Below are 56,786 nucleotides of genomic sequence, written 5' to 3'. Positions count from 1 at the left end.
GAGGAAGAACCATGACAGAGACGATGGCGGCCGGAACGCTTCCGACGACCGTACCCGGATTGCTCGCGGCCGCGAGCGCGGCGACCGGCCTCGATGACTTCGGTGATCGGCATTTCCTGATCGGCCTGTCCAAGCTGGTCGAAGATCTGCCCGTCCATGCGCAGCTCAACGCGATCGGCGCGCAGATGGTCTACGGCGGCATCATCAACCTGCTGGTGAACCGCCTGCGTTACGTGCGGGACATCAAGCAGCACCCAGAGATCCTCCAGGAGAAGATCGTCAAGCCGATCGTGATCCTGGGCCTGCCGCGCACCGGGACCACCAAGCTGCAGCGGGTGATGTCGGCCGATCCAGAGGTGCAGCGCCTGGACTACTGGCGCCAGATCAACCCGGCCCCGTTCCCGGGAGAGGAGCCCGGCAACCCCAAGGGTCGCATCGATGCGGCGCTCGCCGTCGAGCAACTGCTCACCACGCAGTTTCCAGGCTGGATGGCGCGGCATCCGACCGAGGCGCTGGAGCCGGACGAGGAACTGCACCTGATGCAGGGCTCCTTCGAGTGCATCGTCTCTTGGCTGTTCGCGCGCTGTCCCAATTACTACCGCCACATCATGCAGTGCGACCAGCGCCCGATGTACCGGCACCTGCACGCCCAGATGCAGTACCTGCAATGGCAGGACGGGGGCGGTCGCGGTCGCCCGTGGATCATGAAGTCGCCCTGCCATACCGGGTCCGTGGACACGCTGCTGGAAATCTTTCCGGACGCCGTGCTGGTGCACTGCCACCGCGACATCCAGAAGATCCTGCCGTCCATTGCGGCCCTGATCCAGGAGGCACGCCTGATCCATAGCGACCACTGCGACCGCAAGCTGCTGGGCACCGAGATGCTCGACTACTGGGGACGTTCCGTGGATCGCTACATGCAATTCCGCGAAACGCTGCCGCCCGGCCGCATTCTCGACTTGCAGTTCGAGGAAGTGGTCAACGACGTGATCGGTTCCATCGAACGCATCTACGCACTCGCAGGTCGCACCCTGACGCCCGAAGCCGTGGCCGCGTTCCGCGAGTACGAAGCCCGCCGCCCGGATCACCACTTCGGCAGCTACACCTACTCGGCGGCGGACTACGACTACACCCCTGAGCGCATCGACGCGCGATTCGCCGCGTATCGGCAGCGCTTCATCCCCCGCACTGACAAATCGAAAAAGGAGGCCGCACATGGCTAACGATATGAAGCTCGCCCATCTCGGCTTCGCTCAGCCCGCCATCTGGCGCGAGGTGGCCAAGGTGATGCAGGAGCTGGAACAGCTGGTCTGGAACGATCCGCTGATCACCGATGACCTCACACGCGCCGAGGGCGCTCGGTATCTGACCCATCTGATCGCCGGCGCGATCCCGATGTCGATGGAGCTGTCGGATCCGCACTATCCGCAGTTCTTCCACCTGCTCTCCACCCGCATCCAGTGGGGCCTACCGGCGACCGACTGTCACTACCAGTGGGCGGCGGTACACAGCGACAACGTCTACCGGATCAGCGGCGATCGCGGAACGGCGCGGGTGTTCGACATCGAGACCCGCGAAGATCATTTCGCGCATGTGAATCGCTGGAAGCTGCACGATCGTCTGACCGAGGTGCAGGTCGACGTGGGCAATCATGTCGATATCTACCTGTCGCGCGAGCGGCCGGCGGGCGCCAAGAACTGGGTTCAGCTTACCGAGGGCTACGGCAACATCATCTTCCGCCAGTACTACTACGACTGGAACACCGAGCAACCCGCCCGCCTGAGCATCGTCAATCAGAACGCAAAGTATCCGCCGCCGCCGCTGACGCAGGATTCCGTTGCGCATCAGCTCGAACTGCTCTGCGACTGGCTACGCCAGGCGCCGGTGCGCTTCCAGCAAGTCGTCAATACCTACTACGCAGCGGCGCCGAACTCGATGGATTTCGAGGCCATCGACTTCGGCTGGAAGTCGATCCGCTACGGCAAGGGCGTCTACCAGTGCGCCAAGGACGAAGCGCTGATCCTCGAAGTGAAGCTGCCGAAGTCCTACTACTGGAGCCTGCAGCTCTGTAGCCACTTCTGGGAGGCCCGCGACTATCACCTGCGCCAGACCTCGCTGAATGGACACCAGGCGCGGATCGACGAGGACGGCCCAGACAAAGGAATCCTCCGCGCCGTCATCGCCCACGAGGATCCGGGCGTTGCGAACTGGCTCGATCCGGGTGGCCACGAGAAGGGCCTGATCTCGATGCGGTACTACGAGCCCGACTCGATCCCAGTTCCGACCATCCGTCGCGTGAAGCTCAGCGAGCTGAAATCCGCGCTGCCGGCATCGACCGCGACGGTCAGTGCCGAGGAACGTCAGACAGTGCTGCGGAATCGCGCGTGGTCCACCGCGCGGCTGGGACGCGAATAAATCAAACCAACAGGAGGAATGACCATGTCGAATATCGAGAAGCTGTTTTCCATGCGGGGCAAGACAGTGCTGGTCACCGGTGCCGGCAGCGGCATGGGTGCGCGGTTCGCGCAGGTACTCGCAGATGTCGGTGCCACGGTCGTGTGCGCGGCGCGGCGCGTGGACAAGCTTGAAGAGACGGTTGGCAAGATCAAATCGGTGGGCGGCAAGGCGATCGCGCTGAGCGTCGATGTCGGTGATTCGAAGAGCGTCGAGCAGCTTTTCGACAAGGCGGAGAAATCCGTCGGTCCGATCAACGTCCTGATCAATGCCGCAGCCCAGGTGGACTTTGGCCTGTTTCCCGACGTCGAGGATGATCGCTGGCAGAACCTGATCAACGTCAACTTCTCCGGGATCATGCGCACGTCCCGCAGCTTCTCGCGGCGTCTGATTGCCGCGGGTAAGCCGGGAACGATCGTGAACATCACCTCAATCATCGCCGAGCAGGTGATGCTCGGCGTGCCGGTCTACGGCAGCCTCAAGGCCGCGGCGAACCACTTCACCCGTTCGATGGCACGCGACATGTTCGACAAGGGCATCCGCTGCAATGCGATCGCGCCTGGCTATTTCCTGACCGACATGGTGGAAGCCTATTTCGAGACCGATGCCGGCAAGGCCGACATCGAGCGACATCCGATGAAGCGCTTAGGGCGCGTTGATGAACTCGACGGCGCGCTTCTGTTGCTGGCGAGCGACGCCTCGTCATTCATCAATGGTGCCGTGCTGAGCGTGGACGCCGGGCAAGTCATCCAGCTGCATTAACTAAGGAGTTGGTGAACGAATTCAAATATCGAACGCGAACGAAATCGGTATTCGCAGCCGCTTGAAACGCTCACCCTTCGCCTCGTACTTGCCGTCCATTCGAGATCGCCGTGACACAAGCTCAATCCTCAGCTGGTTCCAGTCAGACCCTCACCCACCTTCAACGCCTCGAAGCCGAATCGATTCACATCCTGCGCGAGGTGATTGCCGACGCTGAGAAGCCGGCGATGCTGTACTCGGTGGGCAAGGACAGCGCCGTGATGCTGCATCTGGCGCGCAAGGCGTTCTATCCGGCGCCGCCGCCGTTCCCGCTGCTGCACGTGGACACCACCTGGAAGTTCCAGGCCATGTACGCGCTGCGCGACCAGATGGCGCGCGAGTCGGGCATGGAGTTGCTCGTCTACCAGAACCCCGAGGCCAAGGCCAAGGGCATCAACCCCTTCGACCACGGCTCCCTGCACACCGACCTGTGGAAGACCGAGGGGCTCAAGCAGGCGCTGGACCTGCACAAGTTCGACGTGGCCTTCGGCGGCGCCCGGCGTGACGAGGAAAAATCCCGCGCCAAGGAACGCATCTTCTCGTTCCGCTCCGCCAGCCATCGCTGGGACGGCAAGAACCAGCGGCCCGAGCTGTGGAACCTCTACAACGCCAGGAAGGCCAAGGGCGAGTCGATCCGCGTGTTCCCGATCTCCAACTGGACCGAGCTCGACATCTGGCAGTACATCCACCTGGAGAACATCCCCATCGTGCCGCTGTACATGGCCGCAAAGCGGCCCACGGTGGAGCGTGATGGGTTGATCCTGATGGTCGACGACGAACGCTTCCGCCTGAACCCGGGTGAGACGCCCGTGATGCGCTCGATCCGCTTCCGCACCCTGGGCTGCTACCCCCTGACCGGTGCCGTCGAGAGCACCGCCGACACCTTGCCGCGCGTCATCCAGGAAATGCTGCTCACGACGACCTCGGAGCGCCAGGGCAGAGCCATCGACAGGGATGCCGGCAGCGCGAGCATGGAGAAGAAAAAGCAGGAGGGGTATTTCTAAATGAACACTTCAACGACGACCCCGGACCCGATCTACGTCACCGACGAGCTGATCGCGAAAGACATCGACGCCTATCTCGTCCGTCACCAGCACAAGAGCCTGCTGCGCTTCATCACCTGCGGCTCGGTGGACGACGGCAAGTCCACCCTGATCGGCCGGCTGCTGTACGACTCCAAGATGATCTTCGAGGACCAGCTCGCCGCGCTGGAGGCCGACTCCAAGAAGGTCGGTACCCAGGGCCAGGAGATCGACTTCGCGCTGCTGGTCGATGGTCTGGCCGCCGAGCGCGAGCAGGGCATCACCATTGATGTGGCCTACCGGTTCTTCTCCACGGAAAAGCGCAAGTTCATCGTCGCCGACACCCCCGGCCACGAGCAGTACACCCGCAACATGGTCACCGGGGCCTCCACCGCGGACCTGGCGATCATCCTGATCGATGCCAGAAAGGGGGTTCTCACCCAGACCCGGAGACACAGCTACCTCGCGCACCTGATCGGCATTCGCAATCTGGTGCTGGCCGTGAACAAGATGGACCTGATCGGCTACGACCGGGCCAAGTACGAACAGATCGTTGAGGACTACCGCAGCTTCGCCAAGAGCATCGGCATTACGGACTTCACGCCCATGCCGATCTCCGGCTTCAAGGGCGACAACATCACGGCCAACTCGCCGAACATGCCCTGGTACACCGGTGCGCCGCTGATGGCGCACCTGGAGACGGTGGAGCTGGACACCACGCTGGACCAGGCCAAGCCCTTCCGCTTGCCCGTGCAGTGGGTCAATCGCCCGAACCTGGACTTCCGCGGCTTCTCCGGCCTGATCGCCAGCGGCTCGATCAAACCCGGCGATGCCATCCGCGTGCTGCCCAGCGGCAAGACCAGTACGGTCAGCCGCATCGCGACCTTCGACGGCGATCTGGAGCAGGCCGTGGCCGGGCAGTCCATCACCCTGTGCCTGGCCGACGAGATCGACTGCTCGCGCGGCGACGTGATCACCCAGGCCGAACAACCGACGCAGGTCGCCGACCAGTTCGAGTCCACCCTGGTGTGGATGAGCGACGAGGCGCTGGTGCCCGGCCGGCCGTACTGGCTCAAGATCGGCACCCAGACCGTGACGGCGCGCGTGCAGCCGCCCGAGTACCAGATCAACGTCAACACCCTCGAACACCTCGCCGCCAAGACCCTGGAGCTCAATGCCATCGGCGTGGCCAAGCTCACCACCGAGCGTGCGATCCCCTTCGAGCCCTACGCCGACAATCACACGCTCGGCGGTTTCATCCTGATCGACAAGTTCAGCAACGCCACCGTCGCCGCCGGCATGCTGAACTTCTCCCTGCGCCGTGCCCAGAACGTGCACTGGCAGGCGCTGGACGTCACCCGGGAGTCTCGTGCCGAACTCAAGCAGCAGAAGCCGGCGGTGCTGTGGTTCACCGGCCTGAGCGGCTCCGGCAAGTCCACCATCGCCAACCTGGTCGAGAAGAAGCTGGCACACCTCGGCAAGCACACCTTCCTGCTCGACGGCGACAACATCCGCCACGGTCTGAACAAGGATCTGGGCTTCACGCAGGCGGACCGCATCGAGAATATCCGCCGTATCGGCGAGGTGGCCAAGCTGATGACCGACGCCGGGCTGATCGTGCTCACGGCCTTTATCTCGCCGTTCCGCGCGGAGCGCGAGCTGGTGCGCGGCATGCTGCCGGAGGGCGAATTCATCGAGATCCATGTCGACACCCCGCTGGCCGAGGCCGAGAAGCGCGACGTGAAGGGTCTCTACAAGAAGGCACGCACCGGCCAGTTGCCGAACTTCACCGGCATCGATTCGCCTTACGAGACACCCGAGTCACCGGAGATTCACATCGACACCACCGCGATGAGCGCGGAACAGGCCGCAGATCTCGTCGTGTCGCGCTTGCTTGAGCGATAAGGAGCGCAAGGATGTCGTGCGATCCGAATCTTCGGGCTTCGCAACCGATACTGGTCCGATAACGGGGGCGTGGTCAGCGATCTGTACCGATAACTGACCAGCCCACAGCGAGCGGCAAGTTACTGGCCTGAACCGCCCCGGTTTTCCCGGAGGCTCGTTGTTGTGAGTCACGCCGCGAGGGCGAGACTCGGGATTTGTGAATAGTAGGCAGCTTCTGCTTCGGCGGGTGGGATGTCGCCAAGCGGTTCCATCAGTCGGCGATTGTTGTACCAGTCCACCCACTGCAGCGTGGCCCACTCGACGTCTTCGCGGCGTTGCCAGGAAGGCCGCCGGTGAATCACCTCGGCCTTGTACAAGCCGTTGATGGTCTCGGCCAGCGCGTTGTCGTAGGAATCGCCCACACTGCCCACGGAAGGTTCGAGACCCGCGTCGGCAAGACGCTCGGTGTAGCGGATCGACACGTACTGGACACCTCTGTCGCTGTGATGCACCAGCCGATCCGGGCCGACCGGTTTGCGCTCATGCAGCGCCTGCTCCAGCGCGTCGAGCACCAGGTCGGTCCGCGCCGAGGACGAAGCCCGCCAGCCGACGATGCGCCGGGCGAAGACGTCGATGACGAAGGCGACGTAGACGAAGCCCTGCCAGGTCGACACGTAGGTGAAGTCCGAGACCCACAGCTTGTTCGGCCGATCCGCCTTGAAGTGACGACGGACATGATCCAGCGGGCAAGGTGCGTTGGCATCACTCACCGTCGTGCGCACCGACTTGCCGCGGATGACGCCACGCAAGCCCAGGCGCTTCATCAGGCGCGCCACCGTGCAGCGGGCCAGATCAAAGCCTTCGCGCCGCAGTTGCCGCCACACCTTGCGCACGCCGTAGACCTGGAAGTTTTCGTTCCAGACCCGTTCGATCTCCGGCACCAGCGCTCGATCTCGCTGGTCCCTCGTAGAACGGCGCTGTGGGTCGGCCTCGCGAGCCGCATGGGCGTAGTACGTCGACGGGGCAATCGGCAGCACCTTGCAGATCGGCTCGACCCCGTGGACCGAGCGATGCTCGTCGATGAACGCCTTCATCGTTTGAACGGGCGGTCGAGCTCCGCCTGCGCAAAATACGCTGACGCCTTGCGCAGGATTTCGTTGGCTTGGCGCAGCTCGCGATTCTCGCGCTCCAGCGCCTTGATGCGCTCGCCCTCGGCCGTGGTCAGGCCGGGCCGCACGCCGGCGTCACGCTCGCCCTGGCGCACCCAGCGCCGCAGCGTCTCGGCCGTACAACCAATCTTGGCGGCAATCGATTCGATCGCCGCCCACTGCGAGGTGTGCTGCGCCGCGTGCTCCGCCACCATCCGGACCGCGCGCTCCTGCACTTCCGGGGAATACTTCGATGCTCTGGTCATGGCTCCATTCTCTCAAGTGAGGGAGCCTCCGAGATTCCCGGGGCGGTTCAGGCCCGACAGCGGCGGCTTCTATGCTTCCGCTCCTCGCACGCCGCCGCCCCCGAGTTGGCATTTTTGTTCTGCGCGACCTCTCGAAAAAACCAAGCAGATCAAGCAGAACAAAGAGTGGTGCGCCTGGAGGGAATCGAACCCCCGACCCGCAACTTAGAAGGCTGCTGGCCTATCAGGCGCTTCTATATGATAACGTTGTGTTTTCTTGAAGTGCGAAACTCTCTATACGCACTCCATCCGCAGCGAGTATCGACCTATGGCCTCCATCCGTAAGCGCGTGCTTCCCTCAGGAAAGGTCCGCTACGACGTGACCGTAACCAAGCGAGGCGCACCGCGACTGTACCAGTCGTTCGACGTGAAGAACCACGCTATGACCTGGGCTCGCGAGACGGAGCGGGACATCGAGCGAGGTGCTTGGCGAGGCACGGCGATGGCCGAGAACACAACTCTTGGCCAGCTCCTTGAAAGGTACTCAACTGAAGTGGCTCCGACGAAAAAGTCGGCCCGCGACCTCCAGAATCGAGCACGGCGGGTCCTCAAGCACGACATTGCCAAGCTACCTTTGATTTCGGTATCTCCCGAACATCTTGCGCAGTTCCGCGACCTGCGGCTGAAAAGTACGGTGCGGCTGGGTGGTCCAAAGGGCAAGACCACGCGACAGATCTCTGGTCAGACGGTCCGGCACGACCTTGCGCTGATTCGAGCGGCGATCCGACACGCTCTTCGCGAATGGGGGCTAGTGCTTCCAGGCGGTGACCCGGTCCAGCATGTCCGCCTACCCCCGCAAAGTAAGGGGCGGGAGCGAAGGACCGAGGGTGACGAGTTCGAACGCATCCTGGCGGGCGCCCGCAGCTCGAAATCGCCGAAGCTGGCCGCCGCAATCGAGTTCTCCGTCGAAACGACGATGCGCCGCGCCGAAGTCTGCAATCTGAGGTGGAAGGACATCAACTTCGAGCGGAGGATTGCCCGGTGTCGCGACACGAAGAACGGTGATCCTCGCGACGCCCCTCTCTCGGCCAGAGCCACCGCTGTGTTGCAATCACTCCCAAGGCGTGACGGGGACCACGAAGAGCTGATCTTTGGAATGAAGCCCGGCAGCTACACGCAAGCGTTCAACCGCGTGATTGATCGGCTCGGCCTTCACGACCTGCGGCTGCATGACCTTCGCCATGAAGGCACCTCCAGGATCGCGAAGAAGCTCAACGGCAACACCATGGCGCTCGCCAAGGTAACGGGGCACAAGACCCTTTCAATGCTGCAGCGTTATACCCACCTCCGTGCGGAGGACGTAGCGACACTGCTGGACTAAACTGTAGGGCTACGCGCCCGTAGCTCAGCTGGATAGAGCAATCGCCTTCTAAGCGATCGGCCGGGGGTTCGAGTCCCTCCGGGCGCGCCAATTCTCTGCCTACAGCGTTCAGTAGTTGCCGTCCATAGCCGGTGGCAGCTTCGCCCCGGCTGCTACCGCCTCAGCTATGGCCTGTCGCGCCTCTTTCGCAGCTCGTTTGTACTTTTCGGCGTCTGCGCCTGCTGAGTTCGCCTTCGTCTCCGCGTGCCGAACGATTCTCGACAGGTTCAGTAGCTCGAACTGCATCAGGTCATTTTGGAAGAGTGCCTCCCAGTAGTCACTCTCAGCTTCGCTTTTGGCGCCGGCTTTAAGCGCAAGGAAAGCGCCAAGTCGCGGATAAAAGCCAAGGTACTCGCTGATCTGAGCTGCTCGGTACGGCGACATCTTCTCCTTCCCGGACTTCACTCGGCCCATCGCGCCGACGCTCCAGTTCAATTCACGTCCGAGCGCACGTACGCCGCCAACCGCACTGGCCTCTCTTCGCCAATCGAGTGGTCCGCCGCATCCCGCTCCACCATCGACGTCGATGACGTCGCAAAACATGGCGTCTTCGACGAAACGTGAGATTCGCGTGATCAGCGGCGCCACATTGCCGTAGTTGAAGGCGTTTCTCTCGTATCCGCCCCTTCCTGGAGCGATCGCGTGGCTGTCGGCCACCAAGGCTCCTAGCGCTCGCATCGGCGGCCACTCTGCTGCTATCGGAGGTGTATTCGATCGAAGATCGTTGATGATCTGTTGAGCCTGCGTGACTCGATCAGACCGACAGTCGTCAAAAAGCGACGCTTGAGTGTCTGCCTGCAGACCAACACCACCAGAGCCAGGAAACCACTTAACCTTGTTAAGGTGATCGAGAGCGAAGGTAAGCGCTGGACGTTGGGTTTTGTCGCTTGGCAGCAGAAGGCGCTGCAACCCTAGACGCCCCAGAGAATAGTAGGGGATTCGAAAGCAGCCTTCCTCATGCCCACCGATGTGCGTGACCTTCACTATCTAGCAGATCAGCGGCATGTGCGGCAGCAGAAATGAAGCCTTGATCAAGCAACCACTTCGCATCATCTGGCGACTCGCTCAAGAAGTCGATCCAAAGCTGCTGCATCGTCTTTCCGCCCGCTGAGCACGAGGCCCCCGCGCCAAGCAAGACTCCGACGTTCTCCAAACGAAGCAGCGAGGCTAGGTAGGCCTTGAGCTGAACTTCATCGGTGATGCTCGTTCCGCCTCGATATGCAACAACGGCCATTAGATTCTCCCGCGCATCGTCTTGTATACGGTGACCCCACAAGAACGTAAACACTCGTGCTGGTGTCGATGATGCAAGCCCTCCGCTGGCTGCGGAGGGATGAAAGCATCACACCTGACGCAACGGTGTGTTGGCTCCCCGCCAGCGCCCATTCCCTTGTTCCTGCGAAAATTATCGGCAGGTGTACTTTTTGGTACCACCTGCCAGCATCCCTTATGCCTCAATGGCTTGCATATGTCGATCCACAAGCCAACCGAGGCCCCGATGACCACCAGGAATACGCCGCCAAAGTACCTAAGAATGCACCTCCACCTCGACGAGAACACGGCTCGCCAGGTCCGCGTCCAGGCGCACCGATGGGGGTTGAACGACACCCAGACGGTCAAGCAGTTGATCAGGCTCGGGCTGGACGCCTCGCGTGATAACGCAGGAGGGAGTACCGCCGTAGCCGAGCTTTCGGCGGGCCTTGATCGCATCGCCCGGCAGCTTCAGATCGCGCTGCTTGAGAACATGCAGTTGACCCGTGAGTGCTACCGGGCACTGCACCCGAAACTTTCCGATGAGCAGCGCATGGAACGCTACAAGGCGATGCGCAAGGCAACCTTGGAAACCCTCCAGAAGCGGCAGAACGCGAGCGAATCGGCGCCTGCTTCACCGGCGGAAGGTGCGACTTCTCCGCAATGATTCAGGGTAGTAGATGCCTACCCATCAAGGCGCGCAGCGGTTGCGGCATCCGTATGGCGAACACGGAAACGAAGGTCTTCAGACTCGTCAGGCCTGTGCGTCGGGTGAGCGCATCGGCACGCCTGGTGGCCGGTCCACAGCCTAGCTTTCGGCCCAGATTAGCTGCCAGAACTCGCGCAGATGCAGGACGATTTCATCCAGCGTCGGGGCATTCAGGCTGTTGCGGGATACGAAGGCGCGCCACTGAATCTGCTTCTCTTTGCTGGCGGGAAACTCGTCTGACAGGCCGACCGGAAGGGTGCCCGCAAGCTGCGTTCCCCTGCGCTTGAAAGTGGCCTGCAAAGCCTGCCGAAGCTCGCCGAGTGGCGGCTCCGAATGCCGTGACAGGACCCACAGATCGAAGAAGTCTTTCATGCGGCTGTTGCCCATGCCCAGGGACGTAATGGCCTCGAACTTCTCGGCAATCACAGTGGCACGCGGATACGTCCGGAGTCTCGGTGCCGGCAGTTCATCCAGCATCACCGGGTACTCCGTGTCCTCCGGATCTGGGGTCACGGCATCACCAAAGCCGATGTCTGCTTGTACCGGAATCCTCGCGCCTGAAAGGGTGCCGATTAGGGTCACTCGGATGCCAGCGTAGTTCGCTTCTTTGCGAATTTCGGCCGCCCTGACGGTGAATGGATCGAACACGATCCCATCCTCGACGGGGATGGTGACGACTTCGCGAAAGACGTTCTCCAGCGACGAAATGTCCGCCGGTCCGGAGCCCAGAAAGTCCACGTCGCGCGTCGGACGGTGGGGCTCATCGAACCACAGATCGAACAGCAAAGCACCCTTCAGCAGGAACTGCTCGCGGTACCCGGAAACGCTCAGGCGGTACAGCAGGCGCTCCAATGCAAAGCGCGTCAGGACTAGATTGAACTCGGCATTCTGAGCTTTGGCACGATTCAGAAGCCGCGCACGAACCGAGGCGCCAAGGTTGGCTTTGGGCGTCATGATTCGATGCTTTCCAGGTACGGACGCATCACATTCGACACACGGCAGAGCTTGGCGTACTGCCACTGCTCGTCGCTAGTCGCGCGCCGCTCGCGGCGGCATTCACGCAGCGCTTCGAGCGCAACATCGAGTCCGATCTTGTTCCGGTACTTGAAGCAGTCCGCAACCGTTTTCGCGACGGAATAGACCCGGACGATGACGCCATCGACGGCATGTTCTTCGATGCCTTCCGTCAGCGCGGCACCGGAGAATCGGACCACTCTGAGCGGGGGGTAATCGACCTTCGGAGCGCGGGCTTTGTTAGAGATCGCCAGCCATAGTTCGTGGGGCGATTGGGTGGTCAGGCGATGAAAGTTCAGCGCTGTCAGCAGGCAGAAGACGCCGTTGGGCGCACGAACGGCAATCTCCGCGAGCTGCTGGTGTTCCGACTGCTGGTAGTCCGGAAGCGCGTATAGCCCTCGGCCAACCTTGATGAGCTTGCCTGCGTGGACCAGTCTTGAGAGCGTTGCTCGCGGCGCGTTCGCCGGCACAAGGTCGCGAGAGCGTACGATGCCTCGTCGCTTGGCCAGATCCAGCACAGACCGCTGGGTGCTCTTTTGCTCCATGCGAGGATGGTACATAATGTCGGTATAACTACACAAGTACCGACGATATGTATCAACCCGCAGGCCACCAAAGCGACCAAGACTCCCCGCTCAGGGCATCTACAGCAGACGCCAGGAGTCGAAAGTTCACGGCGCCGGAGCCTGCCAAGATTCACATGCCACATCATTTGCCCAGAAGACGAACTCAGTCGAAGCCTACCGGGGGAGCACGACATTGAACGCCGTTGAGATCGAACAGGCGATCACCGACCTCGCGGAGCAGCCCTTTGACCCCGCAGAGTTCCCCTATGCCTTCCTTGAAGCGTTCGGCAACAAGGCGACGACCATTAAGCGCCTACGCGCGGGAGCGTCGAACAAGTCCGACCTCGGCGGTGTTCTCCAGACCAGCAACATCCACATCCTGACCTGCGACGCAGGGCGGGTGACCCAGACCCTGGCCGCCCTCAAGGCCAGCGCGGCGACGGCCAAGGCCAAGGCGAAGTTTGTCCTCGCCACGGACGGCGTGGACTTCGAGGCTGAAGACCTGACCAGCGGCGAGACCGTCGCCTGTGCATTCAAGGATTTTCCCGACCACTTCGGCTTCTTCCTGCCTTTGGCGGGTATCAGCACCGTCCGCCAGATCAGCGAAAACGCCTTCGACATCCGGGCCACCAGCCGCCTGAACCGCTTGTACGTCGAACTGCTGAAAGACAATCGGGAATGGGGCACGGCAGAGCGGCGCCATGACATGAACAAGTTCATGGCGCGCTTGATCTTCTGCTTCTTCGCGGAGGACACCGACATCTTTGTCGGCGCATTCACTGACACCGTCGCTCAGATGAGTGCCAGTGACTCGTCGAACACGCACGAGGTCATCGCGACGCTGTTCCGCGCCATGAACACCAAGCGCGAAGAGCGCGCCGTCGCTGGGATTCCTCGCTGGGCGACCGATTTCCCCTACGTAAACGGACAGTTGTTCTCCGGCAGCGACGAAGTGCCACGATTCAGCAAGATCGCCCGCTCCTACCTGCTGCACGTCGGCGGGTTGGACTGGACGAAGATCAATCCGGATATCTTCGGCTCGATGATCCAGGCCGTTGCCGAGGACGAGGAGCGCGGCGAGCTGGGGATGCACTACACCAGCGTCCCCAACATTCTGAAGGTGCTGAACCCGCTGTTCCTCGATGACCTGCGGGAGAAGCTGGAGGAAGCGGGCGAAAACGCACGCACGCTGCTCAACCTGCGCAAGCGCATCGCCAAGATCAGAGTCTTCGACCCGGCCTGCGGTTCTGGCAACTTCCTGGTCATCGCCTACAAGGAAATGCGCGCCATCGAGGCCGAGATCAATCAGCGGCGCGGCGAGCCGGATCGAGCATCAGAAATCCCGGTCACCAATTTTCGCGGGATCGAGCTGCGTGATTTCCCGGCGGAGATCGCCCGTCTTGCGCTGGTCATAGCCGAGTACCAATGCGACGTGCTCTATCGGGGGCAGAAGCTGGCCTTGGCCGAGTTCCTGCCGCTACGCAACGAGAATTGGATCACGTGTCACAACGCGCTGCGAATCGACTGGTTGAGCATTTGCCCGCCAACCGGCACCGGCGTGAAGGTGAAGGCCGATGACTTGTTCGGTTCTCCGCTCGATCAGGCAGAGATCGACTTCGAGAACGAGGGAGGCGAGACGTACATCTGCGGGAATCCACCGTACCTGGGCAGCAAATGGCAGAGTGCCGCACAGAAAGCTGATCTTGGTGCCTTGTTCGATGGGCGCGTGAAAAACTGGAAGTCGCTCGACTATGTGGCCGGTTGGTTCTTGAAGGCGGCAGATTACGGGACCCACACGCCTTCATCTGCTGCGTTCGTTGCCACCAACTCCATTTGCCAAGGCCAGCAGGTGCCGACGCTTTGGCCGGAGATATTCGTTACAGGCAATGTCATCGTCTTTGCGCACACCTCGTTCAAATGGGCCAATCTGGCCAGCCACAATGCCGGCGTGACCGTGGTCATCGTGGGCATTTCCGCCATGCCCGGCCCCACCCGCCGTTTGTATTCCATTTGGGACGGTAGTCACGAATCGGTCGAGTGCAAGCAGGTGGACAACATCAATGCCTACCTCGTCGCCGCGCCGAACATCGAAGTGCAACCCGCAGCCAGGCCGCAGAACGGTTTGACGCCGATGCAGTTCGGCAACCATCCCTACTACGGGGCGGCGCTGATTCTCTCAAACGACGAGGCAGGGCATCTTGTTGCCGGATCGCCGGAAGCTGCCCGCTTCGTCCGGCCCTTCTATGGCTCAAAAGAGTTCATTGAACCGCCCCGGGAATCTCGGAGGCTCCCTCACTTGAGAGAATGGAGCCATGACCAGAGCATCGAAGTATTCCCCGGAAGTGCAGGAGCGCGCGGTCCGGATGGTGGCGGAGCACGCGGCGCAGCACACCTCGCAGTGGGCAGCGATTGAATCGATTGCCGCCAAGATTGGTTGTACGGCCGAGACGCTGCGGCGCTGGGTGCGCCAGGGCGAGCGTGACGCCGGCGTGCGGCCCGGCCTGACCACGGCCGAGGGCGAGCGCATCAAGGCGCTGGAGCGCGAGAATCGCGAGCTGCGCCAAGCCAACGAAATCCTGCGCAAGGCGTCAGCGTATTTTGCGCAGGCGGAGCTCGACCGCCCGTTCAAACGATGAAGGCGTTCATCGACGAGCATCGCTCGGTCCACGGGGTCGAGCCGATCTGCAAGGTGCTGCCGATTGCCCCGTCGACGTACTACGCCCATGCGGCTCGCGAGGCCGACCCACAGCGCCGTTCTACGAGGGACCAGCGAGATCGAGCGCTGGTGCCGGAGATCGAACGGGTCTGGAACGAAAACTTCCAGGTCTACGGCGTGCGCAAGGTGTGGCGGCAACTGCGGCGCGAAGGCTTTGATCTGGCCCGCTGCACGGTGGCGCGCCTGATGAAGCGCCTGGGCTTGCGTGGCGTCATCCGCGGCAAGTCGGTGCGCACGACGGTGAGTGATGCCAACGCACCTTGCCCGCTGGATCATGTCCGTCGTCACTTCAAGGCGGATCGGCCGAACAAGCTGTGGGTCTCGGACTTCACCTACGTGTCGACCTGGCAGGGCTTCGTCTACGTCGCCTTCGTCATCGACGTCTTCGCCCGGCGCATCGTCGGCTGGCGGGCTTCGTCCTCGGCGCGGACCGACCTGGTGCTCGACGCGCTGGAGCAGGCGCTGCATGAGCGCAAACCGGTCGGCCCGGATCGGCTGGTGCATCACAGCGACAGAGGTGTCCAGTACGTGTCGATCCGCTACACCGAGCGTCTTGCCGACGCGGGTCTCGAACCTTCCGTGGGCAGTGTGGGCGATTCCTACGACAACGCGCTGGCCGAGACCATCAACGGCTTGTACAAGGCCGAGGTGATTCACCGGCGGCCTTCCTGGCAACGCCGCGAAGACGTCGAGTGGGCCACGCTGCAGTGGGTGGACTGGTACAACAATCGCCGACTGATGGAACCGCTTGGCAACATCCCACCCGCCGAAGCAGAAGCTGCCTACTATTCACAAATCCCGAGTCTCGCCCTCGCGGCGTGACTCACAACAACGAGCCTCCGGGAAAACCGGGGCGGTTCACATCGATGCCGCGCCCCGCGCCTGCCTCTGGATCGCGGATCAGGAGGCCGAGGCCGCCCTTGCCATTCCGGCCATTGCCCGTCGTGTGGAGGACGTAGCCCGCGCAAGACGAGCCGCGACCAAGGACGCCAGCGCACGAAAACTGGCTGACACCCCGTGGCGATTTCGGGAACAGACGATGGGGAATCGTCACGCCTTAATTGTCCCGCGCGTGAGTTCCGAGAATCGCCCCTATCTTCCTATCGGCCTGCTGGAGCCACATTGCGTGGTGCAGGAGAAGGCGTTCGCTCTCTATGACGCCCCACTGTGGAACCTTGCGCTGATCGCCTCACGGCTGCACTGGGTCTGGATCGCCACTGTCTGCGTACGACTGGAAATGCGTTTCTCCTACTCCAATACCCTCGGCTGGAACACCTTCCCGGTCCCCACGCTCACCGAGAAGATGAGGGCCGACCTCACGCGCTGCGCCGAGGACATTTTGCTGGCGCGGGAGCATCACTTTCCCGCGACCATCGCGGACCTGTACGACCCCGAGAACATGCCCGCTGACCTGCGCGCCGCCCATGATCGCAACGACGAAGTGCTGGAGCGCATCTACATCGGTCGGCGCTTCAAGAACGACACCGAGCGGCTGGAAAAGCTGTTTGACCTCTATACCAAGATGACCGCTTCGGCTGCACCGGCCAAGGGCAAGAAGCGCAAAGCGGGAGCCAACGCATGAGCGACAAGATCAAGTCCGTACCGTCCGTTTCCGTCACCTACGCCCGAAACGGCGCATCGACCAAGGCCAATGCTCTAGGGATGCGGCCCATGCAGGAGCGGGCCTACGAGAAGCGGGGCGAGCAATACCTGCTCATCAAGTCGCCGCCCGCATCGGGCAAGAGCCGTGCGCTGATGTTTGTGGCACTCGACAAGCTCAAGAACCAAGGCTTGAAGCAGGCCATCATCGTTGTGCCGGAGAAGTCGATCGGTGCCAGCTTCAACGACGAGCCGCTGTCGAAGTACGGCTTCTGGTCCGACTGGCAGGTCGAACCCAAGTGGAACCTGTGCAACGCGCCGGGCAACGACAACGGCGGGAAGGTCAAGTCGCTGGGCGCATTCCTTGAAGGCGACGACAAGGTGCTGGTCTGCACCCATGCGACCTTCCGCTTCGCGGTCGATGCCTACGGCGTGGAGGCGTTCGACGACCGACTGATCGCGGTCGATGAGTTCCACCACGTTTCGGCCAACCCGGACAACAAGCTCGGCTTGCACCTGGGGCAGTTCTTCGCGCGGGGCAAGACGCACATCGTTGCCATGACCGGCTCCTACTTCCGTGGCGACGCCGAGGCCGTGCTGGCGCCGCAGGATGAGTCGAAGTTCGATACCGTCACCTACACCTACTACGAGCAGCTCAACGGCTACGAGTACCTCAAGCAACTCGACATCGGCTACTTCTTCTACAGCGGGCCTTACGTCGATGACATCCTCAACGTCCTCGACCCGGCCGAGAAGACCATCATTCACATCCCGAACGTCAATTCGCGCGAGAGCACGAAGGACAAGATGCGGGAAGTGGAGCACATCATCGAGGCGCTGGGTGAATGGCAAGGCATCGACCCTGCGACCGGCTTCCAGCGTGTCAAGCGTCCCGATGGCCGGGTGCTGCGGATCGCTGATCTCGTCGATGACGACGCCGCCAAGCGCGAACGCGTGTCCGCCGCGCTCAAGGACCCGGCACAGAAGAACAACCGGAACCATGTGGACATCATCATTGCGCTGGGCATGGCGAAGGAAGGCTTCGATTGGATTTGGTGCGAACATGCGCTGACCGTGGGCTACCGCGCCAGCCTGACCGAGATCGTGCAGATCATCGGCCGAGCGACCCGCGACGCGCCCGGCAAGACCCGCGCAAGGTTCACCAACCTGATCGCCGAGCCGGATGCGGCCGAGGAAGCTGTCACCGAGGCCGTCAACGATACGTTGAAGGCCATCGCGGCCAGCCTGCTGATGGAGCAGGTTCTTGCTCCGCGCTTCGAGTTCAAGCCCAAGAACCCCGACAGTGGCCCGACGCCGGGTTTTAACTACGGCGAGGCTGGCTATGACTCTGACCGCTGCAATGTCGGTGTCAATGAGCAGACAGGGGCGTACCAAATCGAGATCAAGGGCATCGCCGAGCCCAAGAGCAAGGAGGCGGCGCGAATTTGTCAGGAAGACCTGAACGAAGTCATCGCGGCCTTCGTGCAGGACAAGCCCACCATCGAGCGCGGCCTGTTCGATGAGGAGCTGGTGCCCGAGGAGCTGACGCAAGTTCGCATGGGCAAGATCGTCAAGGACAAGTATCCCGAGCTTGACGCCGAAGATCAGGAGGCCGTGCGCCAGCACGCCATCGCCGCCCTCAACCTTACGCAGCAGGCCAAGCGGCTTGTCACCGAGGGTGAGAACGATGGAGCGCCCAACACCGCCCTGATCGACGGCGTGCGCCGCTTCGCGATGGACGTGCGGGAGCTGGACATCGACCTTATCGACCGCATCAACCCGTTCGGGGAAGCCTACGCTATTCTCGCCAAGACCATGAGCGAGGACAGCTTGAAGCAGGTCGCGGCGGCCATCTCGGCCAAGCGCACCTCGATCACGCCTGACGATGCCAAAGTGATCGCCAAGCGCGCGGTTGAGTTCAAGCGCGAGCGTGGGCGGGTTCCATCGGTGACCTCGCAGGATGCCTGGGAAAAGCACCTTGCCGAAGGCGCGGCCGCCTTTATGCGCTTCAAGGCGGAGGGGCGCTATGAGTAGCTCTGATCTTGATGACCTGGCGGCAGAGCTGGCCGAGTTCGCACCGCTTGAGAAGAAGAATGGACGCCCAGCCAGCGAGGAGCGTGTCATCGCTGGCTTCGAGGAAATCCAACGCTTCACCGAGCATCACGGGCGTGCGCCGCAGCATGGCGAAGATCGCGACATATTCGAGCGCCTATATGCCGTGCGGCTTGACCGTCTACGCGCCCTCCCGGACTGCCGTACCTTGCTTGAGCCGCTAGACCATCAGGGCTTGCTTGCCGGGGCACCGACCGTTGCCGGTTCGGGGGACGATGACATCGACATCGACGACCTGGCTGCTGAATTGTCGGATGTTGCTGGCGCGGACGACGACATCACTGTCTTGCGTCATGTCCGCACCAGCGCGGAAAAACGCGCGGCCGAGGAGATCGCAGATCGCAAGCCCTGCGAGGACTTCGAGATCTTCCGACCCTTGTTCGAGCGCGTGCAAGCGGAAGTCAAAACCGGAATGCGCCAGTCCCAGCCCATCGAAGCGGGCCGCCGTGCGATTGAAGTCGGGGATTTCTTCGTTCTCGACGGTCTCACGCTTTACGTTGCCGAGGTCGGCGAGCCGTTGAAGACCACCGCCGGGGAAGTGGACCGCCGCCTACGTCTCGTCTTCTCCAACGGGACCGAAAGCAATCTACTGCTGCGCTCGCTCCAACGTGCGTTCTATAACGACCCCGCAGCACGGCGGCTGGCCTCGCCCGAGAGCGGGCAACTTTCCTTCGGCGGCGAGCTTGAGGCCGATGATGTTGAAAGCGGCACGATCTATGTCCTCCGCTCCCTCTCCGATCATCCCTATGTCGCGCAGCACCGAGACCTCATCCACAAGATGGGCGTGACTGGCGGCAGGGTGGAGACGCGCATCGCCAACGCCGAACACGATTCCACCTACCTGCTGGCGAAGGTGGAAGTGGTGGCGACGTACAAGCTCGCGGGCATCAACCGCACCCGGATGGAGAACCTGTTCCACAGGCTGTTCGCGCCCGCGCGGTTGAATATCACCATCAACGACCGCTTCGGTCATCCCGTGCAGCCCGAGGAATGGTTTCTCGTTCCGCTCTTCGTCATCGACGAGGCGGTCGCGCGCATCAAGGATGGGAGCATCACCGGCTACATCTACGATCCCAAGACTGCAAAGCTGGTGAGAGTCGCCTGATAGCGTTCCGGAGCCATCAGGCACCGCATCGCCAGTCCCGATCTGCCGAGGTAAAGCGCCATTGCGGCGCCAAGCTGTAGAGCGTCGCAGAGGCTCCCGCTATCCGCACTATATCCGCACTACGGGGGTCACTTCGGGTCACTTCGGGTCACTTGGGCGCATCGGCCGTCACCGAGCGTCACTTCTGAATTTCAAGACAATCAATTAGTTGCATTGAAATCAGGGGGTTGCGCAACGATCGCGGCCAGCTTAGAAGGTTGCTGCTCTATCCAACTGAGCTACAGGCGCTGATCGCAGTCGTAGTTTATTCGATGCGCTTGCAGGGTCGGGCGGTCGACCCAGGAAACGCATCCCGGTCGCTTATGCGGTCAAGCACAGTGGGTGCGCTGCCGGTCTGTGCGACGACTCGGCGATCGTTCATCCACAGTTCCGTCGCCCGTGCGTACGCTGACTGGACCTTTGTAGAACCTGTCCACAGCGAAGCGTCATCCATACGAACGGGATCGAGGAACGTCCATGCTCCACCGCGTCGTTGTCGTGCTGGTCTGCGCCGGTCTGATGAAGCTGACTCACCTGGTGTACGCACAGGACACGTCGGCCGATCCTCTCGGCGGCACCGAAGTGCCGGGGGCATTCGGTCCCAGCGGCCAGCCCCCCGAACTGGCGCCAACCCTGAGCGAACGCTTCAACGAATTGGATCGCAATCGGGATGGTTTCATCAGCGCCGATGAGGCTGCCTTGGACGAACGGCTCAGCGCTGCATTTGCCGAGCTGGATCAGAGCCAGGACCGGCGTCTTGACTTGGCAGAGTTCTCGGTCTTCGTGATCGAGCCGGCCATCGATACGCTGGACCGGAATCCGGGCGCGGCGGCGTCGCAATAGCTGCGGCCCCGGCGGCACTGCCGCCCCAACATGTCCTGATGCGACTGCGGCGAAGACGTGGTGGATTACCGCGTGCCGACTTGGCATTGTCGACTTCCCATTGCGACCCGAACCCGGCACGCCGTGCATCCCACCACCCCACTCCAGTCCGCGGCAGCGCTGCCGCGCGACCCCTTCCTCACCGACCTCAGGCGGGCCAATGCTGCTTTCCAGGTGCGCTGTATCTTCGATGTAGGCGCCAACATCGGACAGTCCACCGACAGGTTCCGTCGCGCCTGCCCCGAGGCGATCATCCATGCCTTTGAGCCCATTGGTCAGAGCTACGCTGCGCTCTACTCCCGCTTCGCCACGGACAACTTCGTGCGATGCGAAAACTTGGCGCTTGGCGCGAAAGCGGCTGGCACCGGCCTGATGCGCGCATCCGGGACGTCCACCGACAATCACCTGCTCAACGAGGCACCACGGCCGGGCCTGCCAGTGGAAATGGTGCAGATGACGTCCGGCGAGGCTTACTGCGAACGACACGGGATCGAGCAGATCGACTTCCTCAAGATCGACGCCGAAGGCCACGACATGGAAGTGCTACGCGGCTTTCTCAAGCTGCTGCGCCAGCATCGGATTGCCTTTGTGCAGGTTGAGGCCTCGATGAATCCCGGCAACCAGCGGCATGTCCCGTTCTCGCAATTCACTCAGCTGCTGGAGCCGATGGGTTATTACCTGTTCGGCCTCTACGATCAGGTCCGCGAGATCCGCAAGGGACAACCGGCGCTACGCCGCAGCAATCCGGTCTTTGTCAGCCAGCGGCTGACGCCCTGGCCCAAACCGGAACCGCGGCGTCGCTGACAACCGCCCGGCCGCCTCAGCGCCCCTGCCGGATTTCCACCGCCTGCTGAAAAGTGGGGCGGTTGATCCAGTGAATGGCGGGCACCGGCTGGAACGCAAACGCAGTGTGCTCCACCGCGTCGCAGTCCTCGACCACGCCGCAGTCCTCGCCCTTGGCGTAGAGCAACTGGCTGCCGTCCCAGTTGACCATGTTCGGCAGCCCGCCCAGGTCTTCCAGCGCCTGTTGCAGCGCCAGCAGCACCGCGTTGCGGCAATCGGCCACGCTAGCTGAGCCGGCGCAGCGCAAGGCGCGATAATCGACCCGGTCCGGCTTGTTCAAGGCGGTACTCAGCAATCGCCGCATGTGCTGGAACCAGCCTTCCTGATAGGCCGAGCCTTGATCGCGCGGCGCGTCGTAACGGGCGGACAGGGCGCTGGCCCCCGCCGCTTCGATGGCAGAAAGCTGCGGGGTCACCGTTTCCATCAGCCGCGTGTACCAGGCGTCCATCAGCACCACCGCGTAGCGCTGATCGTAGATGCCGTCGTCGTCGCGATCGCGACGGTAGGCACCCAGGCCGGGGGTGGCGTCGATCCACTGCGCCGAACCCTCATCCAGCCAGCGCTGCAGCAGGTCGAGCGCCAGGGTCTGATCGGCGTCGAGGTCGCCGCTGCGAGCGATCTCCAGCAGCAGCGGCAGCACGTCCAGCCCGCGCAGGTCGGTAAAGGCGGCGTCGCCGGCAATCTCGATCATGCTGGCCAGATCGTGCTTGCGACCGGAGTCCTTGAACGCCGCCAGACGCAGGTTCAGCGACTGCACCCGGTGCGTCGGCCCATAGGTGCCGTTGCCGTCGGCGGCCCACCAGCCGGGCGCGCCGGAGTTGTTCCAGTTGGCGAAATAGCCCTGCGGGGGATTGGTGTCCTGGATGTGCGCTTCGAGTGGCAGAAAGCCCGGCCACTCGTGGTAGCCCTGGTCGTCGATGCTCATCGGCACTGCGCGACTGGGATAGGGCTGCGCGCCCGCGGCCGCATCGCCACCGTAGAGATCAAAAAAATCGGCCGGCAGGTTCTCGTCCACCACCCACTCGAAATTGCCGTCGCCCCACACCGGCAGTTCCGGGTTGTGCTGCGGATGCCGCTGCGGATACAGCCCGGACTGGATGAAGGCGATGTCGTTCTCATCCGCGTACAGCCAGTTGAACGTCGCGGTCATGCTGTTGAACAGCTTCTTGAAGCGCGTGTGATCCATCTGCAGCCCGGTGGTGGTCAACAGCGCGAAAGGCGCCGCGGTATCCACGTCCGCCAGGAAGGTGCTGCGCTGGCGCGACACGATCACCGGCTCGCCCTGCACGTTGGCGGTGCCGGACACCGGCCCGTAGTGCGTGCGCAGCACGTAGCGCTCCACGCGCTCGGGCAGAAGGGCGCCGCCCAGGGCGATGCTGGCCACGGTGGGATTGGCCATCCAGGTTTCCAGGCGCTTGAACAGGCGCACACAACGACCGCGGTAGACATAGCCATCGCTGTCTGGGAAGCCGTCACCGTCGGCATCGGCGCGCGAAGGCGAAGAGCCGTCGGTATTGCACAGGCGCGACACCCGCATATCGGTGAAATCCGACCCGGCCGAGGTCGGCGTCCACGCGAAATCGATGCCGCGTCCGATCACGATGTACGGCAGATTGACCGTGGTCACCCCGCGTGCGGCGAACTCGAACGGCGTGTTGCCGCGGCTGACCACCGCCGCTTCCCACAGCAACTGCGGCAGGAAATATCCGGTCTGCGGTCCACCGACCAGAATCGGATGGCCGCTCTGGGTCTCGCTGCCTGCAGCGGCGATCCAGTTGGAGGTGCTTTGCGGAAAGCCCAGCGCGCTGAGCATCTGGCGCCGGCTATGGCCGGGATCGGCGGCGATGCGCTTCTGCACCGGCGCGCGCAGACCCGCGACACGCAGCGGCACCTGCACCGGATCGGCGCTGGCGTTGCGGTTGGCGGCGCGGCCGCCGAAGCCGGCACCGGACAACAGATCCAGCGGCAGCAGCGCGTCCAGGGTCACCACCAGCGCCGAGGTCAGGCCCGGCAAACCGGCCGGTCCGGCGGCCTCCAGCACATGCCCCTGGAAGCTGCCGCGATCCCAGATCGCCACGCCGGCAGGCAGGCTCATCGGACAGGTTTCGTCCAGGCTCGGCGGCGACTGCGTGGCAAAGCGCTGCTGCGTGGTGTGCGGCGTATCGGCGGCATCGGCATGGCGCAGATCGCGCCAAAGGCGGCAGGCCGCTTCCGGCAACGAGGTGGCGCCGCCGGTGATGCTGGGGTCCAGCGCCTGCAGCAACTCCACGTTGCGGCCTTCGCCGCCGCCGCCCAGGCCCAGCGCGGACTGGATCAAGACCGCATTGGCGACGATGTCGTTGACCGTGAACGGCGCCGGCGGAAAGGTCGCGCGGCTGCCCACGCCGACCCCGATCGAGGCGTACTCCAGCGGAATTCGAGCCAGGCCCGCAGGCGTTTGCAGAAAATCGACGTAGGCATTCATGCCGGCCACGAACATCTGGGTGTCCTGCAGGAACATCGGCCCCAGGGGTCCGAGCTTGGCCACGGCGTTGTCGACGATCTGGGTGAGTTCGTCTTCGCTGTAGGCCGAGTCGGAGCCGAATTCCAGATCGAGGTCGTAGGTCATCGGCGAAGGGCCGAGCTTTTCCGACGCCCGCCCGCGACCGGCGAAGCGCAGGATGTCGAACAGCCACAGCCGATCCTCCGCCGCCGCAAAGCCCAGCGCGAACTCGGCGCTGAGCCGATCCTGCGCGTCGATGTACGGCACGCCCCAGCCGTCGCGCCGCAGGCTGGCGGTGGCGCCATTGGGTGCGGTGAGCATGCGGCTGGACACCGCCTGGCTCTCGTCCAGGGTCAGGCCGGCGGGCTTGTAATAGTTGCAGGCCTGATCGGAACGACGCGCGTGCTGGTCGATGCTCGCGGGTGGATTGCAGGCGTCCGAACGCAGCGGGGTCTGCGCGTGCGCCAGGTTTTCGTAGAGATCGAGCTGATCGCGATAGAACGGTGCAAAGGTCAACTGCGGCTGACCCGGAATCGGCCCGCCGATGCCGCCATTGGGCACGCCGCTGCTGCCCGGCGGCACGATGCTCATGAAGGTGTTGAGCGGGCTGTCGACGATACCGCCGCTGCCGGCACCCGAACCGGCCCCGGGGTCCAGTCCGCCGCTGGCGTCACCGCCGCTGCTGCCGCCGCCACAGGCCGCCAGGGTCGCGCCCAGCATCACGCCTGCGGTCGCGCGCAGCACGAACCGAACCATCTGCTTCATCGTGGCTCCTCCGGCCTCGCGCCCGGCTCGCAGGCGATGCCGGCGGCGCGTTTGTTGTCGAAGCCGCATTGGGCCACAGAATCGAACGCCTGCGGCCGTAAAAACGCATCAAGTCGTCGCCCGGTCTTGGGGCCCGCTTCGCTTGCGGCTATCCGGCAAACGTGGGTGAACTACTTCACGACGTCCCAGGGGTTGAGGACAGCAACCATGCTCTCAAAGTCATCGATGTCCCGTGTGACGACGCGCATGCCGTGCTGCAATGCGGTTGCAGCGATCATCGAATCGCGTAGCGGTTTGGGCTGTGGACGGTTCAAGCCGGCGCAGCGGATGGCAGCGGGCAAGTCGAAATCGAGAATGCGGCCAGCGAAGGCCGACAGTACGAAGTTGTCCATCCACGCGCGGAGGGCACTGTACTGATTCTGGTCCCGGCCTCTCACGGCTTCGATGCCGTTTTCCAGCTCCATCGCGGTAATGACCGAGAGGTAGAGGGCGGACGATGGTACGGATTGCGCCCATGCGGTTACGTTGAGATCAGCCCGACCGGATCGCGCCTTGCGCAGCTCCGATACGACATTGGTGTCGAGGATGAACACCTAGCTGAACTCGGTCCGGGCGAGCGGCTCTCGATTCTTCGGCGGCAAATCGAACGGAATGTCCTCGATTCCGGGCATGCCGAGAAGATCCACGATGTTGGCGTTACTGCCCAGCAAAGCCTTGTAGTGCGTAACTGACATCAGCACGTGAGACGGCTGGCCGCGGTCGAGAATAAACACCGGCTCAGCCAACGCATCGCGCTTGGCGCCAGCGGTGTCCTGATTGAAATCACGCGCTGAAATGGCTCGCATTGTCTCGCTCCGATCACTTACGTTTCTACAATGTAGCAACGTCAATCGCTGTCGCCAAGAAAATGGACGCTCCAACCACTTTTGCCGGATAGCCTTCCTTCCATACCGTGCTCAGCGCACCAACGACGCGCACAGTGCATCCGCGCTCGCTGCCGCCACCGGCAGATCAAGCGCGTCGGCAGTTTCCTGGCGATACTTGAGTCGGTCGTAGACGCGCCGCGCGGTGGCATCGCTGCCCGCGGCGATCACGACATCGGCGTTGGCGATGCGGTTGATCGACACCACGCGCGACGCGGTGCCGGTACCGAACAGGCTGCCCAGCCGGCCGGCGCCCGCGGCCTGTGCCAGCTCATCCAGCGACAGCGCACGCTCCGTCACCTGGATACCCATCTGCGGTGCCAGGTTCAGCACCGCCGCGCGGGTCACCCCGGGCAGGATGGTGCCGTCCAGCGGCGGCGTTACCAGCAGACCGTCGATCTCGGCGAACACGTTCATGCTGCCGGCCTCGCCCAGCCAGCGATGGGTTGCCGCATCCAGCCACAGCACGTCGTCGAATCCGCGGCTGCGGGCACGCAACAGGCCGCCCAGACCGGCGGCGTAGTTGGCAGCGGTCTTGATCCCGCCGAGCCCGCCGGGCGCGGCGCGGATCAGGTCCGGCTCCGCCCAAAGGCTCAGGGTCTTGAACGGCGGGTCCAGGCAGGGGTTGCCGATCACCGCAAAACCATGTCGCGTCGCGGGGCGCAGGCCCAGGGTCTGGTCCAGCGCGTACACGGTCGGACGCAGGTACAGCGCGCCGCAGCCGTGCGCCGGAATCTCGTCGATGAGCATTTGAGTGAGTTCTGCGCACGCCCGCAGGAACAGGCTTTCCGGTACCGCCGGCAGGCCCAGGCGCTCGGCGCTGACGCGCAGGCGCTGCGCGTGATCTAGCGGGCGGAACAGATGAACCGAACCGTCGGCTGCGCGATAGGCCTTGAGACCTTCGAACACCGACAAGCCGTACTGCAGTGCCGGCCCCGCCAGGGGCACCGCCACGTCGTCCAGACGCGCTGAGCGAAGATCGCCCCAGGCCTCGCCCTGGTGTTCGCAATACCACACCGTTGCGCTGAGGGTTTGCCCGAAGGGCAGCGCGGCCGCGTTCATGCCGACGTACCCGGGTCTTGAACCACGCACAGGGTGACCAGGGCGATGGCGACCGGCTCGGTCGCCGCCGGGTCGGTCACGTAAAGCCGCACCTCCACCACGTGAATCTGCCGCCCGGCGCGCACCACCTCGGCCTTGGCGGTCAGCTCGCGACCAACCAGCGGCTTGAGCAGATTGATCTTGAATTCCACCGTCAGCACCGCCTGGCCCGGCTGCAGCAGGCTGGTCGACGCCGCGCCGGCGGTGTGATCGGCCAGGGTCGCGGCCGCACCGGCATGCACGAACCCGTGGTGCTGGCCGTGGCCGGCCTGTACCGCGAAGCGCGCCTCGGCACGCCCTGGAGCGAGATCGACCGGCACGATGCCCAGGGTCTGGATGAGCCCGGGATGGACGAAAAGATCGGCAGCAGCGGTCAGCGACATGGCAGACGAGGGTTGGGGTGAAGCTCGCACCTTATTGATTTTTTCTGTACATATAAATATGCAGAAAATTCATTTTTTATAGATACAGATTAAAACCCGACCGCCGCTCATGTCTCGTCCCATTCCCAAATACCAGCGTCTGAGCGAGGAGTTGCGCACCCAGATTCGCAGCGGCCTGCTAGCGCCCGGCGCCCGTCTGCCCGCGATCCGGCCGCTGGCGCAGCGCTATGGCCTGAGCGTGGTCACGGTCAGTCACGCGCTACAGATGCTGGAGCGGGAAGGCTGGATCCGCGCGCAGGCCAGGGCGCGCTATCGGGTCAGCGCGCTCGCGGCAAGTCTGGCGCCGACAGCGCTTGCGCCTGCTGCGGAGGTGTTCGCCGCGCCGGTGCCCGACCAGTTGCTGCGCACCGTCATGGCCGTGCTGCAGCTCGACGGTATCGAGGTTCCGCTGGGCGGCTCCACGCTGGATGCCGACTGCATTCCCTACGCGGCGCTGCGCCGCAGCGAGGCGGCGCTTCATCGCGCGCTCGGCGCCCAGGCCTATGGCTACGAGATCGCGCCCGGACTGCCGGCCTTGCGCGCCGAAGTGGCGCGGCGGCTGTCGCCGGGCGGACCGCCCCTGGCGGCGGACGAGATCACCATCACCGGCGGATGCCTGGAGGCGGTGATGCTGGCGCTGGACACCACCACCCGGCCGGGCGATACCGTGCTGGTCGAAAACCCGACCTTCTACGGTCTGCTGCAACTGCTGCAGCGGATGAATCTGAAGGTGGTGGAAGTGGCACTGGACCCGGTGCAGGGCCTGTCGGCCGCCGCGGTGGAGGCGGTGCTGGAACGCCAGACGGTGACCGCCGCCTGCCTGACCCCGAGCTTCAACAATCCGAGCGGTGCGCTGACGAGCATTGGTGAGAAACGCGCCATCGGCGCGCTGCTGGCGGCGCGACGAATCGCGCTGATCGAGGACGACGTCTACGGCGAGCTCAGCCACCACGGTCCGCGACCGCCGCCGATGATCGCGCTGTGTCCGCAGACCGACATCGTCACCTGCGGCAGTGTCAGCAAGGTGCTGGCACCCGGCCTGCGCCTGGGCTGGGCGGCTCGCCGCCGCAGCGGTCACGGCGACCGCTTCCGCAACCTGCAGACCGCCAAGTTCATCAGCACGTTGGCGGCGCCGACCCTGGCGCAGCATCTGATCGCCGAGTGGATGCACAGCGGTCGCTACGATCGCCATCTGCAACGCCTGCGCCGCGATCTGCCGGCGCAGATGACTGCGTACCGGACCTGCATCCTGCGCCACTTTCCGCCCGACACCGAGGTGTCCAGGCCCTTAGGCGGCTTTCTGTTGTGGCTGCGGCTGCCGCAGCCGGTGGACCCGCTGTGGCTGATCCGCGCGGCGCAGTCGGTGCAGGTCGGACTGGTGCCGGGCACTGCCTTCTCCACCCGCGAGACCGTGTCGCCGTGGCTGCGGCTGTCGGCCGGCCTGCGACTGACGCCGCGGGTCGAACGCGGCATCCGCGACCTCGGCGCACTGCTCGGACGCGATCGCGCGATTCCGTGATCGCGCTCAGGCCTGCGCGGTCCCCCGATGCGGCACCGCCTGGGCGACGAACTGCAGCAGTTGCGCCAAGGGCAGCGCGCCAGACTGCCTGGCCACCTCGCGGCCGCCGCTGAATACCAGCAGGGTCGGGATGCTGCGGATGTTGCAGCGGCCGGCGATCTGCGGATGATCCTCGGTATTGAGCTTGGCAAAGCGCATCCACGGTTCGCTGCGCGCCGCCGCCTCTGCGAAGGCCGGCGCCAGGGTCCGACAGGGGCCGCACCAGGGTGCCCAGAAGTCCACCACCACCGGCAGGTCGCTGCGTTGCACCACCCGCTCGAAGCCGGCGCTGTCGAGTTCCATCGGGACGCGGTCGAACAGCGCCGATTTGCACTTGCCGCAGGTCGGATGTTCGGTCAAGCGCGCCTGCGGCACCCGGTTGACGGCGTGGCAGCGCGGGCACACCAGGTGTATCGATGGCGTCGAGGGGCTGTTCATGGGCGTTACGCGTCGGTGATCGGATCGGCGATCAGATGAGCGATGAGTCTTGGGCCGCGGGCGCGGCAATCAAGTCAGCCTGGGTAAAGCTGCGGGGGATGAAATCATTGCACCGCGGATCAGCCCGGATCGACCGGTCCTGCGGCAACCCACTTGACCTGGAATTGCACCCATGAACGCCAAGAAAGATTTTTCCAAGATCGCTGGCGCGCTGACCCTGGCAGCCGCCTTCACCGTCACGGCAGCGATGGCCCAGTCCGCCAGCGTCGACCGTCGTCTGGCCGCGCTGGGCTACAGCAAGGCCGAGATCGTCGACGTGGTACCGGACCAGATCGTGACGAGCTGGGACTACCTGGACGCACAGAACGTGCTGGTGCATCGCGACACCGAGCGCCATTACCTCGTGACCCTGTCCGGTCCCTGCCCGGCTCTGGCAACGTCCAGCCTGATCAGCTTCAACGCTGCCAACGGCGGCCTGGGTTCGTCGGGCACACTGCGGGTGGGCAGCGGCAACTACACGCCGGAGTGCGGCCTGGGCAGCATCATCCGGCTGAACCGCACCTCGTCATTTGCGTCTCACACGTCCTGACCCGACCGCATCGGGTGCCGACGCGCTTGCTGACCTTAGAGATCTATCGGCAGCTGCAAATGCTGCCGGTAGATCCAGTCGCGATGCGCCATCAGGGCCGGTGACGCAGCGGCGGCGAGCACCGGATCGGTGTTGGTGTAGACGTCGCGGAACAAGGGCGCCATCGGGCATAGATCATCCGGCAGCGGATCGATCATCGCCGCCACGCAGGCCCAGTAGATGTCCAGCGCGCTCAGCGCATCGCCGATGAAGTAGCGGCGGCCCGCCGCCTGCTGGCGTTTGAGCACCGCATCGAGCCGCTGCAGGATGTCGGCGCAGCGGCCCGGCGCCTGTGCGGCAGCCTCTTCGCTGTACCAGTACTTGCGGCCGAGCTTCGCGTAAATCTCGCGCGTGGCAGCGTCGCGGTCCGGCCGGGTGAAATCGCGCACCATGATGTGGCGGCGATTCCAGCTGAAGCCGTTCTCGCCGTTGAGCTCGTTGGCGAGGCCGATCATGGTCACTCGCTGGTCGAAATCCTGGGGGATCAAGGCAGGCTGCGGCGCGAGGCGCTCGAACAGATAAAGCTGCTCGATCCAGGTCGAGCGTGGCGGCTCGTCGTTCCAGGCCGCGACAGGCGCGGTGGTCTGCGCCGACCAGGCCAGCAGCTCGGGATTGGCGCCCAGCACGTCCTGGCGCACCTTTACATAGGGCAGTTGCTTGACGTGCAGGATGCTCTTGGCCGCCTCGCTGAAGGGGCCGGGAATGCCGGGCGTCAACACCACGCGCAGGCCTGGAATGCCGATGGCGTCGCGCACTTCCACATAGTCGGCCATGGCGTCTACCTTCAATTCGACTTGGCGGCGGTGCCACCGATCAGCGAGTTGCGCGCGGAGATCTCGATCCAGTTGCCATCCGGATCCTTGACGAACCCGTAGCGCGCCACATCCTTGAAGCTGACCGCCTCGCGCGCGATCCGCCCGCCGCGCGCCACGATGTCCTGCATCGCCTGATCGGCGTCGTAGATCTGCACGGTCAGATAGCGAAATGCGGGGCCGACGAAGTCCTCGGTCTCGCTGCCGCCCGGCCCTTGTTCGACAAACAATAGCGAGTCGCCGCAGCGCGCGGTGTGCGGACCCACGCGCTCGAACTCCATCGCCTCGGTATAGAACGTCATCATCCGCTGCGGGTCGGGCGTGCGCACCGTGATCCCGATACGGGTCACGCCGTCGGTGCCCGGCGCCACCAGCCGCACCCAGTTGCCGTCCGGATGGCGCCCTTCCCAGGGCGCTTCGATACCCGATCGCGCGATGCTGAGCCCGACATAGCCGGTGGGCGGCAATGCGGGCAGATCATCGGCCCAGTGGTTGACCTTGATCACCGAATCGTGGGCGTCGAACCGGTGCTGCACCCAGCCCTTCTTGAGTTCCAGCTCGTGATCCAGGCGCAGGCCGACGGTGCCGCCCCAGAACTCGCGATGCCTGCCGATCTGGCGGGTGAACAGGCCGAGGTCGAGATGCGGTTTCGCTAATTTCATTCGCGTTCAATCCGGCAGATCGTCGAGCGCATCGTTGTCCAGTGCCTGCAGCGCGCCGCCCAGCGCCATGTGCATGAGCATCTTGTCGCCACGCTCGGTGCGCTTGACGATCAAGGTCGCGGCGATGGCCACCGCGATCACCGCGAAGCTGTAGTGCGCGTAATCGCGCATCAGGTGATCGAAGCTGTAGTCCTTGACTCCCTGCGCGATCAGGTCCTCGTGATACTCCTTGAGCAAGCTGCGCTCATGGGCCTTGCGGGTATCGCGATCGAAGATGCCGCTGAGAAAATAGGCGACGTCCATGCCGGTGCCGAGGAAGTTGCTGGTCTGCCAGTCGACCACGCAGATGCGCTCGCCGGGCGCGCCGAACAGCATGTTGTCGGGGCGGAAATCGCAGTGCGAGAAGGTCTTCGGAAAGTCGCGCGGACGATTCCAATGCGCGTGATTGCGCACGTACTTGTCGCCGACCCGTTTGAACTCCGGCGTCAGGTACTCGGTGTAATGCTTGTTGATGTGGTCCCAGGAGCGCTCGATCAACTCGGTGGTGTAGAAGCCCTGTGCACCTTCGGGCACGTACAGCCAGGGCTGGGCCATCAGTTCGCGATCATTCCAGAACGCGGCGTGCAGCAGTGCCGCCTCCTTGAGCGCCTTGCGCGCCTCGTCCAGCGTGCAACCCTTGAACTGGTCGCCCTGGCGGGCCGGCGCCATGTCGTCGAACAACAGCACGAAGTCGTTGGCCTGGTTGATCTCGGCGACGTACACCGGCGGCGTACGGATCTTCGCGCGGTGCGCCAGCTCGCGGTAGAACATCACCTCCGAGCGATAGAAGCCCATGTTCTTGCCCGACTCCGCCGCCACCGCATTGGCGGACGGAAACTTGCCGACCACCGTCTGCGGCGCATCCGGCGGCGGTGTACCGCGATATTCCAGGAAAAATCGCCGGGTCTCACCGAGCTGGCCGGTGCCCACCGCTTCCATGCGCAGGCTCTGTACCTGCGCGTCGATGCCGCGATTTCCCAAGGCCTGCGTGATCCACGCCGGGGTGACCGCTTCGGGCGGCACGATGTCCAGAGCTTGCGTCATGAATGCTCCTGCGGGCGGATGCGATCAGGCGGCCTGCGTCCACTGCGCCTTGGACGGCTCGGGCAGCGGGCAGGAGGCGTCCACCAGTTGCGTCACCTTGAGAATGCGGCCCAGGCCCAGCGCCATGGCGCTCCACATCAACAGCTCGGTGATCTGCTCGTCGGAGAAATACTTCTTCAGCTCGACAAAGTGTTCTTCGGTGATGGCGTGATGGTTGTTGCCGAACGCGGCGGCAAAGCGCACCACCGCGCGCTCCTCGGCGCTGAGCGTGGCTGCGTCGACGCCGGGAATGGCGGAGATGTCGGACTCGCTCACCTCGGGCGTGTAGCGCACCGCCAGGCACAACTGGCACTGTGTGCCCTGGGCGATGGCCAGGCGCGCCAGCTCGGTCAGCCGCGGACCCAGCTTGTTGTCGAACCAGATGCTGAAGTAATACGGAAAAAAGGTCTCGCAGTGCTTGGGGATGTTGCCGAGCAGGCCCATGTACTTCTGGAAATGCGGCATGAACGCCGGGTCGACCTTGGGATACAGGTCGTCGGCAATCTCGCGCAGATGGGGCGTCAGGTCCTTGTGTTCAACGGTTCCGAGCAGCATGGTCATTCTCCGGTTGGGGCGGGCTGGGGATGCAGACGCCGCCGGTGTGGGAACGCCCCGATGCTATGCAGGCGCGGCGTCGGAGAATTGGCCAGGCCTGACCTGAAGCTGGGTCAAACCAGACCCGGGGAGTCGCCCGGATGCGGTTCCGGTCGGCGGCGGTCGCATAATCGGGCCCAATCTGCCGTCGCAAACCCACGGAGGGCAACGCCATGACTGCGCCCAGTCCGTCAGCCGGCCCCGCCCTGGTCGAGGGCTGGCAGGACCCGGAGGTCTGGAGCACCGAGCAACTGGCGCCGCACCGTCAGTTCGAGCGCTGGCGCGAGTTCGTCGTCGATGCCCACATGCGCTGGGCGATCCGGCCGGTGCATTGCGATCACTTCCCGGCCTTCATCCGCCAGGGTCGTCACGACGGCTTTCGCGTCACCCACCTGACCGCGCGCCAGGGCGGCGTGGTGGGCACCCGCGGTGCGCAGGAGATCGCGCAGGACTTCGAGGCCTTCTACAACCTGATCTATATCGCCGAGGGCTCGATCTGTCTGGAGATCGACCGCCAAGAACTGGCCGTGGAGGCCGGCAACTTCGCGCTGTGGGACACCACCCGACCGATGCGCTTCACCACCGGCGAGAATCTACGCCAGATCACCTTTGCGGTGCCGCAGGCCTTGTTGCAGCGGGCGCTGCCGCGCGCCGGGGATTACGTCGGGTCGCGCGTTGAAGCCCGCGATGGCGTCAGCGGCCTGTTCGTCGATCACCTGCTGGCGCTGGACCGGCGCTTCGGCGAACTGTCGCCCGCCGCCGCCGGTCCGGTGCTCAACGCCACCCTGGAACTGCTGGCCGCCACCCTCAGCGCCCAGGTATCGCTGTCCGGCGCGAACGTCTCGCACGGCCTGCTGCGCCAGATCATGCGCAACATCGAGCGCAATCTGGACGATGTGGAAATGAACACGCGCCGGATCGCACAGGATCACGGCATCAGCGAACGGCATCTGCATCGCCTGTTCGACCGCATCGGCGCCACTCCGGCTGCATGGATTCGGCAGCAACGACTGGAACGCTGTCGCCGCGAGCTATGTGGCAGCCACGCCACGCAGCAGAGCATCACCGACATCGCCTACCGCTGGGGCTTTCGAGACTCCGGCACCTTCAGCAAGATCTTCCGCCGCGAGTTCGGAGTCTGCCCGCGTCAGCTCCGGGCCCTGATCAAATCCTGATCGCAGGCTGAAGCGCGGCCGGCGCGAGCGCCTTCCGCGCGCGACCCATCCGTCAAACCTTAGGGTACAGCCGGGGAACGTCGATTCCTGCGGGATGAACGGCTGCGCCCGCCGGCTTCGTCGGCGCGCGCGCGTTCGGTCACTCGTTGCAGCACGTCGACGAATTGGCCCACCGCCTGTGCAGGACTCAACTGAGTGGCGACGCTTTCGCGCGCCTGCTCCCCCATGCGCTGACGCAGCTCGGGATTGGCAATCAAAGTAGCGAGCGCGGAGCCCAGCGCTTCCACATTTCCTGTCGGGACCAAGAGACCCGTGCGTTCGTGAACGACCTGCTCCGTAACGCCACCGTCGGCCCAGGCGACGACCGGCAACCCGGCGGCGAGGCCCTCGAGCACGGCGAGTGGAAAAGGGTCACGCCTGGAGGGGTGCACGAAGATGTCGCTGGCGCTCAGGAAGTCCGGTATGTCGTTGCGGTGTCCGACCAGTTGAACCATTTGCTGGAGGCGGTGCTCGACGATGAGGGCTTCGAGTTGCGCTCGCGCCGGTCCGTCGCCGGCAATGATCAAACGGATCTGCTTAAATTTCTGTCGAAGCTGGGCAAAGGCCTGAACCGTTTCGAGCTGGCCCTTGGACTCCAGCAAGTTGCCTGCGTTGGCAATCATGATCGCGTCTTCGGGGATGCTCAGTTCCCGACGTATCTTCTGACGAGCGCCGGGTTCGATGGATTGAATGCGCATCGCGTTATGCACGGTGGATACGCGCTCCGGGGAGACGCCGAACTCCATGACTTGGTCGCGGAGAAAGTCGCTCACGGTGACCACGTGCGCACAGCTGCGAATGGTCGCGAGCGGGTCAGCAAGTCCTAGAACCGTACGCGTGGCCTTCAGGGCTCGTGGCGTCTGGCTGAAGCCGGTCGACAACCAGGGTCCGATGTTGAAGTGCAGGTGGACAATCTGAGGAACGCCGAGTGAGCGCGCCACGCTGCCGGCGAGTGCGCTGTCCCACAGCTGTTGACTGGAATAGACGACATCGGGGCGGTACTTTTTCGCGATCGCGAGGACTTCGGGAAAGCTGAGGCGGTACTTGACCACTCGCAGCAATTTCGCCCAGCGAGACGCCGCTTCCGATGCGGGCCGCAGTCCGACGTCGATGGTTTGGACGTCGGCGTTCGCGAGGCTTCTGAACCTCCCGAAGCCGTCGCCGTCGCCCCAGTGGTGATAAACCACCTTGGCGTCGAAGGCTTCGCCGCGGTTTCCCAGCAGGGTCGCGAATACGTTCGCCTCTGACGATGCGCCGCCCTGAATTTTGAAGCCAAGAAAGCGCATGCGGCTAGTCCGAGATAGATTGAACCGCCCCGGTTTTCCCGGAGGCTGTTTGGTTTGAGTCAGGCTGCCAAGAGCAGGCTGTCTCGCTGCTGATAGTAGGCCGCCTCTTTCTCTGCGGGCGGGATGTTGCCGATGGGCTCCAGCAATCGGCGGTTGTTGAACCAATCGACCCACTGGAGCATGGCCCACTCGACGTCTTCACATCGCTGCCACGAGGTTCGGCGATGGATGACCTCGGCCTTGTACAAGCCGTTGATGGTTTCGGCCAGAGCGTTGTCGTAGCTGTCACCCACGCTGCCGACCGAGGGTTCGAGGCCCGCTTCGGCCAGGCGCTCGCTGTATCGAATGCAGACGTATTGAGACCCCCTGTCGCTGTGATGGACGAATCGCCCCGCGACGAAAGGCTTTCTCGCGTACAGCGCTTGCTCCAGAGCGTCGAGGACGAAATCGGCCCGGGCGGTGGTCGACGCTTTCCAGCCGACGATCCGGCGCGCGTAGACGTCGATGACGAAGGCGACGTAGACGAAGCCCTGCCAAGTCGACACGTAGGTGAAATCGCTGACCCACAGCGCGTTGGGCCGGTCGGCCCGGAATTGCCGGCGCACGTGATCCAGCGGGCACGCGACATTGCGATCCTGGATCGTCGTGCGCACGCCCTTGCCGCGGATCACGCCGCGCAGCCCGAGCTGTCGCATCAAGCGCTGCACCGTGCAGCGTGCGACTTCAAACCGCTCGCGCCGTAACTGCCGCGAAACCTTGCGCACGCCGTAGACGCGGAAGTTTTCGTTCCACACCCGCTCGATCTCGGGCACCAGCTGCTCATCACGCCGTGATCGTGCCGATCTCTGATCCGGATGCCGTCGCTGCGCCACGTGTGCGTAGTAGGTCGACGGAGCGATCGGCAACACCTTGCAGATCGGCTCGACCCCGTAGACCGCGCAGTGATCGTCGATGAAGGCCTTCATCGCTTGAACGGGCGGTCGAGCTCCGCCTGGGCAAAATACGCAGACGCCTTGCGCAGAATCTCGTTGGCCTGACGCAGCTCGCGGACCTCGCGTTCCAGGGCCTTGACCCGATCCTTCTCCGCCGTGCTTGGGCCCTCCCGCAGTCCTACGTCCCGCTCGGCCTGACGAACCCAAATCCGCAACGTCTCGGGCTTGCAGCCAATCTTCCCGGCAATCGATTCGATTGCCGCCCACTGCGAGGCGTACTCGCTACGGTGCTCGAACACCATCCGCACCGCCCGCTCCCGCACCTCCGGTGCGTACCGCGTCAACTTGTTCATCGCTCCATCCTCTCAAGGTTTGGAGCCTCCGAGAAAGCCGGGGCGGTTCAGATCTTCGCGCGCTCACATCGAGCTTGCTGTCCCGCAGCATACGCAATCGGTGGTCCGCGCGGTTAGCCCGCATTTTTCACCGCCAAGTGGGGAGCATCGCGGTCCGAATCGAACCTTGCGGGCCGCTAACAGTCTTCATCCTGATCGCCGGCACAAGCCGGGTCCTGCCGTCGAGAGTCAAGGACGCCGATGTGTCAATGCAGAGTCTGAACAAGCTGTGGGATCGGCGGCGCGCATATCACCGGTCGATAACAGGTCGGTGGCAAAAGGCCCTATCGATCCAGGTGGTCGAGTAACTTATCGATCACCGCGGAATCCCCCATCGCGGCAATGATCCGCGCTGCGCTCCCAGCGGCCTCGCAGCTCCGAACGTCGATGCTGATCAAATCCTGATCGCAGGCTGAAGCGCGGCCGGCGCGAGCGCCTTCCGCGCGATCCATCCGTCAAACCTTAGGGCACAGCCGAGGAACGTCGATTCCTGCGGGATGAACGGCTGCGCCGGCCGGCTTCGTCGGCGCGCGCGCGCCGAACGTCTTGGCATGGCGCGGGTCGCGATCTTCGGCGGGCAAGCTTGCCCCCGTATTGCGACGGCCACGGGGAGTTCCGCAGGCCTGGCCACCAACCCACAACAAGAAGCGTTTGCCATGCCGCCCTCCTCGCACCGCCTGTTCGCCGCGTTGTTGCTCTGCCTCGCTGCCGCCCCTGCGCTGGCCTCCATCCATCCCGATCTGCGCATGAGCCCGGTGCTGTTTGCCAGCGCCCCGCAACCCGGCCCCGAGACGCGCCAGGCGCCGCTGGTGCTACGCCCCGAGCCGAGCCTGCGCTCGGGCCTGATTCGCGCCGCACTGACGCAGGGGCAGGCCATGCTCGGCACCGACTACCTGTTTGGCGCCGACCGTGAAGATGCAGTCGACTGCTCCTCGCTGGTCCAGCGAATGTTCCGCGCGGTGGGCCTGAAGATGCCGCGCACCACGCGCCAGCAGGTGAAGCTGGGACGTGCGGTGCGGCGCGACCAGGTCATTGCCGGGGATCTGCTGTTCTACCGCTTCGGCCCCAGCGGCCTCCACGTCGCGGTGTACCTGGACGACAACAAGGTGCTACACGCCTCCACCGGCGAAGGCGAAGTGGTGGTCAGCGAACTGACCCGGGCCTGGGATCGTCGTTTGGTCGCGGCGCGGCGTCTGCTCTGATCATTCCCTCGTTCTGAGGTGCCAGCGCGGCGATTCCCCGCACGGACGCTGACCGCTGCGCAGGCCCGCCGCTGAAGCCCGGCACCGGGCTGGCTACACTGCGGCCCTGTCCCCGCGCGAACCGTCGCCATGCTCGAATCCATCCCCCGCGAAGTCCTGATTCTGCTGGGCCTCGTCGCCGGGGTCGTGCTGAGCCGCCTGCTGCGGCGCGGCGCGCGCGGACGCCTCGATCCGCGGCCCGGCGCCTCGACGGCACGCCCTAGCGGACCTGCGCCGACGCCCGACGCCGAAGTTCAGGCCCTGGCACGTAGCGGCAACAAGATCGAAGCGATCAAGCGTTATCGCAAGGCGACCGGCCTGGGACTCAAGGAATCCAAGGACGTCATCGACCGGCTGGATCGCTGACGGCGCTGCACCGCAACGCTCACCAGGTGAGATCGTCCGGCACCACGTAATCCTTGTAGGGATCGTTTTCGTCGACCGGCGGCGGCGCGGTGTTGAGCGACACCAGCGCATGAGCGTCGCGTTCGCGGATGCGTTCGGCGATGTCGGCCGGCACGATCTCGTAGCGCCCCTTGTTGCGCACAATGCCCAAAGTGCCGGCGACCAGCTTTTCACGCTGCGCCTTGTCCACCGGGATGCGCCGGATCTTCTTGCCGTCGACGAAGTTGTACAGCTCGTCGCTGTCCACTCGCGCCACCCGGTGCGTTTCCACCAGCTGGCGAATTTCTGCGCGGCGCGCCTGTTGCTGCTGCTTTTCCACCAGTTGCCGGTTGAGTTCGGCATCGCGCGCGGCCTTGGCCTGCGCGGCGGCGCGGGCGGCTTCGGCCTGCGGGTCGACCGCGTTGGCCGGGCGCTTGGCCTGCTCGACCTTGCGTTGATGCTGCACCTTGGCCGCCTGCTTGGCCTTCTTGGGGTCGAGCAGCCCCGCCTGCAGGAGTTGGTCGCGTAGGGAAAGACTCATGGAGTGGGCAATAAATGAGCGAGTGACGCCGTGGCCGGATTTTACCCCGAGGTCCGGCAGATGCCGCATCCGCGGGTTCGCACCATCGGCCGGCTGGGTTAGGCTGCCGCCCTGCCCCGCCCACCGAGCCCGTTCATGAACCTCACCGCCACCGATTCCGGATTGCAGTACGAAGACACCACGATCGGCGACGGCGCGGTGGCCGCTGCCGGACAGCAGGTATCGGTGCACTACACCGGCTGGCTGTACACCGACGGCGCGGCTGGGACGCGATTCGATACCAGCAAGGATCGCGGCCGGCCGTTCCAGTTCGAACTCGGTGCCGGCCACGTCATCCAGGGCTGGGACGAAGGCGTGCAAGGCATGAAGGTCGGCGGCACCCGCAAACTGGTGATCCCGCCCGAACTCGGTTACGGCGCACGCGGCGCCGGCGGGGTCATTCCGCCCGATGCCACGCTGCTGTTCGAGGTGGAGCTGCTGGCGGTCTAAGAGCCTATCCGTGAATAAGTCGTGCCTGCGTGGCAGTCCCATTTTTCGCCAGGCAAGGCGCGACTGACGAGGTTTGGTCATTCCAAATGAGGAAGGAGCAACGCCGCATGGCGAAAAATGGGGCGCCACCCGAAAGGGACGGGGCCGTTTTGGCGCATCGCCGCGTCAGGCGCTCCTCATGTACGTTCAGTACATCGCGTCGCCCCTTCCTTGCGCTGCGCCAAAACGACCTCCGTCGCAGACGCGACTTATTCACGAATAGGCTCTAAATCACTCGCGCAGCGGCGGCAGCGGCTCGCCCTGCGGCACGAAGCGCAGCGCCTCGCCGTTATTGCAATAGCGCAGGCCGGTCGGCGCCGGGCCGTCTTCGAACACATGACCTTGATGGCCACCGCAGCGCGCGCAGTGGTATTCGGTGCGGGCGTAACCGATGTGGTAGTCGGTCTTGGTCTCCAATCGCCCGGGAATAGGGTCGAAGAAACTGGGCCAGCCGGTGCCGCTTTCAAACTTGGTTCCGGACTCGAACAGCGGCAGAAAGCACCCGGCGCAGACGAAGGTGCCGGCGCGCTTTTCCTGGTTGAACGGATGGGTCCCACAGACCTCGGTACCCTCGGAGCGCAGCACGCGGTACTGCGCGGGCGTGAGCAGCTGGCGCCATTGCTCGTCGGTCTTGGTCAGGCGGGCGTCGCTGGAGTCGTTCATGGCAGGGGTGCTCGGTGGGAACCGGTCCATGGTGCCACCGGCGCTGTCACAGGCCCAAACGCCAAGCCCGCTAAACTGGACGCATGAATCTGTTCGTACTCGTGGGCGCCCTCATCGGGTTTTCAGTCGGCCGCTGGACCGGCTTTTTTATTGGCGCGTTCGTCGCCTACTGGATCAGTCGCAAGCTACGCCAGCATCTGGTGCGCGGCGTGCAGACCCGGTTCCTGGACAGCACCTTCGCGGTCATGGGCGCGGTCTGCAAAGCGGACGGCCGGGTGTCGGAAAACGAGATCCGCGTCGCCGAAGCCCTGTTCGACCGTTTGCGGCTGAACCCTGCGGCGCGCAGTTCCGCCCGCGCCGCGTTCAACCGCGGCAAGGAGCCGGGCTTCGACATGGACGGCGAGGTGCGCGCCTTTGCCGCGGCGGCGCGCGGCCAACGGGTGCTGTACCAGATGTTTCTGCAAGTGCAACTGGCGGCGGTGTCGGCCGACGGCTCGCCGGACGCGGCCGATCATCGTCTGATGGTGCGCATCGCCCGCGGCCTCGGGCTGTCGGAACTGGAAGTGCAGCGCATGGAGGCGCAGTTCCGGGTGCATACCGACACGCGCGCCAGCAAGCTCGACGACGCCTACTCCGTGATGGGCATGCCGGCCACCGCCACTGACGACGAGCTCAAGAAGGCGTATCGCAAGCTGATGAGCGAACACCATCCGGACAAGCTCGCCGCCCGTGGCCTGCCGGAGTCCATGCGTCAGATGGCCGAAGAAAAGACCCGCGACATCACCGCCGCCTACGACCTGATCAAGGCCGCACGCGGACTGACCTGAACCGCCCGACCCGGCCCTTGAACCCGCACGCCACCGGCCACCGCAGCGCCTGGGTGCTGATGCTGTCGGCAGCCGGCATTCTGATGATCACCACCGGCGCGCGGCAGTCGCTGGGCCTGTTCGTCGGGCCGCTGGACGACAGCACCGGCCTGGGCATCGTCAGCATCAGCCTGGCGCTTGCCGTCGGCCAGTTCGTGTGGGGCGCGGTACAGCCGCTGTTCGGGGCCATCGCCGACGAATTCGGCGGCATGCCGGTGCTGGTGTTCGGCATCCTGCTGATGGCCGCCGGAATGGCGATCACGCCCCTGTTCGATTCCACCTGGGGTCTGCTGCTGAGTCTGGGTCTGCTGTCTGCGGCCGGGGCCGGCGCCGCCAGCTTCTCCATCCTGATCGGCGCCACCGCTGCGCGGCTGCCGCCGGAGCGTCGCGCCTTTGCCGGCGGCTTCATCAATGCCGGCGCCTCGTTCGGGCAGTTCGTCTACGCGCCGCTGGCGCAGGCGCTGATCGCGGCCTTCGGGTGGGCGGTGGCGATCGTGGCCCTGGCGGCCTCCGCCCTGGCCGCGTTGCCGATGCTGCTGGGACTGCGCACCCGTGCGGCGGCGGTCGGCGCAGGGCCACCGGCAGCGCCGGCGCCCGGACCCGGCATGCGCGCGCAACTGCGCTCGGCCCTGCGCGATCGCAGCTACCTGCTGCTGCACGCCAGCTTTTTCACCTGCGGCCTGCACATCGCCTTCCTGGTCACCCATCTACCCGGCGAAGTGGCGCTGTGCGGACTGCCGGCCGCGGTCTCAGCCGTGTCGCTGGGGCTGATCGGCCTGTTCAACATCGCCGGCAGCCTCAGCGCCGGCTGGCTGGGGTCGCGCGTACGCATGAAGCACATCCTGTTCTGGATGTACGCCAGCCGCGCCCTGGTGATCGGCATTTACCTGCTGGCGCCACGCACGCCGCTGACGTTCTATCTGTTTGCCGCCGCACTGGGTTTCAGCTGGCTCGCCACGGTGCCGCCGACCGCGGGACTGGTCGGCAAACTGTTCGGCACCCGCTACCTGGCGACCCTGTTCGGCTTGACCTTGCTGTCGCACCAGACCGGCGCGTTCTTCGGCGCCTGGCTGGGCGGACTGACCATGGCGCGCTTCGGCGACTACGGCTGGATGTGGTACGCCGACCTGCTGCTGGCAGCGCTGGCGGCACTGGCCTGCCTGCCGATACGCGAGGCCCGGGTGCCGCGCGAACGGTTAGTGACGGCCTGACCACCGGGTTTCCCCGCTGGCACCGCCGCGCACCGCGAGGAATACTGGCCGGGGGCGCCCGCCCCCCAAAGAACGCAACGAGGGGCTCAGCCCCCGCTGGAGAGAGACGATGGCAGCAGCCGCAGATGGGCCGCCACGGCGCGACGGCGCCACGACGACGGACTTCGACGTGGTGGTGGTGGGTGCCGGCTTCGCCGGCATGTACACGATTCACCGTCTGCGCCAGATGGGTCTGAGCGTGCAGTGCTTCGAGGCCGGCGGCGATGTCGGCGGCACCTGGTACTGGAACGTCTATCCGGGTTGCCGCGTCGACATCGAAAGCTTCGAATACTCCTACTCGTTTTCGGACGAGCTGCAGCAGGAATGGAAATGGAGCGAGCGCTATGCCTCGCAACCCGAACTGTTGCGCTACTGCCGGCATGTCGCCGAACGCTTCGACCTGCGCCGCAGCATCCGCTTCGACACGCGAATCACCCAGGCGCATTTCGACGAGGCCAGCGGCCATTGGCGGGTCGCCACCCAACACGGCGACACCGTCACGGCGCAATTCTGCATCTTCGCCACCGGCCTGATCTCCGAGCCGCACATGCCGCACTTCGACGGGCTCGAGGATTTTCGCGGCGACAAATACCTGAGCTCGCGCTGGCCGCGCGAGCCGGTGGATTTCTCGGGCAAGCGTGTCGGCATCATCGGCACCGGCGCATCGGGCGTGCAGATGATCCCCATCGTCGCGCGCCAGGCGCAGCACCTGAGCGTGTTCCAGCGCACACCCACCTTTACCGTCCCGCTGCAGAACAAGCCGATGGACCCGGACCTCGAGCGCGAGATGAAGGCACGCTACCGGAAGCTGCGCGAGATGCAGTTCGATTCCATGGCCGGCTTCACCCTGGTGCACTCGCAACCCCTGCCGCCACCGACGCGCTCGGCGCTGGAACTGGACGACGAGGCTCGATTGCGCGAGTACGAGAATCGCTGGGCCTCGGGCGGACTTTGCTTCTACTACACCTTCACCGACGTACTGGTCGATCAGGCTGCCAACGACACTCTCAGTGAATTCTTCCGCCACAAAATACGCGCGCGGGTTCGCAATCCGGAGGTCGCCGAAAAGCTGGTGCCGGAACATCCCGCGCTGACGCGCAGACTGGCGGCGGACACGGGCTATCAGGAGACCTACGACCGCGACAACGTGAGCCTGATCGATCTGCGCGTAGAACCCATCGACCGCTTTACCGCAGAGGGCCTGCGCGTGGCCCAGCGGGTGGTCGAACTCGACGCCATCGTCTTCGCCACCGGTTTCGACATCCAGACCGGCGCCATGGACAAGATCGACATTCGCGGCTGTAACGGGCGCACGCTCAAACAGCACTGGGGCGACGGACTGCGCAGCTATCTGGGCATGACGGGTGCCGGCTTTCCCAATCTGTTCTGGCTCAACGGACCCGGCAGCCCCTTCTTCAATCCCATCCTGCTCGCCGAGTACCAGGTCGACTGGATCGCGCGGTTGCTTGAAGACATGCGCACGCGGGGCCGGCAGGTTCTGGAGGCCAGCAGCGAAGCGGAAACCGACTGGGTAAACCTGACCAACCAGATCGGCGACATGACGCTGTTTTCGAAGACCAAGAATTACTACATGGGCGACAACATCCCCGGCAAGCCACGCTCGGTGCTGTTCTGGCTGGGCGGGTTTCCAGCTTATCGGGAGCAGTGCGAGGCGGCCGCGCAATCCACCGACACGCGCTTTCACTTCGATCCGTCGATGGGAGTCAGCGGCTGATACCCGGCTCAGACCGGGGCCAGCGTCTGCGCGATCAGCGTCTTGAGTTCCGGCACGCAAGAGCCGCAGTTGGTACCGCACCTGAGCTTTTCGCCCAGGGCCTTGGGACTGCGGCAGCCGCCGCGGATAGCATGTTCGATGGTCTTGCGTCCGATGCCGTAGCAGGAACAAACGGTGGCGCCGGTGTCGACGCCGCGCTCGAAGGGCTCACCGACCAGCAGGCCCATGCGATCGACATCCTCCAGCCTCGATTTGGCGAACAGCCCGGACAACCAGGAACGCGAGGGTAGATCCGGCCGCGGCGAGACGAACAGACAGGCCTGGATACGATCATCGACCATCAGCGCGCCGCGATACTGCCCCGCACTGGCGTCCTGGTACTCCAGCCAGTCGGCGTCGGGCTGCGCGGCACCGAGCATCTGTCGCGCCATCGCCGACCAGCCGTTTTCGACCCGGCGGCCCGCCAGCTCGTAGCGCGTGTAGGCCTCGCCGGCAATACGCGTCCACCAGGTGGCGTGCGCCGTCAGGCCTGAGGCCTGCGGCATGGCTGTGTCAGCGGCCTCGCGCAGCAGGGCAAACCCGTGCCAAGTGACCCGGAAAGGCTCGATCCGCACCGGCGTGTGCTTGAACTCGGGCTCGCCGGAGATCGGATCGACGACCGGATTCACCAGCTTGCCGACGCGGCCGTCCGAGGCGAACTGCGCGTTCCAATGGATCGGCACGAACACATTCTTGCGCTGCATCTCGCCCGACAGGCGCACCCGCGCCACGCAGGACCCCCATCGGGAACTGATGCGTGCCAGCTCGTGCTCGCGCACGCCGCACAGCAGCGCATCGCCCGGGTGCAGATCCACGAAGGGCTCGGCGATGTGCGAAGCCAGCCTCGGCGACAGGCCGGTGCGGGTCATGGTGTGCCAGTGGTCGCGCACCCGGCCGGTGTTGAGGATCAGCGGATACTCGTTGTCGACGCCATGCACCGCCATGTGCGGCTCGACCGCGATGAAGCGCGCCTTGCGGTCGGGAGTGTAGAAGCGGCCGTCGGAGAAGGCGTCGGGAGACGGGAGATGGGAGACGGGAGACGTAAGCACCGGCCATCGGACGGGCGTCATGGCGGCGTACGCGACCTTGTCCATCCCGACGAGGCCGGATAGGTTGAGATAGCGGGGCGCGCTCGGTGCATCGTCCCGCCTCCCGTCTCCCGTCTCTCGGTTCCCGGCCGCCGTCAGGCGGCAATGCTCGTCAAACACCTCATGCACGCCGTTCCAGGCGAAATGCTCGGCGTGACCCCAGCGTTTACCTACTTGCGCCAACGCCCACCAATCGGGTTTGGCCTCGCCCAGCGGCGGCAGGAACGCACGCAGGCGCGAGATACACCGTTCGGAGTTGGTGACCGTGCCGTCCTTTTCGCCCCAGCCCTGAGCCGGCAGCAGCACGTGTGCGAACGCGGTGGTGTCGGTATTGGCCATGCAGTCGGACACCACCACCAGCTCGCACCTGGCCAGCGCGCGCTTGACCTGGTCGGCATTGGGGAGGCTCACCACCGGATTGGTCGCCATGATCCACACCGCCTTGACCTTGCCGGCTTCGATGGCCTCGAACAGATCCACCGCCTTGAGCCCAGGCCTGCACGGGACGGCCGGGCTCTGCCAGAAGCTCTGGACCAGTTCGCGATGCCCCGGGTTGTCCAGATCCATATGCGCGGCCAGCATGTTGCTCAGCCCCCCGACCTCGCGGCCGCCCATCGCATTGGGCTGGCCGGTGATGGAAAACGGCCCGGCGCCAGGCTTGCCGATGCGCCCGGTGAGCAGGTGCGCGTTGACGATGGCGTTGACCTTGTCGGTGCCGGCACTCGACTGGTTCACGCCCATGGAGAACGCGGTGACGACCTTGTCGGTACGCGCGAACAGCCGATAGAACTCGGCGAGCGCCGCCTCCTGCAACTTGCATTGGGCCGCGACCGAACGCAGGTCGCCGGCCGTGTTGTCGGCGATCGCCATCGCACGCGCCAGACCGTTGGTGTGCGATTCAACGAACCCGGTATCGACCACACCGTGCCGATGCAGGAAAGACAGCAGGCCGTTGAACAGCCACACGTCGGTGCCCGGTCGCAGCGGCAGGTGCAGGTCGGCCATCTCGGTGGTCGCGGTGCGGCGCGGGTCGATGACGACCAGCTTCATCTCGGGACGCCGCTCCTTCTCCTTGACGATGCGCTGGAACAGGATGGGGTGGCACCAGGCCGTGTTGGAACCGACGAGCACGACGAGATCCGCGCGCTCCAGATCCTCGTAGGACACCGGCACGATGTCTTCGCCGAATGCGCGCTTGTGCCCGGCCACGGCCGAGGACATGCAGAGCCGCGAGTTGGTGTCGATGTTCGCTGTGCCGACGAAGCCCTTCGCGAGCTTGTTGGCGACGTAGTAGTCCTCGGTCAGCAACTGGCCAGAGACGTACCAGGCCACGCTGTCCGGGCCGTGTTCGCGCACGATGCTCTGGAATTTTGCTGCGACGTGATCAAGCGCGGCGTCCCAGCTCACGCGCTCGCCGGCGATGCTCGGATGAATCAGGCGTCCCTGCGGCCCCACCGTGTCGCCGAGCGCAGAGCCCTTCACGCACAGACGGCCGAAGTTGGTCGGATGCGATTCGTCGCCGCTGACTTCGACCTTCGTGCCGCTGACCTTCACGTCCACGCCGCAGCCGGTGCCACAGTACGGGCAGGTGGTTTTCACGACTGCGGAGGATGTCGGCATGGACCCATCCATCAGGCGGCCTGCTCCGTCGTCGCGGTCGATGGCTCGCAGTACGCACGCCCAAACAACAGGCGCGCGCGGAAGGCGGCGATGTTCGTGCCCTTCTGCATCAGCTCGAAATACCAGGGGCCGTCCTTGACCTCGCCGTAGAGCACGGCGCCAACGACGCGCGAATCCCTGAGCACCAGGCGCTTGTACACACCGCGCCGCGGATCACGGAACACCTGGTCCTCGGTGTCCGGCCCGCCGATGAAATCACCCGCGGAGAACAGGTCGATGCCCGTCACCTTGAGCTTGGTCGAGGTGACCGAGCCGGGATAGCGGCGATGGCCCAGGCCGGCCAGATGCGCGGCGCAGACCCGCGCCTGTTCGTACAGCGGCGCCACCAGGCCATAGGTGTTCTTGCGGTGCTGCACGCACTCGCCCACCGCGTACACGCGCGGATCGCTCAGCGACTGCAGGCTGTCATCCACCACCAGCGCGCGCTCGCAGTGCAGACCGGCGTTCTTGGCCAGATCGAAATTTGGGCGGATGCCGACAGCCATCACAACGAGATCGGCCTCGATCTCGCTGCCGTCCTTGAAGCGCACCGCGCGCACGCGATCAAGACAAGCATCGGCCGGAGGCCGGCCTTCGTCCCTCGCCCGCGGAGCGGGAGAGGGGGGGACCGTCTGCGAAGCAGACGGCGGGGTGAGGGCTCCGACGATCTCCGCGGTGTTCGCTTCGAGCAGGAAGCGCAGGCCGCGCTTTTCCAGCGCGGTCTTGAGCAACCCCGCCGCCGGCTTGTCGAGCTGACGCTCCATCAGTGAATCCATGACGTGCACGACGGTCACGTCCATGCCCTGACGCATCAGGCCGTTCGCGGCTTCCAGGCCGAGCAAACCGCCGCCGATCACGATGGCCTTCTTGTGGTCGCGCGCGGCGGTGAGCATCAGCTCGACGTCGTTGATGTCGCGGAACGCGATCACGCCCGGCAGTTGGTGCCCGGGCACGGGGATGACGAAGGGCTTGGAGCCGGTGGCCAGCAGCAGGCGGTCGTAAGGCACTTCAAGGCCATCGCGAGATTTCACCGCGCGACGCTTGCGGTCGATGCTCACCACCGGATCGCCTGCATGCAGAGTGATGGCGTTCTGCGCATACCACTCGCGCGGGTGCGTGACGATGTCATCGAACTTCTTCTCGCCCGCCAGCACCGGCGACAGAAGAATACGGTTGTAGTTACCGTGCGGCTCGGCGCCGAACACGGTGATGTCGAAACGATCCGGCGCGAGCTTGAGCACTTCCTCGACGGTGCGGATTCCAGCCATCCCGTTGCCGACGACTACCAGACGTTGACGATTCATGAATACACAGAAACAGCACGCCACGGATCACGCGGATGAACGCGGATTGAATAGCCACACCACGATGTTGTTTTATCCGCGTTCATCCGCGTAATCCGTGACCGTTCTTGTGCTTCACGCTTCGCGCACCAGAATCATGCCGTCATCCGACACGCGCACGGCATAGGGCTGCACCGACCAGCTCTCGTCTTCCAGGCAACGCCCGGTATTCAGGCAGAAATGGTTCTTGTACACCGGCGAGGCCACCACGATCTCGCCGGCAACATCGCCGACCATGCCGCGCGACAACACATTGGCGCCGGAACGTGGATCGTGATTGTCCAGGGCGAAGATGCCCTCGTCCTCGCCCGAGGGCGAGACCAGGCGGAACACGGCGACCTGCGACGAACCCACCTTGGCGCAGACACCGGTGTTGGGCACGATCTCCGCGACGCGGCATACATAGGTCCACTTGGGGGCTTGCGTCATCGCAGTCTCCACCACCTCACTGCTGAAGTCTTGCGCGGTCTGATCCGGCAGGCTGTTGATCATGTCGCTCACACCGAGGCCTCGGCTTTCTTTTCCAGTTGACTCATGGGCCGGATCTGACCGCGTTCATCGACGAACTGGATGTTCTTGTCCGGTTCCTGCGAGTTGACGAAGTGGCGGAAGCGCTTGAGCGTCTCCGGCGTGTTGATCGCCTTCTTCCACTCGCACTCGTAGGTATCAACCAGCTTCTGCATGTCCACTTCCAGCTCGGCGGCGATACCGAGGCTGTCTTCGCACACAGCCTTCTTCACATACTCCAGCCCGCCTTCGATGTTGTCCATCCAGGTCGAGGTGCGCTGCAGACGATCACCGGTGCGGATATAGAGCATCAGGAAGCGGTCGATGTAGCGGATCAGGGTGGCGTCATCCAGATCGATGGCGAGCAGATCGGCGTGGCGTGGCTTCATGCCGCCGTTGCCGCCCACGTACAGGTTCCAGCCCTTCTCCGTGGCGATCACGCCCACGTCCTTGCCCTGGGCCTCGGCGCATTCGCGCGTGCAGCCGGACACCGCCATCTTGATCTTGTGCGGCGAGCGCAGACCGCGATAACGTTCTTCGATGAAGATGGCCATGCTCACCGAGTCCTGCACGCCGTAGCGGCACCAGGTGCTGCCGACGCAGGACTTCACCGTGCGCAAGGCCTTGCCGTAGGCGTGACCGGATTCGAAGCCGGCCTCCACCAGCTCCTTCCAGATCAGCGGCAGTTGCTCCACTCTCGCGCCGAACAGATCAATGCGCTGGCCGCCGGTGATTTTGGTGTACAGCCCGTAGTGCTGCGCCACGCGTCCGATGACGATGAGTTTTTCCGGCGTGATCTCGCCACCCGGAACGCGCGGCACCACCGAGTACGTGCCGTCCTTCTGCAGGTTGGCGAGGTAGTAGTCGTTGGTGTCCTGCACGCTCTGGTGCTTGGGCTTGAGCACGTGCTCATTCCAGACACTGGCCAGGATGCTGCCGATGGCCGGCTTGCAGATATCGCAACCACGACCCTTGCCGTGGGCAAGCAGCACCGAGTCGAAGGTCTTGAGCTGACCGATCTTGACCAGGTGAAACATCTCCTGGCGCGAATGCGCGAAGTGCTCGCACAGGTGATTGAGCACGGTGACACCGGCCTTGGTCAGCTCGGCATCCAGCACCTGCTTGACCAGCGGCCCGCAGCCGCCGCAACTGGTCGCCGCCTTGGTGCACTTCTTGAGCGCCGCCATGGTGGTGGCGCCTTCAGTGATGGCGCCGCACAGCGCGCCCTTGGAGACGTTGTTGCACGAGCAGATCATCGCTGCATCCGGCAACAGGTCCACACCCATGCCGCTCTTGCCGCCTTCACGCGCAGGAAGAATCAATTCCTCCGGATGCGCCGGCAGCGGAATCGCGTTGAGCGCGAACTGCAGCAGGGACCCGTAATCATTGGCCTCGCCCACCAGCACCGCGCCGACCAGGGTCTTGTTGTCGGCGCTCACCACCAGCTTCTTGTAGTGGCCGGCGACTTCGTCGCTGAACAGGTAGTTGAGCGAGCCCGGTGTCACGCCCTGCGCGTCGCCGATGCTCGCCACGTCCACGCCCAGCAGCTTGAGCTTGGTACTCATGTCGGCACCGAGAAACTGAAGCCCCTCTCCCGCAGGCGGGAGAGGGGTTGGGGTGAGGGCGGCGGGCAACGGCGCAGCGCTCGAAGCGCCCTCACCCTCGGCCCCTCTCCCGCTTGCGGCAGAGGGGAGCACAAGCTGGCTCGCGACCACACGCGCCATGTCATACCCAGGTGCCACCAGCCCGAAAATCTTGCCTTCCCACAGCGCGCACTCGCCGATCGCGTAAATATTCGGATCGGACGTGCGGCAATCGTTGTCGATGACAATGCCACCACGCTCGCCCATCTTGATGCCGCTGCTTCGCGCGAGTTCGTCGCGCGGACGAATGCCGGCGGAGAACACGATCATGTCGGTTTCCAGCGCGGAGCCGTCGGCGAACATCATCTTGTGCCGACCACCGACCCCCAGGCCGGCGCCATCAATAATTTCGGTGGTGTTCTTCTGCGTGTGCACGGTCACGCCCAGCGCCTCGATCTTGCGCTGCAGCAGGCGACCGCCCATGTCGTCGACCTGCACTGTCATCAGTCGCGGCGCAAATTCCACCACGTGCGTCTGCAGGCCCATGTCCTTGAGCGCCTTGGCGCATTCAAGGCCGAGCAGACCGCCGCCGATGACCACACCGATCTTCGACTTCTTGCCCCACTCCGTCATCGCCTCCAGGTCTTCGATGGTGCGATAGACCAGGCAGCCGTCACGCTCTCGGCCCGGCACCGGCGGCACGAAGGGGTAGGAGCCGGTGGCCAGCACCAGCTTGTCGTAAGGAACTGTTTCGCCGGTTGCGGTCTGCACCGTCTTCGCAGACCTGTCGATGCCGACCGCCTTGGCATTGAGCTTGAGGCTCAGCCCCTCGCGCTCGAAGAACCCGGGCACGACCAGGGACAGATCCTCGGCGGTCTTACCGCTGAAGAATTCCGAAAGATGTACACGGTCGTAAGCCGGACGCGGCTCCTCGCACAACACCGTGATCTCGAATTGAGGTTGATCCGCGAGCTGCTCCAGCAGCTTGTGACCGACCATCCCGTTTCCTACCACCACGAGTCGAGTCTTCATCTGTGCGCTCATTTATCGCCGCCCCCGGCGCGACGGGAGACCCGTCGGGCGTTCGTCGGCGGGGACTGACCTTGAGTCAGTCCCCGAAAGCTCCTCCTCATCCATGCCATTGCCAACCACCACCAGTTTCGTCCTCATAGAGTTCAAGCGGCCAGACCCGAGCGCTCGGATACGGCCTGTTCGTACAGCGCTTGTTCGCGCGTCTTGTGTTCGGACGAGAAGCGCACGGCGATGGCGCAGACCGCCGAGGCCGTAACCAGCACACCCAGAATCAGCAGGCACTCCTGCGCGCTCGCCGAGCCTTTCATGAGAAAGCCCGCGGCCACGGCGCCGACATTGCCCCCCGCACCGATGATGCCGGCGACGCCACCCAAGGCATTGCGATCAATGAAGGGCACCAGCGCGTAGGTCGCGCCGCAGGCCATGTGGGTGAACAGACCAAACACGATCATGGCGACGATAGCGATGGCGACGCTGTCCATCTGTGCAAACCACAGCAAGCCCAGGCCCTCGCCTACGATCAAGGCGAACAGCAGCAGGGTGCGCCCATCGAGCCCCCGCGTCCTGGCGATCCGGTCCGAAGCCATGCCGCCGAGTGCGCGCGCAAACAAGGCCAGCAAACCGAACGCGCCGACGGCAAAACCCGCTTGTTTGAGCGACAACTCGAAACGATCAACGTAATACAGCGCCGCAATGTTGTGGATGAAGATTTCCACGCCGAAGCAGGCGGCGTAAGTGACGAACAACATCCAAACGCGATAGTTGGTGGCCGCCTTCTTGAAGCTGATCCAGCTCGCTTTCTTGCCGCCGTCCACCATCAATCCTGTGGCGCGCAGCGTGTCGTAGTTGCCGGCCGGGCAGTCCTGGGTGTATTTCCAGTAGAGAACGCCCATGACCACCATGAGCACGCCGGGGACCAACAAAGCGATGCGCCACCCGAAAGCCGACTCGGCGCCCAGGGTGAGGACGGCAGCCAGGATCAACGGCATGATCGCCTGCGTGGCGCCGCCGCCGGCATTACCCCAACCCGCAGCGGCCGCGTTGGCGGTCCCGACGACATTGGGCGCGAACATCACGCTGGTGTGATATTGGGTGATGACGAAGCTGGCGCCAATGGCGCCGATCAGCAGCCGGAAGAACAGGAAGCTCTCGTAGCTCTGACTGGCGGCGACACCGAACACGGGAATCGCGCCGATCAGCAGCAACCCGGTGTAGGCCTTGCGCGGTCCCAGCCGATCGCACAGCGGCCCGATGAGCACCCGCACCAGGATGGTCACCGCGACCGCAGCGATATTGATGTTGGCGATCTGGTCCTTGGTCAGGCCGAACTCGCCCTTGATGACCGGCATCAGCGGCGCGCAGGCAAACCATGCAAAAAAGCAGACGAAGAACGCCATCCAGGTCAGGTGGAAGGCGCGCATCTGCGGTGTGCTGAAGTCGCTGAGGGTGACTCTGGTGGCTTTGACCCGCGATGCATCCGACATGTGAACGACTCCCGTGAGAATGGAATGTCGCGGTCGTCATTGCCCGCGAAAATCAGCTCACGTGATCGCCGTTAACCACGCATCAAGCTCAGAGCAAGCAGCGTGCCGGGCCAAACGCCATCTCCGGGGCGGATTGCGCACAAAGCTGGCGCAGATCGATCGTCATCCGCACAAATGCGGTGCACTGCAATGGCCAGCACACCGCCGCCGCTGCCGCTGCGACCCGCCTGCGGTGCCGGAGTGGCGCTTGGGGTCATTGCGCCCAAGGTTGCAGAACATGGGTCGCCAGCGCCCGCGCCTGCCCGTGCAGTCGCAGCCGATAGCTGGCCCGCACGGTGTCTTCGATATCCGGCGTGACGCGGATCTGGCCCCAGCGCTGCATCTGCGCCAGGAACCAGCGCGCGTCGTCGTGATGGGGCTGCAGAGTCTGCCCGGCTCCGAAGATGAATTGCGGCCCGAGTGGATCGGCGCCGTCGTCGCTCAAGGCGGCGCGCACCGATTCGGCCGGGGTCGCCAGCAGCCGGGCGTCGATCAGCATCTGCGCGGCGTCGGCGCGATGGCCGGGCAGTTCCAGCCAGCGTCCGGCCTCGATCAGCGCCGCCACCATCGCCAGGTGCGCAGCCGGATTGTGCGCAGCCCAGGTCCGGGTCACGCCGAGCACCTTTTCGGCGCAGCCGGGGCGGATCGTATGGGTGGCCAGCAGCCGGCGGCCAACGCCTTCCAGTTCCGCCGCCATGCCCCAGGGCGCGCCGACGCAGCAGCCGTCGATACGATGCTCGCGCAGATGCTGCAGGACCTGCGACGGCGGAATGACGACCAGGCGCACATCGCGGTCGGGGTCGATCCCCGCAGTCGCAAGCCAGTCGCGCAACAGATAATGGTGCGTGGAGAACGGGAACACGTGTGCAAACACGCGCCGGCCGCGACCGGCGGCGCGGTCGCGCTCGACGACCCGGCGCAGCGCCCGGCCTGCGGCAGCCGGATCGGCGCCGGCGGCGTCCATCTGCGCGTAGAGCGGCGCAGACACCGTAATGCTGTTGCCGTTGCGCGACAGCGCCAGTGCGGTTTCCATCGGTACGCCCAGGCGATCTGCGCCCAGGTTGGCGGCCAGGGGCATCGGCGCCAGCAGTTGCGCGGCGTCGATCTGCCCCAGCGCAAGCTTGTCGCGGATGCCCGCCCATGACGCTTCCACGCACAGCGTCACGTCCAGGCCCTGGCCCTTGAACAAACCCAGTTCGCGTGCGACCAGGAACGGTGCAGCATCCGCCAGCGGCAGCATGCCGATGCGAACCTTGCGCGTCCGCGACGTGGCGACGCTCACAACAGCTCCGCGGCGGCGATCAGCGAGCGCGCCACCTCGCCGAGCCGGATATTGCGGTCCATCGCCATTCTCCTCAGCGTTTCGTAGGCGGTGTTTTCGTCCAGGCCCTTGCGCTTCATCAGCAGGCCCTTGGCCTTTTCCACGTCGCGGCGGTCGGCGAGCTTCAATTTGGTGCTGGCCAGTTCCTGTTTGAGGCCCTGGAACTCCTGGAAGCGGGCGATGGCCACTTCGATCACCGGCTGCAGGCGGCCCGGCGTCATGCCGTCCACCACATAGGCGGATACCCCGGCCCGCATGGCGCGGCGGATGGTTTCGGAATCGGAGTTCTGCGCAAACAGCACGATCGGCCGCGGCCGGTCGCGCGAGATCTGGCCCAGCGACTCCAGGGTGTCGCGGCTCGGGCTGTCGACGTCGATCAGCACGATGTCCGGATGCAGATGGTCCACAGCGCCGAGGATGTCGTCGGTGTCCAACAGGCGCCCCACCACCTGATGTCCGCCCGCACTCAGGGCAGCGTCGAGCTGCCGCATGCGGTCCTGGTTGTCGTCCACAAGCATGACGCGCACGGGTGTCGCTGCCTCAAGGAGTCCTGCGGCGATGCCGAGCAATAAGCATGCCCTGCGAAGGTGCATCGAATCCGCGCCGGGCTCATGGCATGCCTTTCGCATATCCCGTCGTGGATCAAGCGAGGCAGCGCCGCCCCGCTCTTGCCAATCCAGAAAGCGGATGGCTACAGGTCAGGTCCTCAGGACAGCAGCGTCCTCTGTGCAAGCAGTGGGCGTTTTTTTGTTTCTGGAGGAGCCGGCGTTGATCGCCTGCAGGACCGACCGAATGCTGGACACCGATATCGATGGCTATCTGCAATGAACGGGCGCAAACCGCGGTCTTCACGCAACGGCCAGGCGCCAGCAGGCCAGCCGTGAGCCTGCGCGTGATGTTGGTCGACGACGACGATGCACGTGCGGCATTCGTCACCCAGGCCCTGCTGGCCACCGGCAACGACGTGGTGGCGCGGTTGTCGTCTACCGAAGATTTGCTCGCGGCAGTGCGTCGCGTACAGCCCGACGTGGTGCTGGTGGACATGGACAACCCCGCGCGCGACGTGCTCGACAACTGCGCGGCGGTAACCCAGCAGGTGCCCAGACCGATCGTGTTCTTCGCCAACAACGCCGACCCCGACACCATCGCCGACGCCGTTCGTGCCGGCGTCAGCGCCTACGTGGTGGATGGCCTGAGCGAGCCGCGGCTGCGCCCGATCCTGGACGTGGCCATCGCGCGGTTCCGCGAACACCAGAAGCTGCGTCACGAGCTCGACGACATGCGCACGCGCCTGGCCGACCGCCGCGATGTGGAGCGGGCCAAGGCCACCCTGGCCAAGCTGCGCAAGCTCGATGAAGCGGCGGCGTATGCCCTGCTCCGGCGCAGCGCCATGACCCGCCGCATCACCATCGGCGAAGCAGCGCGCACGGTGCTGGCCGCCGCCGAACTGTTCGATACCCATGAAGACGGCACATGAGCACACCGACCCGGCCGACCGTGACGCTGTCGCATACGGGCACGGCAGGCGTGCGACCGCTGGCGGCAGCGATCCATCCGCTCGCGGCCTCAAGGGTGGGCGCCAGTGAGCGCCCGGCACACTCGTTCCCGCCTGCCGATGCGTGGGCCGATGGCGAGCGTCGCGCAGTACCGGGTGCGGCGGTGAAAGTGCCGCGATTCTTTCAGGCCGAACTTCGGCAGCTCACCATCGGCTACATGCCCTTGCTGGATTCCGCACCGCTGCTGTGGGCGGCCCACCGCGGTTACTTCCATTCGCAGGGACTGGCGGTCAATCTGGTGCGCGAAGTGTCCTGGGCTAGCCTGCGCGATCGCCTCGCCTACGGCGCGCTGGATGCTGCGCAGTGCCTGGCGCCGATGCCGGTGGCCGCCACCCTGGGGGCCGACGGCGTCGGCGTGCCGCTGATGACCGGCCTGTGCCTGTCGCAGGGCGGCTCCGCAATCACGCTGTCGCGCAGCGTGGCGCAACGCATCGGCTTCACCGCTGGGATGGCGCCGCTGGACAGCGCGCATGCAGTGGCCCGCTTTGTCCGCGACGGCGGACGCCTGCGCCTGGCCCACGTTTTCGCGTTCTCCATGCACCATTACCTGCTGCGCGACTGGCTCGCCCTGGGCGGCATCGAGGAGAACGATCCCAACATCGAGTTTCGCGTGGCACCGCCGCCGCAGATGGTGCGTCTGCTCGAAAGCGGTGCAGTGGACGGCTTCTGTGTCGGCGAGCCGTGGAACACCGCCGCCGTGCGCGGCAATCTCGGCGTCATCGTCACGCCGACGCGCGCGATCTGGGACGGCGGTGCCGACAAGGTGCTCGGCGTCACCTGCGAATG

The 56,786-nt window shown here is 64.6% G+C and carries 49 protein-coding genes, 2 tRNA genes, 2 pseudogenes and 3 other annotated features (1 of these 56 cut by a window edge); of the genes and pseudogenes, 26 read left to right on the top strand and 27 right to left on the bottom strand.

Features of this window, described 5'->3' with window-relative positions:
- The first annotated feature begins 11 nt into the window (after positions 1-11).
- The 5 genes from ACOOHP_RS21075 (at position 12) to cysN (ending at position 6,182) form a co-directional block, all read left to right on the top strand.
- The gene (locus ACOOHP_RS21075; protein ID WP_420468432.1) at positions 12-1,223 is read left to right on the top strand and encodes a sulfotransferase family protein; all 1,212 of its coding nucleotides are present in this window, start codon (positions 12-14) and stop codon (positions 1,221-1,223) included.
- Positions 1,216-2,415 carry a DUF1214 domain-containing protein gene (locus ACOOHP_RS21070; protein WP_420468431.1) on the top strand — a complete coding sequence of 400 codons (1,200 nt, stop codon included), beginning with the start codon at positions 1,216-1,218 and terminating at the stop codon, positions 2,413-2,415. The genes ACOOHP_RS21075 and ACOOHP_RS21070 overlap by 8 nt, the downstream gene beginning before the upstream one ends.
- A 24-nt stretch (positions 2,416-2,439) precedes the next feature.
- Complete coding sequence (locus tag ACOOHP_RS21065) at positions 2,440-3,216, top strand: SDR family NAD(P)-dependent oxidoreductase (protein ID WP_420468430.1); 777 nt, start codon at positions 2,440-2,442, stop codon at positions 3,214-3,216.
- A gap of 104 nt (positions 3,217-3,320) precedes the next feature.
- Complete coding sequence (cysD, locus tag ACOOHP_RS21060; RefSeq protein WP_420468766.1) at positions 3,321-4,259, top strand: sulfate adenylyltransferase subunit CysD; 939 nt, start codon at positions 3,321-3,323, stop codon at positions 4,257-4,259.
- Positions 4,260-6,182, top strand: coding sequence for a sulfate adenylyltransferase subunit CysN (gene cysN / locus ACOOHP_RS21055; protein ID WP_420468429.1), 1,923 nt, complete (start codon positions 4,260-4,262; stop codon positions 6,180-6,182). It abuts the gene before it with no gap.
- Between the two features lie 167 nt (positions 6,183-6,349).
- Here the strand turns inward: cysN and ACOOHP_RS21050 are convergent.
- Both ACOOHP_RS21050 and ACOOHP_RS21045 read right to left on the bottom strand, forming a co-directional pair.
- Positions 6,350-7,575, bottom strand: a protein-coding gene (locus ACOOHP_RS21050) for an IS3 family transposase (RefSeq protein WP_420464642.1) whose coding sequence is annotated in 2 segments (ribosomal slippage) — positions 6,350-7,290 and positions 7,290-7,575 — 1,227 coding nt in all. Because the reading frame shifts where the segments join, the coding sequence is not laid out codon by codon here.
- Positions 7,181-7,297, bottom strand: a sequence feature (AL1L pseudoknot). Its footprint overlaps the gene before it by 117 nt.
- A 166-nt stretch (positions 7,576-7,741) precedes the next feature.
- Positions 7,742-7,806: transfer RNA gene (locus ACOOHP_RS21045), tRNA-OTHER, on the bottom strand.
- A 76-nt stretch (positions 7,807-7,882) separates the two neighbouring features.
- On the opposite strand from ACOOHP_RS21045, the gene ACOOHP_RS21040 reads away from it, so the two are divergent.
- Together ACOOHP_RS21040 and ACOOHP_RS21035 are read left to right on the top strand one after the other, a co-directional pair.
- On the top strand, positions 7,883-8,935 hold the full coding sequence (locus ACOOHP_RS21040; protein WP_420468428.1) for a site-specific integrase: 1,053 nt from the start codon (positions 7,883-7,885) through the stop codon (positions 8,933-8,935).
- 13 nt (positions 8,936-8,948) lie between these two features.
- A tRNA-Arg gene (locus ACOOHP_RS21035) sits at positions 8,949-9,025 on the top strand.
- 18 nt (positions 9,026-9,043) lie between these two features.
- Here ACOOHP_RS21035 and ACOOHP_RS21030 read toward each other — a convergent pair.
- Together ACOOHP_RS21030 and ACOOHP_RS21025 are read right to left on the bottom strand one after the other, a co-directional pair.
- The gene (locus ACOOHP_RS21030) at positions 9,044-9,631 is read right to left on the bottom strand and encodes a hypothetical protein (protein ID WP_420468427.1); all 588 of its coding nucleotides are present in this window, start codon (positions 9,629-9,631) and stop codon (positions 9,044-9,046) included.
- A 298-nt stretch (positions 9,632-9,929) separates the two neighbouring features.
- The gene (locus ACOOHP_RS21025) at positions 9,930-10,208 is read right to left on the bottom strand and encodes a hypothetical protein (RefSeq protein WP_420468426.1); all 279 of its coding nucleotides are present in this window, start codon (positions 10,206-10,208) and stop codon (positions 9,930-9,932) included.
- 264 nt (positions 10,209-10,472) lie between these two features.
- On the opposite strand from ACOOHP_RS21025, the gene ACOOHP_RS21020 reads away from it, so the two are divergent.
- Positions 10,473-10,892, top strand: coding sequence for a hypothetical protein (locus ACOOHP_RS21020; protein ID WP_420468425.1), 420 nt, complete (start codon positions 10,473-10,475; stop codon positions 10,890-10,892).
- A gap of 141 nt (positions 10,893-11,033) precedes the next feature.
- Here the strand turns inward: ACOOHP_RS21020 and ACOOHP_RS21015 are convergent, their stop codons facing one another.
- Both ACOOHP_RS21015 and ACOOHP_RS21010 read right to left on the bottom strand, forming a co-directional pair.
- Positions 11,034-11,888, bottom strand: a complete 855-nt coding sequence (locus ACOOHP_RS21015; protein WP_420468424.1) for a nucleotidyl transferase AbiEii/AbiGii toxin family protein — start codon at positions 11,886-11,888, stop codon at positions 11,034-11,036.
- The gene (locus tag ACOOHP_RS21010; RefSeq protein WP_420468423.1) at positions 11,885-12,493 is read right to left on the bottom strand and encodes a type IV toxin-antitoxin system AbiEi family antitoxin domain-containing protein; all 609 of its coding nucleotides are present in this window, start codon (positions 12,491-12,493) and stop codon (positions 11,885-11,887) included. Before ACOOHP_RS21010 ends, ACOOHP_RS21015 begins: the two co-directional genes overlap by 4 nt.
- A 214-nt stretch (positions 12,494-12,707) precedes the next feature.
- Here ACOOHP_RS21010 and ACOOHP_RS21005 point away from each other — a divergent pair.
- From ACOOHP_RS21005 to ACOOHP_RS20975, 7 genes and pseudogenes are all read left to right on the top strand, one after another.
- Positions 12,708-14,777: pseudogene (locus ACOOHP_RS21005) on the top strand (class I SAM-dependent DNA methyltransferase); the annotation flags it as partial.
- Between the two features lie 49 nt (positions 14,778-14,826).
- A protein-coding gene (locus ACOOHP_RS21000) for an IS3 family transposase (RefSeq protein WP_420468422.1) occupies positions 14,827-16,052 on the top strand; the annotation gives its coding sequence in 2 pieces (ribosomal slippage) (positions 14,827-15,112 and positions 15,112-16,052; 1,227 coding nt in all).
- Positions 15,105-15,221: a sequence feature (AL1L pseudoknot), on the top strand. (Overlaps the previous gene by 117 nt.)
- Before the next feature lie 40 nt (positions 16,053-16,092).
- A pseudogene (locus tag ACOOHP_RS20995) lies at positions 16,093-16,812 on the top strand (type IIL restriction-modification enzyme MmeI); the annotation flags it as partial.
- Complete coding sequence (locus ACOOHP_RS20990) at positions 16,809-18,863, top strand: DEAD/DEAH box helicase (protein ID WP_420468421.1); 2,055 nt, start codon at positions 16,809-16,811, stop codon at positions 18,861-18,863. The pseudogene ACOOHP_RS20995 and the gene ACOOHP_RS20990, both read left to right, overlap by 4 nt.
- Positions 18,856-20,046, top strand: a complete 1,191-nt coding sequence (locus ACOOHP_RS20985; RefSeq protein ID WP_420468420.1) for a GIY-YIG nuclease family protein — start codon at positions 18,856-18,858, stop codon at positions 20,044-20,046. Before ACOOHP_RS20990 ends, ACOOHP_RS20985 begins: the two co-directional genes overlap by 8 nt.
- Before the next feature lie 516 nt (positions 20,047-20,562).
- Complete coding sequence (locus ACOOHP_RS20980) at positions 20,563-20,928, top strand: hypothetical protein (protein ID WP_420468419.1); 366 nt, start codon at positions 20,563-20,565, stop codon at positions 20,926-20,928.
- Between the two features lie 123 nt (positions 20,929-21,051).
- Complete coding sequence (locus tag ACOOHP_RS20975; RefSeq protein WP_420468418.1) at positions 21,052-21,771, top strand: FkbM family methyltransferase; 720 nt, start codon at positions 21,052-21,054, stop codon at positions 21,769-21,771.
- A gap of 16 nt (positions 21,772-21,787) precedes the next feature.
- Here the strand turns inward: ACOOHP_RS20975 and ACOOHP_RS20970 are convergent, their stop codons facing one another.
- The 5 genes from ACOOHP_RS20970 to ACOOHP_RS20950 form a co-directional block, all read right to left on the bottom strand.
- A complete protein-coding gene (locus tag ACOOHP_RS20970; RefSeq protein WP_420468417.1) occupies positions 21,788-25,057 on the bottom strand; it encodes a penicillin acylase family protein in 3,270 nt (1,089 codons plus the stop codon).
- Between the two features lie 170 nt (positions 25,058-25,227).
- A complete protein-coding gene (locus ACOOHP_RS20965) occupies positions 25,228-25,650 on the bottom strand; it encodes a type II toxin-antitoxin system VapC family toxin (RefSeq protein WP_420468416.1) in 423 nt (140 codons plus the stop codon).
- Positions 25,651-25,902, bottom strand: coding sequence for a type II toxin-antitoxin system Phd/YefM family antitoxin (locus ACOOHP_RS20960; protein ID WP_420468415.1), 252 nt, complete (start codon positions 25,900-25,902; stop codon positions 25,651-25,653).
- 111 nt (positions 25,903-26,013) lie between these two features.
- Positions 26,014-27,042: an aminotransferase class IV gene (locus ACOOHP_RS20955; protein ID WP_420468414.1), complete on the bottom strand. Its 1,029-nt coding sequence runs from the start codon at positions 27,040-27,042 to the stop codon at positions 26,014-26,016.
- A complete protein-coding gene (locus tag ACOOHP_RS20950; protein WP_420468413.1) occupies positions 27,039-27,464 on the bottom strand; it encodes a PaaI family thioesterase in 426 nt (141 codons plus the stop codon). Before ACOOHP_RS20950 ends, ACOOHP_RS20955 begins: the two co-directional genes overlap by 4 nt.
- Before the next feature lie 109 nt (positions 27,465-27,573).
- Here ACOOHP_RS20950 and ACOOHP_RS20945 point away from each other — a divergent pair, with 109 nt between their 5' ends.
- Positions 27,574-29,022 carry a PLP-dependent aminotransferase family protein gene (locus ACOOHP_RS20945; protein ID WP_420468412.1) on the top strand — a complete coding sequence of 483 codons (1,449 nt, stop codon included), beginning with the start codon at positions 27,574-27,576 and terminating at the stop codon, positions 29,020-29,022.
- A gap of 6 nt (positions 29,023-29,028) precedes the next feature.
- On the opposite strand, the gene trxC is transcribed toward ACOOHP_RS20945, so the two are convergent.
- Positions 29,029-29,499: a thioredoxin TrxC gene (gene trxC / locus ACOOHP_RS20940; RefSeq protein ID WP_420468411.1), complete on the bottom strand. Its 471-nt coding sequence runs from the start codon at positions 29,497-29,499 to the stop codon at positions 29,029-29,031.
- Positions 29,500-29,671: 172 nt separating this feature from the next.
- Between trxC and ACOOHP_RS20935 the strand changes: the two genes are divergently transcribed.
- Positions 29,672-30,088 (top strand): DUF6491 family protein, encoded by a 417-nt coding sequence (locus ACOOHP_RS20935; protein WP_420468410.1) that lies wholly within the window; start codon positions 29,672-29,674, stop codon positions 30,086-30,088.
- 35 nt (positions 30,089-30,123) lie between these two features.
- On the opposite strand, the gene ACOOHP_RS20930 is transcribed toward ACOOHP_RS20935, so the two are convergent.
- From ACOOHP_RS20930 to ACOOHP_RS20915, 4 genes are read right to left on the bottom strand one after another with little or no spacing between them, the layout of a single operon-like run.
- Positions 30,124-30,900 carry a hypothetical protein gene (locus ACOOHP_RS20930; protein WP_420468409.1) on the bottom strand — a complete coding sequence of 259 codons (777 nt, stop codon included), beginning with the start codon at positions 30,898-30,900 and terminating at the stop codon, positions 30,124-30,126.
- Between the two features lie 11 nt (positions 30,901-30,911).
- The gene (locus ACOOHP_RS20925; protein ID WP_420468408.1) at positions 30,912-31,601 is read right to left on the bottom strand and encodes a VOC family protein; all 690 of its coding nucleotides are present in this window, start codon (positions 31,599-31,601) and stop codon (positions 30,912-30,914) included.
- A gap of 6 nt (positions 31,602-31,607) precedes the next feature.
- Positions 31,608-32,684, bottom strand: a complete 1,077-nt coding sequence (locus tag ACOOHP_RS20920) for an oxidoreductase family protein (RefSeq protein WP_420468407.1) — start codon at positions 32,682-32,684, stop codon at positions 31,608-31,610.
- A 24-nt stretch (positions 32,685-32,708) separates the two neighbouring features.
- A complete protein-coding gene (locus tag ACOOHP_RS20915) occupies positions 32,709-33,278 on the bottom strand; it encodes a carboxymuconolactone decarboxylase family protein (protein WP_420468406.1) in 570 nt (189 codons plus the stop codon).
- 212 nt (positions 33,279-33,490) lie between these two features.
- Between ACOOHP_RS20915 and ACOOHP_RS20910 the strand changes: the two genes are divergently transcribed.
- Positions 33,491-34,492: a helix-turn-helix domain-containing protein gene (locus ACOOHP_RS20910; protein WP_420468405.1), complete on the top strand. Its 1,002-nt coding sequence runs from the start codon at positions 33,491-33,493 to the stop codon at positions 34,490-34,492.
- Positions 34,493-34,551: 59 nt separating this feature from the next.
- On the opposite strand, the gene ACOOHP_RS20905 is transcribed toward ACOOHP_RS20910, so the two are convergent.
- The gene (locus ACOOHP_RS20905) at positions 34,552-35,817 is read right to left on the bottom strand and encodes a glycosyltransferase family 4 protein (protein ID WP_420468404.1); all 1,266 of its coding nucleotides are present in this window, start codon (positions 35,815-35,817) and stop codon (positions 34,552-34,554) included.
- 59 nt (positions 35,818-35,876) lie between these two features.
- Positions 35,877-37,102, bottom strand: a protein-coding gene (locus ACOOHP_RS20900) for an IS3 family transposase (protein ID WP_420468403.1) whose coding sequence is annotated in 2 segments (ribosomal slippage) — positions 35,877-36,817 and positions 36,817-37,102 — 1,227 coding nt in all. Because the reading frame shifts where the segments join, the coding sequence is not laid out codon by codon here.
- Positions 36,708-36,824 (bottom strand) — a sequence feature (AL1L pseudoknot). (Overlaps the previous gene by 117 nt.)
- A gap of 695 nt (positions 37,103-37,797) precedes the next feature.
- On the opposite strand from ACOOHP_RS20900, the gene ACOOHP_RS20895 reads away from it, so the two are divergent.
- Positions 37,798-38,343, top strand: coding sequence for a C40 family peptidase (locus ACOOHP_RS20895; RefSeq protein ID WP_420468402.1), 546 nt, complete (start codon positions 37,798-37,800; stop codon positions 38,341-38,343).
- 129 nt (positions 38,344-38,472) lie between these two features.
- Complete coding sequence (locus ACOOHP_RS20890) at positions 38,473-38,748, top strand: ribosomal protein L7/L12 (RefSeq protein WP_420468401.1); 276 nt, start codon at positions 38,473-38,475, stop codon at positions 38,746-38,748.
- A 19-nt stretch (positions 38,749-38,767) separates the two neighbouring features.
- On the opposite strand, the gene ACOOHP_RS20885 is transcribed toward ACOOHP_RS20890, so the two are convergent.
- Entirely contained in the window at positions 38,768-39,307 is a 540-nt protein-coding gene (locus ACOOHP_RS20885) for a DUF2058 domain-containing protein (RefSeq protein WP_420468400.1), read from the bottom strand.
- Between the two features lie 135 nt (positions 39,308-39,442).
- Between ACOOHP_RS20885 and ACOOHP_RS20880 the strand changes: the two genes are divergently transcribed.
- Positions 39,443-39,796: an FKBP-type peptidyl-prolyl cis-trans isomerase gene (locus ACOOHP_RS20880; RefSeq protein ID WP_420468399.1), complete on the top strand. Its 354-nt coding sequence runs from the start codon at positions 39,443-39,445 to the stop codon at positions 39,794-39,796.
- Positions 39,797-40,066: 270 nt separating this feature from the next.
- Here ACOOHP_RS20880 and msrB read toward each other — a convergent pair whose 3' ends face one another.
- A complete protein-coding gene (gene msrB, locus ACOOHP_RS20875; protein WP_420468398.1) occupies positions 40,067-40,498 on the bottom strand; it encodes a peptide-methionine (R)-S-oxide reductase MsrB in 432 nt (143 codons plus the stop codon).
- 83 nt (positions 40,499-40,581) lie between these two features.
- Here msrB and djlA point away from each other — a divergent pair, with 83 nt between their 5' ends.
- From djlA to ACOOHP_RS20860, 3 genes are all read left to right on the top strand, one after another.
- Positions 40,582-41,325 (top strand): co-chaperone DjlA, encoded by a 744-nt coding sequence (gene djlA, locus ACOOHP_RS20870; RefSeq protein ID WP_420468397.1) that lies wholly within the window; start codon positions 40,582-40,584, stop codon positions 41,323-41,325.
- Positions 41,326-41,384: 59 nt separating this feature from the next.
- Positions 41,385-42,575, top strand: a complete 1,191-nt coding sequence (locus ACOOHP_RS20865) for an MFS transporter (RefSeq protein WP_420468765.1) — start codon at positions 41,385-41,387, stop codon at positions 42,573-42,575.
- 109 nt (positions 42,576-42,684) lie between these two features.
- Positions 42,685-44,349: a flavin-containing monooxygenase gene (locus ACOOHP_RS20860; RefSeq protein WP_420468396.1), complete on the top strand. Its 1,665-nt coding sequence runs from the start codon at positions 42,685-42,687 to the stop codon at positions 44,347-44,349.
- A gap of 8 nt (positions 44,350-44,357) precedes the next feature.
- On the opposite strand, the gene ACOOHP_RS20855 is transcribed toward ACOOHP_RS20860, so the two are convergent.
- The 7 genes from ACOOHP_RS20855 to ACOOHP_RS20825 all read right to left on the bottom strand — a co-directional run bounded on the left by ACOOHP_RS20855 (position 44,358) and on the right by ACOOHP_RS20825 (position 54,962).
- A complete protein-coding gene (locus tag ACOOHP_RS20855; protein WP_420468395.1) occupies positions 44,358-47,108 on the bottom strand; it encodes a molybdopterin-dependent oxidoreductase in 2,751 nt (916 codons plus the stop codon).
- On the bottom strand, positions 47,108-48,439 hold the full coding sequence (locus ACOOHP_RS20850) for an NAD(P)/FAD-dependent oxidoreductase (protein WP_420468394.1): 1,332 nt from the start codon (positions 48,437-48,439) through the stop codon (positions 47,108-47,110). The genes ACOOHP_RS20855 and ACOOHP_RS20850 overlap by 1 nt, the downstream gene beginning before the upstream one ends.
- A 114-nt stretch (positions 48,440-48,553) precedes the next feature.
- Entirely contained in the window at positions 48,554-48,970 is a 417-nt protein-coding gene (gene nirD, locus ACOOHP_RS20845) for a nitrite reductase small subunit NirD (RefSeq protein WP_420468764.1), read from the bottom strand.
- Positions 48,971-48,975: 5 nt separating this feature from the next.
- Positions 48,976-51,600: a nitrite reductase large subunit NirB gene (gene nirB / locus ACOOHP_RS20840; RefSeq protein ID WP_420468393.1), complete on the bottom strand. Its 2,625-nt coding sequence runs from the start codon at positions 51,598-51,600 to the stop codon at positions 48,976-48,978.
- A gap of 143 nt (positions 51,601-51,743) precedes the next feature.
- Positions 51,744-53,084, bottom strand: coding sequence for an MFS transporter (locus ACOOHP_RS20835; protein ID WP_420468392.1), 1,341 nt, complete (start codon positions 53,082-53,084; stop codon positions 51,744-51,746).
- A gap of 253 nt (positions 53,085-53,337) precedes the next feature.
- Positions 53,338-54,405 (bottom strand): CmpA/NrtA family ABC transporter substrate-binding protein, encoded by a 1,068-nt coding sequence (locus ACOOHP_RS20830; protein WP_420468391.1) that lies wholly within the window; start codon positions 54,403-54,405, stop codon positions 53,338-53,340.
- On the bottom strand, positions 54,402-54,962 hold the full coding sequence (locus tag ACOOHP_RS20825; protein ID WP_420468763.1) for an ANTAR domain-containing response regulator: 561 nt from the start codon (positions 54,960-54,962) through the stop codon (positions 54,402-54,404). The genes ACOOHP_RS20830 and ACOOHP_RS20825 overlap by 4 nt, the downstream gene beginning before the upstream one ends.
- A 362-nt stretch (positions 54,963-55,324) precedes the next feature.
- Here ACOOHP_RS20825 and ACOOHP_RS20820 point away from each other — a divergent pair, with 362 nt between their 5' ends.
- Both ACOOHP_RS20820 and ACOOHP_RS20815 read left to right on the top strand, forming a co-directional pair.
- Positions 55,325-55,921: an ANTAR domain-containing response regulator gene (locus ACOOHP_RS20820; RefSeq protein ID WP_420468390.1), complete on the top strand. Its 597-nt coding sequence runs from the start codon at positions 55,325-55,327 to the stop codon at positions 55,919-55,921.
- Positions 55,918-56,786: the 5' portion of an ABC transporter substrate-binding protein gene (locus ACOOHP_RS20815; protein ID WP_420468389.1), read on the top strand. Its footprint extends 532 nt past the window's final position; the window shows 869 of its 1,401 coding nt (coding positions 1-869); its start codon is at positions 55,918-55,920; the stop codon falls past the right edge of the window. Before ACOOHP_RS20820 ends, ACOOHP_RS20815 begins: the two co-directional genes overlap by 4 nt.

This window comes from Panacagrimonas sp., assembly GCF_965216805.1.
Taxonomy (GTDB): Bacteria; Pseudomonadota; Gammaproteobacteria; order Nevskiales; family Nevskiaceae; genus Panacagrimonas.
The sequence above is the reverse complement of the archived record's forward strand: the minus strand, read 5'-3'. Positions and strand labels throughout refer to the sequence as shown.

Excerpts from the sequence above, each read along its gene's own strand:
- ACOOHP_RS21075 (WP_420468432.1), top strand. The coding sequence starts at position 12 with ATGACAGAGACGATGGCGGCCGGAACGCTTCCGACGACCGTACCCGGA.
- ACOOHP_RS21070 (WP_420468431.1), top strand. The coding sequence starts at position 1,216 with ATGGCTAACGATATGAAGCTCGCCCATCTCGGCTTCGCTCAGCCCGCC.
- ACOOHP_RS21065 (WP_420468430.1), top strand. The coding sequence starts at position 2,440 with ATGTCGAATATCGAGAAGCTGTTTTCCATGCGGGGCAAGACAGTGCTG.
- cysN (WP_420468429.1), top strand. The coding sequence starts at position 4,260 with ATGAACACTTCAACGACGACCCCGGACCCGATCTACGTCACCGACGAG.
- ACOOHP_RS21040 (WP_420468428.1), top strand. The coding sequence starts at position 7,883 with ATGGCCTCCATCCGTAAGCGCGTGCTTCCCTCAGGAAAGGTCCGCTAC.
- ACOOHP_RS21025 (WP_420468426.1), bottom strand. The coding sequence starts at position 10,208 with ATGGCCGTTGTTGCATATCGAGGCGGAACGAGCATCACCGATGAAGTT.
- ACOOHP_RS21020 (WP_420468425.1), top strand. The coding sequence starts at position 10,473 with ATGACCACCAGGAATACGCCGCCAAAGTACCTAAGAATGCACCTCCAC.
- ACOOHP_RS21015 (WP_420468424.1), bottom strand. The coding sequence starts at position 11,888 with ATGACGCCCAAAGCCAACCTTGGCGCCTCGGTTCGTGCGCGGCTTCTG.
- ACOOHP_RS21010 (WP_420468423.1), bottom strand. The coding sequence starts at position 12,493 with ATGGAGCAAAAGAGCACCCAGCGGTCTGTGCTGGATCTGGCCAAGCGA.
- ACOOHP_RS20990 (WP_420468421.1), top strand. The coding sequence starts at position 16,809 with ATGAGCGACAAGATCAAGTCCGTACCGTCCGTTTCCGTCACCTACGCC.
- ACOOHP_RS20985 (WP_420468420.1), top strand. The coding sequence starts at position 18,856 with ATGAGTAGCTCTGATCTTGATGACCTGGCGGCAGAGCTGGCCGAGTTC.
- ACOOHP_RS20980 (WP_420468419.1), top strand. The coding sequence starts at position 20,563 with ATGCTCCACCGCGTCGTTGTCGTGCTGGTCTGCGCCGGTCTGATGAAG.
- ACOOHP_RS20970 (WP_420468417.1), bottom strand. The coding sequence starts at position 25,057 with ATGAAGCAGATGGTTCGGTTCGTGCTGCGCGCGACCGCAGGCGTGATG.
- ACOOHP_RS20960 (WP_420468415.1), bottom strand. The coding sequence starts at position 25,902 with ATGCGAGCCATTTCAGCGCGTGATTTCAATCAGGACACCGCTGGCGCC.
- ACOOHP_RS20955 (WP_420468414.1), bottom strand. The coding sequence starts at position 27,042 with ATGAACGCGGCCGCGCTGCCCTTCGGGCAAACCCTCAGCGCAACGGTG.
- ACOOHP_RS20950 (WP_420468413.1), bottom strand. The coding sequence starts at position 27,464 with ATGTCGCTGACCGCTGCTGCCGATCTTTTCGTCCATCCCGGGCTCATC.
- ACOOHP_RS20945 (WP_420468412.1), top strand. The coding sequence starts at position 27,574 with ATGTCTCGTCCCATTCCCAAATACCAGCGTCTGAGCGAGGAGTTGCGC.
- trxC (WP_420468411.1), bottom strand. The coding sequence starts at position 29,499 with ATGAACAGCCCCTCGACGCCATCGATACACCTGGTGTGCCCGCGCTGC.
- ACOOHP_RS20935 (WP_420468410.1), top strand. The coding sequence starts at position 29,672 with ATGAACGCCAAGAAAGATTTTTCCAAGATCGCTGGCGCGCTGACCCTG.
- ACOOHP_RS20930 (WP_420468409.1), bottom strand. The coding sequence starts at position 30,900 with ATGGCCGACTATGTGGAAGTGCGCGACGCCATCGGCATTCCAGGCCTG.
- ACOOHP_RS20925 (WP_420468408.1), bottom strand. The coding sequence starts at position 31,601 with ATGAAATTAGCGAAACCGCATCTCGACCTCGGCCTGTTCACCCGCCAG.
- ACOOHP_RS20920 (WP_420468407.1), bottom strand. The coding sequence starts at position 32,684 with ATGACGCAAGCTCTGGACATCGTGCCGCCCGAAGCGGTCACCCCGGCG.
- ACOOHP_RS20915 (WP_420468406.1), bottom strand. The coding sequence starts at position 33,278 with ATGCTGCTCGGAACCGTTGAACACAAGGACCTGACGCCCCATCTGCGC.
- ACOOHP_RS20910 (WP_420468405.1), top strand. The coding sequence starts at position 33,491 with ATGACTGCGCCCAGTCCGTCAGCCGGCCCCGCCCTGGTCGAGGGCTGG.
- ACOOHP_RS20905 (WP_420468404.1), bottom strand. The coding sequence starts at position 35,817 with ATGCGCTTTCTTGGCTTCAAAATTCAGGGCGGCGCATCGTCAGAGGCG.
- ACOOHP_RS20895 (WP_420468402.1), top strand. The coding sequence starts at position 37,798 with ATGCCGCCCTCCTCGCACCGCCTGTTCGCCGCGTTGTTGCTCTGCCTC.
- ACOOHP_RS20890 (WP_420468401.1), top strand. The coding sequence starts at position 38,473 with ATGCTCGAATCCATCCCCCGCGAAGTCCTGATTCTGCTGGGCCTCGTC.
- ACOOHP_RS20885 (WP_420468400.1), bottom strand. The coding sequence starts at position 39,307 with ATGAGTCTTTCCCTACGCGACCAACTCCTGCAGGCGGGGCTGCTCGAC.
- ACOOHP_RS20880 (WP_420468399.1), top strand. The coding sequence starts at position 39,443 with ATGAACCTCACCGCCACCGATTCCGGATTGCAGTACGAAGACACCACG.
- msrB (WP_420468398.1), bottom strand. The coding sequence starts at position 40,498 with ATGAACGACTCCAGCGACGCCCGCCTGACCAAGACCGACGAGCAATGG.
- djlA (WP_420468397.1), top strand. The coding sequence starts at position 40,582 with ATGAATCTGTTCGTACTCGTGGGCGCCCTCATCGGGTTTTCAGTCGGC.
- ACOOHP_RS20865 (WP_420468765.1), top strand. The coding sequence starts at position 41,385 with ATGCTGTCGGCAGCCGGCATTCTGATGATCACCACCGGCGCGCGGCAG.
- ACOOHP_RS20860 (WP_420468396.1), top strand. The coding sequence starts at position 42,685 with ATGGCAGCAGCCGCAGATGGGCCGCCACGGCGCGACGGCGCCACGACG.
- ACOOHP_RS20855 (WP_420468395.1), bottom strand. The coding sequence starts at position 47,108 with ATGGATGGGTCCATGCCGACATCCTCCGCAGTCGTGAAAACCACCTGC.
- ACOOHP_RS20850 (WP_420468394.1), bottom strand. The coding sequence starts at position 48,439 with ATGAATCGTCAACGTCTGGTAGTCGTCGGCAACGGGATGGCTGGAATC.
- nirD (WP_420468764.1), bottom strand. The coding sequence starts at position 48,970 with ATGATCAACAGCCTGCCGGATCAGACCGCGCAAGACTTCAGCAGTGAG.
- nirB (WP_420468393.1), bottom strand. The coding sequence starts at position 51,600 with ATGAAGACTCGACTCGTGGTGGTAGGAAACGGGATGGTCGGTCACAAG.
- ACOOHP_RS20835 (WP_420468392.1), bottom strand. The coding sequence starts at position 53,084 with ATGTCGGATGCATCGCGGGTCAAAGCCACCAGAGTCACCCTCAGCGAC.
- ACOOHP_RS20825 (WP_420468763.1), bottom strand. The coding sequence starts at position 54,962 with ATGCTTGTGGACGACAACCAGGACCGCATGCGGCAGCTCGACGCTGCC.